Here is a 56,237-nt window from a genome sequence, read left to right on the forward strand (position 1 = left end):
CCGCGACGCCAGGACGATGGCCATCATCGGACTTGGCGCGCAGTCGGAATTCCAGGCGCTGGCATTCAAGGCGCTGCTGGGCATACGCGACTTGCGTGTCTTCGACATCGACCCGGCGGCGACGGAAAAGTTCCGCGCCAACATCGCCGGCCGCGGCTTCGAAATCTTCTGCGCATCCTCCACAGAAGAGGCGGTGCTTGGCGCCGAAATCATCACCACGATCACCGCCGACAAGCTGTACGCGACGATCCTCTCGGACAACATGATCGGCGCCGGTGTTCATATCAACGCCGTCGGCGGCGACTGCCCCGGCAAGACCGAACTGCAGCGCGATATCCTGCTGCGCGCCGACGTCTTTGTCGAATTTCCCGAGCAGACCCGCATCGAGGGCGAAATCCAGCAGATGCCGTCGGACTACCCGGTCAATGAACTGTGGCGGGTCATCGCCGGCCACGCGTCCGGCCGATGGAGCGACCGGCAGGTGACGATCTTCGATTCGGTCGGTTTCGCCATCGAGGATTTTTCCGCGCTCCGCTTCCTCATGGACAGGGTGCAAGGCACGGATTTCTTCGTCGACATCGACCTTCTGGCGCAGCCAGCCGATCCACGCAATCTGTTCGGCCTGCTGTCGGCGCCTGCCGCCGGCGACGGGGTTTCGGCTTGCGCGGCGCAATGACCATGCGTTCCGTTTCCGCACAGGCGCCGCGCGGGGTCGTCATGATCCGCCCGCATCACTTCACCCCCAACGAGGCGACCGCCGCCGACAACGCGTTCCAGAACCGTGACGGAACGCGGACGGACGCCCTGATCAGCGCCGAGGCCTATCAGGAATCGACGCGCATGGCGGCGCGCCTCGAGGCGGCCGGCGTCACCGTCCATCTCTTTGAGGACGAGACCGACGGGCGTCCGGATTCGGTCTTCCCCAACAACTGGTTCTCGACCCATTCCGGCGGCCATATCGCGGTCTATCCGATGTTTTCGCCCAGCCGGCAGGCGGAACGGCGATGGGACATCATCGAGTTCCTCAAGCGGCATTACCGCGTCCAGGACATCATCGACTATTCCGGACTGGAGCAGGATGGTATTTTTCTCGAAGGCACCGGCGCCATGGTCCTCGACCATATCGAGCGTGTCGCTTATGCCGCCCGGTCGAACCGCACCAACGAGGTGGCGCTGGAGCGCTTCTGTACGCATTTCAACTTCGAACCGATGCTGTTCGATGCCTTCGACCGATCCGGGCGGCCGATCTACCACACCAATGTGATGATGTGCCTTGGCACCGAACTCTGCCTCATCGGTCTCGCCAGCATCATGTCGGACCGCCGGCGGGCCGAAGTGCGCGAACGGCTGGAAGCGGGCGGCCGCATAGTCGTCGACCTGACAGAAGAGCAGATCGAGGCGTTCGCGGGCAACGCGCTTGAACTGCAGGGGCGCGACGGTCGCGTGCTGGCGATCTCATCGCGGGCGATGCGGTCGCTTCGTCCCGATCAGGTCGCCGCCATCGAAAACTGCATTGCGCCCATCAGCCTCGACATTCCGACCATAGAACTCGCGGGCGGATCGGTCCGCTGCATGCTGGCGGGAATCCATCTGGCGCAGCGGTAACCCGGGCCTGCAGGAAATCTGAACGCGGCGCTCAGGAACGCAGCGCAGCGGAAATGGCGTCGAGGCCGCCGCGCAATTCGGCTTCCTTCGGCCAGCCGAAGCCGACGCGGAAGAAACTTTTCGGCATGTCGAACCAGTGGCCGGGTCCGACATAGGTGCCCTGGTTCTCCAGCAGGTTCACATAGAAGCGGTCGAGGTCGAAACCGGGATTGACCTTGAGCCTGGGGAAGCCGACGACGCCGCCTTCCGGCCGCACCCAGTCGACCAGCGGTTCGCGGTCGATCCAGGCCTGGACGATGTCGCGTCGCCTGGCCATTTCAGGCAGCAGCGCCGCGAGGAAAATGTCGCGACGTTCAAGCATGCCGCGCGCAATGCCTTCGTCGATGACGCTGCCGCAGATGCCGATCTGCTCCTTGGCGGCGAGGAACTTTTCCTGAAGTGCTACGTCGCGGGTGACCAGCCAGCCGATGCGGATGCCGGGAATGCCAAAAGCTTTCGACAGCGACGAGACGCTGATCGCGCGCGGGCTCAGCGAGGCGGCGGTCGGCAGGCGCGTTCCATAGGAAAGGTCGCGATAGGTTTCGTCGACCAGCAGATGGCAGCCGCTAGCCTCGGCCAGCGCCACCAGCGCGTCGAGATCGGCCTGGCGCATCATCGTGCCGGTCGGGTTGTGCGGACAGGTGACGCTGATCAGCTTTGTATTCGGCCGCATGGCCGCTGTGACGCTGCCGACATCGATGGCAAAACCCTCGTCGAAATTCAGATCGACATAGGAGATGGCGCAGCCGATCGCCTTTGGCGTCTCGATGTTGGTGGCGTAGTTGGGCCTGATGACGACGAGGTGGTCGCGCTCGGACAGAAGCGAGGTCGAGATGATGAACAGCGCGCCCGCCGCACCGGCGGTGACCAGCACATCGTCAGGCGAGATGCCTTCGTCCTGCGCCGCGATCAGGGCGCGCAATTCCTTGTCGCCGCGATGCTCGCCATAGAACAGCGTCAGATCGGGCAGCGACAGGCCGATGTCGGAAAGTTTTTGGTCGCCGATCGAGCTTTCGGAGAGGTTGTAGCGGATACGGTCGTAGCCGTACTCCTCCGGCGCCTCTTTCTCGATCACCATCCTGGCGTAGTTCATGGCGGCACTCCCCCGACATCTGCCGTCGAGGGACCGCCGGCAGAACCACCAGCCTGCTTAGCGAGGATTCTGCTGCCAGCCTAGGCCTTAGCCTTCCTGGCCTGACGCTTGACGGGCGCTGGTTCGGCGGCCTTGCGGCCAAGACCGATCGACTTGGCCAGCGCCGAGCGCGAAGCCGCATAATTGGGGGCGACCATCGGATAGTCGGACGGCAGGCTCCATTTGGTGCGATAGGCCTCCGGCGTCAGTCCGAAATGCACGCCGAGATGACGCTTCAGGGATTTGAACCGTTTGCCGTCTTCGAGGCAGATGATGTAGTCCGGGGTCACCGACTTCTTCGGATTGACCGCGGGGACGAGCGGCGCGGCGACCGGGGTCACCGGTTGTCCGAGCCCGCTGATCGAGGCGCTGACGCTGGCGATAAGGTCGCTCAGGCCGGAAGCTGGCAAGCGGTTCTTCTCGACATAGGCGGACACGATGTGAGCCGTCAGTTCTAGCAGGTCGTCTTTGCTGGTGTTGTTGCTATCGTCGGACAATCTATTTTCTCCATCGGCGGGGGTGGCGGAATTCCTAGTCGGCAAATCTGCACAACGCAATGATTTCGCGCTAAATCACACGTTATTTTGAACGACTATACTAAACTGGACTAATATCAGACGATAAGCGCCTTGTCGCGCCACAGGCGAAAGCCGCCTTCGAAGGCGCGCGTGTTGTCGCCGCGCCTGCTGTCCTCAGGCAATTCGTCGAGTTTGTCGACATTGCCGCCGCCAATGACCACGTAGTCCGGCTGCATGGCGGCGCGAAGCCGATCGACGACGTCGAAGACGTATTTGTGCCACTTCTTCTTGCCGCGCTTTTCAAGGCCGCGTTCGCCGACATAGTCCTCGAAGCTTTTCCCCTTTTTGTAGGGAAGGTGCGCCAGCTCCATCGGCTGGGCGACGTTGTCGACGATCATCGCGGCGCCGAGGCCGGTGCCCAGGCCGAGGAACAGCATGCGTCCGCCTTCATAGCTGCCGATCGCCTGCATCAGCGCGTCATTGACCACTTTTACGGGTTTGCCGAAGGCGGCGGCGAAATCATAGCCGGCCCAGCCCTTGCCGAGATTGGCCGGGTCGATCATCGGCCGGTTGTGGGTCACCGGGCCGGGGTAACCCATCGAGATGACGTCGTAGGGCAGGCCCTCGGCCAATGTCTTCACCGTCGCGATCATCTGCTGCGGCGTCAGTCCCGGTCCGGAATCGGCCCGGCGTTCCTCGCCGCCGGCGCTGGTCAGGATCTTGACGTGCGAGCCGCCAATATCGATCGCCAGCACGACCGGCTCCGTGCCTGCTGCCGGTTGTTTCACCGCTTTGGCCATTGCTTCACCTCCTAGAGCCTGTTCCATCCCGATGGAATCGGAATGGGGCTCTATCTTTTTGTTTAAGCATGATCTTTTCCGAAAACCGGGTCCCACTTTTCGGGATCATGCTCTGGATTACTTTACCGGATCGATCCAACCATTGGGCGGCCCGAACCCGGCCATCACATCGGCCGGTCCCCATGTCCTGGGCTCATAGATATGCGGTGGTGTGGTGTCGCCGAGCACCGGGCCGACGATGCGCCAGGCGAGTTCGCTGGCATCCTGGCGGGTGAACAATTGGCCGTTGCCGTTCATGGCGTCGCCGATCAGCCGCTCATAGGGCGGCATGTCACTCTTCGAGTCGTCGAGCGCCGTCAGTTCCACCTGCTCGCCAACCATGTCGTCGCCGGGCGCCTTGCGCTGGGCGCCGATGGCGATCACCACCTGCGGATCGATGCGGAAGCGGACGTAGTTCTGGTCGGTGGGCTTGATCGGATCGAAGACGTCGAGGGGCGGCCGCTTCAGCCGCACCACCACTTCGGTGACATGCACCGGCATGTTCTTGCCGGCGCGGATGAAGAAGGGCACGTCCTGCCAGCGCCAGGTGTCGACGAAGAAGCGGACAGCCGCAAAAGTCTCGACCGGCGAATTCGGCGCCACGCCGGGCTCGGCCAGATAGCCGTTGAACTGGCCGCGCACGACATCGTCTTTGGTCAGCGTGCGGATGGCCCTGAGCACCTGCACCTTCTCGTCGATCAGGTCGTCGGCGGAGCGGCCGACCGGCGGTTCCATGGCGAGCAACAGCAGGATGTTGAGCAGATGGTTTTCGATGACGTCCCGGATAGCGCCGACATCGTCATAGAAGCGGCCACGACCCTCGACGCCGAAATCCTCGGCCATGGTGATCTGGACGCTTTCGACGAAATTGCGGTTCCAGATCGGCTCGAGGAAGGAATTGGCGAAGCGGAAATAGAGCAGGTTCTGGATCGCTTCCTTGCCGAGATAGTGGTCGATGCGGAAGATCGATTGTTCGTCGAAGACCAGATGCAGCACCCGGTTCAGCCAGCGCGCCGATTGCAGATCGTGGCCGAACGGCTTTTCCACCATCAGCCGCGCGCCATGCGCGGTGCCCGACTGCTCCAGCCCCTGGACGACGGTCTCGAACATGGTCGGCGGCACCGCCATGTAGTGCAGCGGCCGCTGGGCCGCGCCAAGCGCGTTTTTCAGTTTTTCGAACGTGGCGCCGTTGCGGTAATCGCCGCTGACATAGCGCAGCTGCGAGGCCAGCTTGGCGAAGACCGCGTCATCGATGCTGCCAAGTGCTGCGATGATGCCGTCGCGGGCGCGCGCCTGCAGCTGGCCGAGGTCCCAGGGATCGAAGGCAACGCCGATCACCGGCTCGCTCAGCGTCCCCTTGGCGACCATCTGGTAAAGTGCCGGAAAGATCTTCTTGTGGGCGAGATCGCCGGTGGCGCCGAAAAGCACCAGTGTGTCGGAGCGTTCCTGGCTCATGAGCGTGCCTCCCTCGCCACCGTCACGAGCCGGCCTTCGGTTTCTCGACATGGCCGCCGAAGGCGTAGCGCATGGCGGACAGGAGCTTGTCGGAGAATTCGGATTCGCCTTGCGAGGAGAAACGGTCGAACAGCGCCGAGGACAGCACCGGCGCCGGCACCCCGGTGTCGATCGCCGCCTTCAGCGTCCAGCGGCCTTCGCCGGAATCCGAGACCCGGCCACCGAATTGCGCCAGCGCCGGGTCGCTCTTCAGTGCGCCTGCGGTCAGGTCGAGCAACCAGGAACCGATGACGCTGCCATGTCGCCAGACCTCGGCGACCTGGGGAAGGTCGATGTCGAATTGATAGTATTTCGGGTTCTCCAGCGGGCTGGTTTCGGCGTCGGCCGTGCGCTGCCTTTTGCCGGCATTGGCCGACTTCAGGATGTTCATGCCTTCGGCATAGGCGGCCATGACGCCATATTCGATGCCGTTGTGGACCATCTTGACGAAATGGCCGGCGCCGCTCGGTCCGCAATGCAGATAGCCGAACGGCGCGGTTCCGGCGGCCTTGTCGGGAGCCGGCGCACCGGCATCGAGGCCCGGCGCCAGCGTGGCAAAGATCGGATCGAGATGGCGCACCGCCTCGTCGGGACCGCCGATCATCAGGCAGTAGCCGCGCTCTAGCCCCCAGACGCCGCCGCTGGTGCCGACATCGACATAGTTCAGGCCCTTGGCCGCCAGCTCAGCCGCCTGGTCGACGGCGTCGTGGTAGTAGGAATTGCCGCCATCGATGATGATGTCGCCGGGTTCCATCAGCGCTGCCACCTGGTCGGCGATCCTGCCGGTGATCGCCGCCGGCAGCATCAGCCAGGCGCTGCGCGGCTTGGACAGCTTGCCGACGAATTCCTCCATCGAGGCAGCACCGATGGCGCCATCCTTGACCAGTGCGGCGACGCTTGCCGCGTTGATGTCATAGACGACGCATTCATGGCCATCGCGCATCAGGCGGCGCACCATGTTGGCGCCCATCCTGCCCAGTCCCATCATTCCGATCTGCATGGTCTCGTCCTGGTTTCTTGAGGAATCGAAGCTTTACGGGCTGTCCGGCGCGTCTATGCCGACGGAAAAGTCGACACTCTCCCAACGGCCGGTATCGGGCCAGAAAAAAGTGAAGACAATGGTCTCGCGCGGCGGAATACCGCCAACAGGCAGATCCACCAGATGGATGCCAAAGGTATTCTCCGCGGTCTTGCTGTCTTGCACAGTCAGCCATTTGTCGCTTGTCCAGTGGACCACGCCGCGCGCCGGAAGCTCCACGCGCAATAGCTTGCCGGCGGGGATGGTGCGCGGCTTGTTGTTGAAGCGCCATGTCCGCAGCGGCGACACGGTCTTGTCCCTGATGTAGCGCTTGACGCCTTGCGGCGGCATGTCGAAGACCGCGCCGTCGCTGAGCGAGCGCAACAGCTTGATGTGCTCCGAATGCGCCCAGACCAGCGGCATGGCGCTGCCCGATGGCCCGCCGTGGCGGAATTCGCGCTCCGGCATATCGGGACCATCCCAGACCTGCTCCGGCAGCAGGCCGCTGACCCCGGCGGAGGCCTCGAATGTCTCGAGCAGGTCCGCTGCCTGGTCCTTGCGCCCCGCCGCCAGCTCGTAGTGGGCGCGTTCGCCGACCAGCAACGGCCACGGCCGGCCTATGCCGGTTCCGTCGAAAGGCGCGCCGTCGGCATGCTCGCCGTAGCCGTCACCGGTATAGCGATACCAGAGCGGCCCTCGCGGCAGATCGATGCGCAATTGCGCGTCGATGACCCTGAGCGTGTCAACGATGCGGGGGTCGTCGGCTGCCCTGAGACCGAAGCGGACAAGCGCCAGTGCATCCGGGCTGATGATGGCTTCGGCAGGCCGGTCTGTGTCGCCGGGCGGGCGGTTCTTGATGGGCACAAAGCCGTCCTTCGGCGACGCCGCGCCGGCATCGTCGGGCGGTGCGATGCGGACATAGTAGCCGCTGACGCCATGCTCGGCGCACAAATCCGTACCGCTGACATAGGTCCAGCGCTCGATCTGGTCGTTCCAGCTGTCGGCGGTTTCACGCAGATAATTAGCCGGCTCTGCTTTTCCGCAAGCCTCGAACATATCGGCGGCGGCGAGCAATGCGGCGATCTCGACTGCCAGCGTGAACGGGCTATAGCCGGCGTCCTCTTCCCAGCGGTCCTCGCCGGTGACCGGACCGTTGCGGACGACGTAGGAGGCCGCCTTCTCGATCATCGGCATGAAGGAAGTCAGCGCGGCCGGCGGCAAGTGGCCGGCGCGGCGCAGCGCGTCGGCGAGCAGCAGCGGGAAGGCGCATTCGTCCATCTGGATGCCTGGCCAATAGGGTGAGCCGTCGAGCCAGACGTTCTGCGGCCAATGGCCGTCCGGCTGCTGGATGGAGCGGAGATAGGCGAGGGTCTGCAACGCCGCCTCGGCGTCGCCGGCTGCCAGGAAACCGCCCGCGGTTTCCACCAGATCGCGCGGCCAGACCAGATGATAGCCGCCGAGATCGTCGTCACCCTTGCTGAAGCCCCACGGGATGGACAAGCTGGCGACGGCCGCGCCGGGCTTGGCGAGAGACCGGTGCGTTGCCAGAACCGCCGTGCTGACGCGATAGGTGTTGAGGCCGGTTTGGTCATGGCGGTCGAGCGGCAGCAGGCCGGCCTGCCATTTGCGCCACGTCTCGACATAGGCCATGGCGGCAGGCTCAAACCCTTGGCCAAGGCTGGCTGCGGCATGGTCCGCCGCCTCTTGCGGGGTGGCGCCGAAGCCAAGCGCCAGCAAGGCTTTCGGATTTGCGGGGGAAAAGCCGATCTCGCCGGTCAGCGCGACATTGCCGTCCTCGGCTCTTTGCCAAGCCGGATCGAGACGGCCGCTGTGGTTGAGTTGCTGCCAGCCGTCGGAGACACCGACATAGCCGGCCGAGCAGTCTCCCCAGGGCAGCGACGAGGCGAGCGCCAGGCAGACGCCGCGACCCGATGCAAACAGCATCGTTTTTCCATGATGGTCGTCGATCCAGGCAGTGTTGCCCATGCCGGCATTGACGAGATGCGGCGCCAGAAGTGCGTAGACGCGGTGGCCCGCGCCCTTGAGCGGCGTGAAGGTGATCTCCTGCAGCAAAACGGGGCGTTTCGGATCCGTAACGATGCGCTTTTCGATCCGCCAGGCGCCGTCGGCCGCGGTGTTCACCAGCCGGTAGGCCGGCACGCCGTCCTCGAACGGTTCGACCTGGTGTTCGGCGTCGCGCTTTTCCTCGGAGAAATAGCCGCCAGCGCCGGTCACCAGCAGCCCCATGTCGCGCGTGCAGGCGCTGTCGAGGCGCGGATAGTAGACTTCGTTGAGAATGCCGTGGCTGAGTGTGAACCAGACGCGGCTGGCCGGTGAAAGGGCGGCGCCAACGCCGCTCTTGGCGCTCGACGTCCAGCGCGCTGGGATTCCGGGTGCGCCCGGCGCAACTGTCGGCGTCACTGCCATTTTTGCTTTGGTCTCCAGCTTACTCCCTAGACCAGGACGCGAACCCTTTTCAATTGATGCACCGCAAGTTGATCGACCGCCGCGACGGAGGCGTCGTTGACAGCGCCGGTCACAGGTGCCCACTATTCCGGCCGCAGGGGAGGCCTGACGAAATTCGGGGATTGGCGGCGCGAGAAGCGTCGCGGCTCGCATAGCGTAGTTTGTTCAGGTGTCATGGGAGGGTCTCAAAACGATGTCGGATGTATCTCCCATGCTGATCGACCGGCTGCTGGCCATTTCGCAGGCGCTGGCCGGCCATATCGACCCGGGCTCGGCATTTCGCGCAACCGCCATCGAGATCGGCACGCTCATTCCGCACGATCACGTCGATCTGGCGGTGCTGTCGCAGGATGGGCGCAAGCATGCCTGCTACGAGGCCGGCTTCCACACCAGCTGGAGCGAGCTGGCGCAGCATCCGTTGCCGACCGAGGTCAGCCCGATACGCTCGATCCTGTGGGGCGAGGTGCCCTATCTGCTTTCCGACGACGCGCTGTGCGACCAGCGCTTCCATTTCGACAAAGCGATCGACGGGCCGATCTTCGCCGCCAGGCTGCGCAGCCGCATCGTCGTGCCGCTCAAGGCGCGGGGCGGCATCATTGGCGCCCTCAATATCAGCCGGCATGAGGTCGGCTGCTACACGCTTGCCGATGTCGCGGTGGCCCAGCAATGCGCCGATCTGATCGCGCCCTATATCTTTGCGCTGATCCAGACCGAGGAGGCGCGCCGCGCCATGCTCGCCGAAAGCGAAGCGCACAACCGGGTCGAGCTGCTCAGGGTCGGCGCCTCGCAACTGACCGAAGGCATGGAGCGGGAACGTCGCCGCATGGCCATGGACCTGCATGACCAGACGCTTGGCGACCTTGCCCGGATCGCGCGCCAGGTCTCGGCGTTTCGCAGCCAGGGCGTGGCGCGGGCGGCGCAGCTTGCCGATCTCGAACAGGAGGTCGTCGGCTGCCTCACCGAATTGCGCCACATCGTCGACGACATGCGGCCGAGCGTGCTCGAGCTGTTCGGCCTGCGCGATGCCGTCGAAGCGCATCTCAACCGCAGCGTCGCCAGGGCCAAGCCGCCGATTGCCGTGCGCATCGCCGACACCAGCGCCGGCAGCGCCGACAGCCTGTCGGAGCCGATGCGCACGGCGCTATACCGGATCGTCCAGGAAGCCATCAACAATGCGGTTCGTCACGCCGCGCCGCACCGCATCGACGTGCTGCTGGATGCCACCGAGACTGTGCTGCGCGTCGTCGTCACCGATGACGGCCAGGGCTGTGGCACGGTCGATCCGGCCGCGCATGGCGGCATCGGCCATATGCATACAAGGGCAGCGCTTATCGGCGCGCGCCTGCGCATCGGCCGGGCGAACCGGAAGAGCAGCGGGACGCGGGTGGTCATCGAGATCGACCGCCAGCCCTTGCAAGGCAAGGCGGCCATGCCGCCTGCTGTAGCGGCTGAACACCGCGTTGTGTCGGAGGCACTATGATGCTGGTCATGATCGCCGAGAATGACGGGCTGCACCGCACATTCGCGCGGCAAACCGTCGAGCAATTATGGCCCGGCGACGTCGAGGTGATCGAGGCCGGCGACGGCGAGGACGCCATCAATCTGGCGGCCGAGCGCCAGCCGGCGCATGTCGTGCTCGACCTGCAACTGCCCAAGGCGACGGGGATCGAGGTCGCCCGCTCGATCTGGAGCCGCTCTGCCGGCACGCATATCCTGTTCTGGTCGAATTTTGCCGACGAAGCCTATGTCCGAGGGGTGGCGCGCATCGTGCCGCCCGGTTCGGTCTATGGCTATGTGCTGAAATCGGCGACGGAAGAGGGCATGCGCTCGGCCTTGCGCGGCGTTTTCCGCGAAGGCCACTGTATCATTGACCGCGAGATCCGCGGCATCCAGCACCGCGTCCAGGATCGCTTTGAAGGCATCACCGATGGCGAGTATGAAAGCCTGATCGATATCGCGCTCGGCCTCACCGACCGGGCCATTGCGTCGCGTCGGGGGCTGTCGATCCGCGGCGCGCAGAGCCGCATCAAGCATGTCTACGAAAAGCTTGGCATCGTGCCGGTCGAGGACGGTGCCAGCGATGCCTCGGTCTTCAACTCGCGCACGCGGGCGATCTATCTCGCCATGGCGAGGGGGCTGATCAATGTCGATGCGTTGCGCCGCGAACAGGACCGCCTCGACGCCTGGCTGGCCAACGCGGCGCCGCCGCAGGGCCATTGATCCCGTAGAAAATCATCGGATCTGGCTGTGACTGTGCAAACACACAGTCGTTGCCGCGGGTAGGCCGGTATCGCTCCTGCGGAGCGACGACTAACCTCACCCCAACAACAAGAAGATATACGGGAAACGCTTATGCCATTCGCCAGCATATGGATGCTCCTGGGCGAACCGAAGAGCCAATGATGGCTGCGTCGGTGGGTGCCCGCCATTCCGGTTTCGGCGACGTTGTCGGCAACGCGGCCATGGAAAGGCTGGCGAGCGGCTTCGGCTTCATCGAAGGGCCGGTGTGGCACCCCTACGAGAAATGGCTGGTGTTCAGCGACATTCCGGAAAGCCGCATGTATCGGCGAAGCCCCTCGGGTGAGGTCGAACTGTTCCGGGAGCCGAGCCACAAGGCCAATGGCAACACGCTCGATCGCCAGGGCCGGCTGGTCACCTGCGAGCATGCGACAAGCCGCGTCACCCGCGCCGAACCGAACGGCGGCACGACGGTGCTGGCCACGCATCACGGCGACAAGCAACTCAACAGCCCCAACGACATCGTCGTCGCCACCAGCGGGTCGATCTACTTCACCGATCCGGGTTTTGGCCGGATGGAGTTTTACGGCGTGCCAAGACCCCAGGAACTGCCCTTCCAGGGCGTCTACCGGATCGACGGCGACGGCGCCCGGCTGACGCTGGTTGCCGAGGATTTCGCCCAGCCGAACGGGCTGTGCTTCTCGCTCGACGAGTCGCGGCTGTTCATCAACGACACCGAGCGCGGCCATATCAGGGTGTTCGGGGTCGAAGCGAATGGCGGTCTGAACGGCGGCGCCGTATGGGCCGCGACCGAAGGTGCGGAGCCGGGAGCGCCGGACGGCATGAAGATCGACAGCCGCGGCAATCTCTACTGCACCGGTCCCGGCGGTATCCATGTCTTCGATGCCTCAGGCGACATTCTGGGTGTCATCGCGACGCCGGAAGAGTGTGCGAATTTCACCTTCGGCGACGAGGATCTGAAGAGCCTCTACATCGCCGCGTCGACGTCGCTTTACCGGCTAAGGGTTCGTGTGCCGGGGTTGAGACTGTTTTGAGTCCGGGATCATCCGTGCTCAAATCGGAACGGGAGGTCCGCCGGCCTGAAAGCCGGTGGCAAGTGCAGCAGTCAACATCACATAGGAGGACTATGACATGAAGAAACTACTGGTCTTGAGTACCCTGGCGGCCATGCTGGCCTCAGGTACGGCGCTTGCAGACACCAGTGGCAAGAAGATCGCCTTCTCCAACAATTATGCCGGCAATTCGTGGCGGCAGGCGATGCTCGACAGCTATGGCATCGTCACCAAGAAGGCGGTCGCCGACAAGGTGGTCGGCGCGGCCGACATCTTCACCACCGCCGACAAGGAAGTGCCGACCCAGGCGGCCCAGGTGCAGAACCTGATCCTGCAGGGCTATGACGCCATCGTCATCAACGCGGCATCGCCGGATGCGCTCAACGGCGCTATCAAGCAGGCCTGCGATGCCGGCATCACCGTCGTTTCCTTCGACGGCACCGTCACCGAACCTTGCGCCTACCGCGTCGTCGTCGACTTCAAGGACATGGGCAAGCAGGAAGTCGAGCAGATGGCCAAGTTCCAGCCCAAGGGCGGCAATCTCTTGGAAATCCGTGGCCTTGCCGGCACCTCGATCGACGATGCCATCCATGCCGGCATCCTCGAAGGCGTCGCTGCCCATCCCGAGTTCAAGATCGTCGGCTCGGTGACCGGCGATTGGGACCAGACCACGGCGCAGAAGGCGGTCGCGACCATCCTGCCGTCGCTGCCGGATGTCGTCGGCATCGTCGACCAGGGCGGTGACGGCTATGGCGCCGCACAGGCCTTCGCCGCCGCCGGCAAGCCGCGCCCGACCATCATCATGGGCAATCGCCAGGACGAACTGCAGTGGTGGAAAGAGCAGAAGGACAAGGACGGCTACCAGACATGGTCGGCGTCGATCGCGCCCGGCGTATCGTCACTCGCCTTCTGGGTGGCACAGCAGGTGCTCGACGGCCGCACCGACATCCCGCACGATCTCTTGGTGCCGTATCTCGCCTTCACCCAGGACGATTTCGAGGCCGAGCTGCCAAAAATCGTCAAGGGCGGCGTCGCCAGCCACGAATACACGCAGGAAGATGCCATCGCGGCCATCAAAGCCAACATCAAGTGATGGCTGACCTGTTGCCGCTGGCATCGCCGACCGGATATCGTTGAGTATGCCTGAGGTCAACGCAGACATCGTCAGACTGGACGGCGCCGAAAAACATCTCGGCGCCGCCAAATTGGATATAGTCAGACTGAACGGGGCCGAAAAACATTTCGGCGCCGTTCGGGCGCTCAACGGCGTCGACTTCCACGTTGTATCAGGCGAGTGCGTCGGCCTGGTCGGCCACAATGGCGCGGGCAAATCGACGCTGATGCATATGGTGTCGGGCACAATGGTGCCCGACAGCGGCCAGATCGCCGTGCGCGGCGGCATCGAGGACCACTATTCGGTGCCGCGCGCGCAAAAGCTCGGCATACGCTGCGTGTTCCAGGAATTGTCGCTGTGCCCCAACCTCAGCGTCGCCGAGAACACCCGCATCAATCACCCGTCGCTGCGCGGTTTTGGCTGGCGGCGCAAGGCGGCTGATCTCATCGCCGCCAAGCTCGACGAGATCTTTCCGGGCCACAGCATTTCGGCGGCCGACATTGCCGGCGACCTTTCGATCGGCCGGCGCCAGATGGTCGAAGTGGCGCGCGCCTTCACGGTGACGCAGGATCCGCTCGAACTGGTCATCCTCGACGAGCCGACATCCTCGCTCGACGCGCACACGGCCGGCCAGCTGCTGGCCTTCGTGCGCCGCTTCGTCGCAAGTGGCGGCAGCTGCATCCTGATCTCGCATGTGCTGGGCGAGGTGCTGAACAATGCCGACCGCATCGTGGTGATGCGCGACGGCAAGGTCGTCGCCGCCGATGCGGCCAGGGCTTTCGACCGCGAAAAGCTGGTGACGGCGATGGGTGGCGCGGAGGCACGCGAGAAGATCGCGGCCGAAGTGGCGACCAAATCAGCGGCCGGCCCGCTGCGGGTTCGGGCGCGTCCGGCACGGCAGGAGGACGGCAAGGAACTCGTCGCGCGTGCCGGCGAGATCATCGGCCTCGCCGGACTTGCCGGACATGGACAGACGGATCTGCTGCTTGCGATCTTTGCCGCTGCTCAGCGCGCCAGGACGGGCATCGAGGTGACAGCGCCGGTGGCGCTGGTGGCCGGCGACCGCCAGTCGGACGGCATCTTTCCGCAATGGTCGATATCAGAGAACATCGGCATCCGCTCGCTGGCGCGCTTGCGCAACGGCTTGCTGATCTCGCCGCAGCGCGAGGCCGAACTCGCCGCCTTCTGGCAAAAGAAGATCGGCATCCGCACGCCGGATATGAACAACAACATTTTTTCGCTGTCCGGCGGCAACCAGCAGAAAGCCCTGTTCGCGCGGGCGCTCGGCTCCGACGCCAAGATCGTGCTGATGGATGATCCGATGCGCGGCGTCGATATCGGCACCAAGCTCGAAGTCTACGACCTCGTGCGCGAAGAGGCGCGCCTCGGTCGCACCTTCCTCTGGTACACCACCGAAACCGAAGAGCTCGACAATTGCGACCACATCTATGTCTTCAAGAACGGCCGGATCGTCGCCAATCTTCGACGCGACGAACTGACGGAGGAAAAGATCATCCAGTCCTCATTCGGCGACGCGGCCTGAGATGACGACAGCAACCGTCGAGACCGCCCCAAAAGGTTCTGCCGAACGCGGCGCGCTGGCACGGGCGCGGCTGCTGCGCGGCCTGCTGCCGGCTTTGTCGCTCGTGCTGGTGCTGCTGGCCATCGCCTGGCTCAACCCGCGCGCCATCAGCTATTTCGGCTTCAGCCTGATGCTCAATCTGGCGATCCCGATCGCGCTGGCGACGATCGCGCAGATGTTCGTCATCGCTGGCAACGAGCTCGATCTGTCGATCGGCACCTTTGTCGGTTTCGTCGGCTGCGTCACCGCGACATGGCTGAAGGATGCGCCGCTCACCGGTGTCGTCATCCTGCTCGGCTCGATCGGCGTCTATGCGCTGCTCGGGGCGCTGATCCATCTGCGCAATCTGCCGTCGATCGTGGTGACGCTGGGCATGAGCTTCGTCTGGCAGGGCCTTGCCATCCTCATCCTGCCAAAGCCCGGCGGCAAGGCGCCGGACTGGCTGCTGTCGCTGATGGCGTTCAAGCCGCCGTTCATTCCGTTTCCGATCATCGCCGCGCTGCTCATCGCAGCGGTCGTCCATTTCGGCCTGATGCGCACCTCCTATGGCGTCATCCTGCGCGGCTCCGGCGGCAATCCGGCAGCACTTGGGCGCGCCGGCTGGTCGCTGCTCAGAACCAAGATCGTGCTGTTTGCACTGACCGGCCTGTTCGGCGTGTTCTCCGGCATGGCGCTGATCGGCATCACCACGTCGGCCGATGCCAATATCGGCAACGGCTACACGCTGCTGTCGATCGCCGGCGTCATCCTCGGCGGCGGCGAATTCGTCGGCGGCAGGGTGTCGCCGATCGGCGCGGTGCTCGGTGCGCTGACGCTGGCGCTAGCCGCCTCGCCGCTGCTCACCTTCATGCACATTCCGCCCGACTGGCAGGTCGCCGCCAATGGCGCCATCCTGATCATCGTGCTGGCGGCCCGGGTGCTGATCAGCCGCAAGGAGAGGTGAGATGGCCTCGCTGCGGACAATGCTGACCAAACCCTGGATCTGGTCGTTTCTCGGCGCACTGCTGGTGTGGCTGGCAACCATCGCCTTCACCGGCGGTTATGGCGGCGGCGGCATGATCACGGCGGCCCTGTCCCTTGCCGTCTTCACCGTCATCGTCGGCGTCGGCCAGATGTTCGTCATCACGCTCGGACCGGGCAATGTCGACCTGTCGCTGCCGGCCAATATCGGTCTGGCCAGCGCGGTCGCGATGAAAGTGATGGACGGCAATGATTCGATGATCGCGGTCGGGCTGCTGGCGGCGCTCGCCTGCGGCATGGCGATCGGCGCCGCCAATTATCTCTTGATCTGGGCGCTGCGCATTCCGCCGATCATCGCCACTTTGTCGGCGAGCTTCATCATCCAGTCGATCGACATCAGCTACGGGCGCGGGCTGCAGATCAAGCCGCCGCCAGGCTTCGCCGATTTCGCCAACTGGCAGGTCCTTGGCATTCCGGTGCTGGCGATCCTCACGGTTCTGTTCACCATAGGTACTGCCATCGCGCTGCAACGCATGATCTACGGCCGCTCGGTGCTGGCGATCGGCCAGAACATCCGTGCCGCCTGGCTGGCCGGCGTCAATGTCGGCCGCATCCGCTTCCTCACCTACACGCTGTCGGGCGCGCTCGGCGGCATCGACGGGGCGCTGCTGGCCGGCTATTTCCGCGGCGCCAATGTCGATATCGGCAACGAGTATCTCTTGGCCTCGATCGCCGTCGTCGTCATCGGCGGCACCTCGGTGGCGGGCGGCAAGGCCAATGTGCCGGGCGTCTGGGGGGCGGCACTATTCTTGGTGCTGCTTCTCACCATGCTCAACACATTCGGCGTCAGCGCCGGCGTTCGACTGTTGCTGACCGGGCTGATCATCGTCGGCGTCATCACCGTGGCGGGCGGGCAGAAAGCGCTGCGCTAGAGCCTGTTCCATCCCGATGGAATCGGGATGGGGCACTATCTTCTTGTTGGAGCATGATCTTTTCCGAAAACTGGATTCCACTTTTCGGGATCCTGCTCCAGGCCTACGTCAGCTTTCTCATGACTCCAGATGCCTGTTCAGCATCAGCCGCAACTCATCCAGCACCTCGTCGCGCAGGCGCTCCTCGCCGACCAGCGTCAGAGGTATGCGCATAAGCTGGGGTACGATCACCGCCAGGCGCTCCGCCTGCCCTGCCGGCAAGCGCGGATAGGCTTGCGAAAACAAGGCGGCGATCTGCTCCCGGCGGAGGGCTCGCACCGCGCGCCGCCATTGATCGTCGCCCGGCAGATCGAGCAGCGACGAATAGACCGGATGCGTGGCCATGAACGTGCCCAGCAACGCGAACAACTGGTCGGCGATCGTCGCCGCGTGCATCGCCTCGGTTTGCTCGCGCAAGCCATCGAGCTCGGCCGACAGCTCTTCCGCCGTTGCGACAAGGATCGCCTGCGCCATGGCCTGCTTGGTCGGGAAGAACAGGTAGAGCGTGCCGATGGCCGCCCCCGCCCTGGCGGCGATCTCGGTCATCGTCGTGGCCTCGAAACCCTTTTCGACGAACAGTTCCGCGGCTGCTGCCATCAGGGCCGCGACACGGTCGCGGCCTCTTTTTTGCTGCGGCGCGCGCGGCGGCGGCGGTGTTGCGCTTGCTTTTTCAGAGGTCATCCTCATGCTTCCAAAAGTGAGACCATCCTCATATATACGTGAGAGTATCCTCATACATATGTGAGGTCAGCCTCATATGACGGAGGTCACCCTCATAATCTAGCACGGCGGCTATCATGCCAGCGTTGCCGGACATTACCACGATGATCGCCACCATGCAGGATCGTCCGCAACCCACAAATGGATGGTTCTGAGCTACACCACGCTCGGTATGCTGGCCGCCGCCATCAACGGCTCGATCCTTCTGATCAGCCTGCCGGCGGTGTTCCGTGGCATCGGCCTCAAGGCGCTCGACCCCGGGAACATCAACTATCTGCTGTGGACGATCATCGGCTACATGGATCGCCACCGCCGTGCTGGTCGTCGCTTTCGGCCGTCTCGGCGACCAGTTCGGCCGGGCCGAAATGTACAATCTTGGTACTCAATCGAGCAGACGCTGCTCTGGTCGGCGATGCCCGGCTTCTGGCTGTTTCTTGGATCGTTTCGGAGGCGTTTCGTTTGCTGTTAGCGGCATGGTGGCGGGTGCCGCGAGCTTCGTGAGGCTGATGGCCCTGCCAGCCGACTCCTCCTACGCGGCCTTTGCCGGGCTTCTGTTCCTCCGCGGCCTCGGCTGCGGCCTCTTCGTGGCGCGGCGGGCGCAGCGCCGACGCGCAATTGCCTGGCGGCTGACGCCACAAGTCGACGATAGGCTCGCGGACAAGCATTGAGCCAGAGACGGATCGGGTTTCCATTCGCAGCGCGGCCTAGTAAACCCTATCCGCGATCGCAGCCGGTCTCGGGAGGTTCCGCGTGTCCAATTCTGTCAACGTCGCAAACGAGAACGGCGTCGCCGTCGTCACCATCGACAATCCGCCGGTCAATGCGCTGAGCTTCCATGTTCGCCAGCCGTTGATGCAGGCGCTGGTTTCCTTGCGGGACGATCCGTCGGTGGCGGCCATCGTCATTGCCTGCGCCGGGCGGACTTTTGTTGCCGGCGCCGACATCACCGAGTTCGGCAAGCCATTGCAGCAGCCGGAACTGCGCGCCATCGTGGCGACGCTGGAGAGCATCGCCAAGCCGACGGTCGCCGCCATCCACGGCACGGCGCTCGGCGGCGGGCTGGAACTGGCGCTCGGCTGTCATTTCCGCGTCGCCGATGTCCAAGCCAAACTCGGCCTGCCGGAAGTGAAGCTCGGCCTGCTGCCGGGTGGCGGCGGCACGGTGCGGCTGCCGCGCCTTGTCAGTGTGCGGAAGGCGCTCGGCATGATCGTTTCTGGAACGCCGATCGGCGCGGGTGACGCACTCGTCTCCGGCCTGGTCGACGCGCTCTTCGACCGCGACCTTGTCGCGCAGGCAACTCGTTTCGCCGCCGAAATGGTTGCAAAGGATGGCCCGTTCGTAGCGGTGCGCGACCGCAACGAGCGGCTCGCGGAAATTGATCTCCCGGCCTTCGACAAGGAGGCGGCTGAGCTGGCCAAAAAGGCGCGGGGCCTCGACGCGCCGGTCGCCTGTGCGCAAGCGGTTCGTAACGCCATGACGCTGCCATTCGACGAAGCGTTGGCGGCGGAGCGGGCGCTGTTCACCAAACTCGTCGCCGGCGACCAGTCGCGCGCCCAGCGGCACCTGTTCTTCGCCGAACGTGAGGCGGCAAAGGGTCCCGGCAAGGATGTCGCCAGGCGCAAGATAGAACGCGTCGGCGTCATCGGCGCCGGCACGATGGGCGGCGGCATTGCCATGGCGTTTGCCAGTGGCGGCTATCCCGTGACCCTGCTGGAAACCAGCGGCGAGGCGCTGCAGCGTGGGCTGGCGACGATCGAGAAAAACTATGCCGTTTCGGTGACGCGTGGTTCGTTGTCGGAAGATGCCAAGCGAGAGCGGCTCGGCCTGTTCAAGGGGTCCACCGACTATGGCGATCTCGCCGATTGCGACCTGATCGTCGAGGCGGTGTTCGAAGACATGGCGGTCAAGCACGATGTGTTCGCCAAGTTGGACACGGTGGCCAAGTCGGGCGCGATCCTGGCCACCAACACTTCCTATCTCGACGTCAACGCTATCGCCGCGGCGACGTCGCGGCCGCAGGATGTCGTCGGCCTGCATTTCTTTTCGCCTGCCAATGTCATGCGGCTGCTGGAGATCGTGCGGGCCGAGAAGACCGCGCCGGACGCACTGGCAACGGTCGTCGAGCTGGCGCGGCGAATCGGCAAGGTGCCGGTCGTCGTCGGCGTCTGCCACGGTTTCGTCGGCAATCGCATGCTGGCCGCGCGCGGTTCGGAATCCGAGGCTCTGCTGCTGGAAGGCGCAACGCCCAGCCAGATCGACAAGGCGTTCACCGATTTCGGCTGGCCGATGGGGCCGTTCCAGATGGGCGACCTCGCCGGGCTCGACATTGGCTGGCGCAATCGCAAGGCGCGCGGCCTGACGGCAGTGATTGCCGACACGCTGTGCGAACAGGGGCATTTCGGCCAGAAGACCGGCAGCGGCTTTTATCGCTACGAGAACGGTTCGCGCACGCCTGCTCCCAATCCGGAGGTCGAAGCGCTGATCCGCGACAAGGCGACCGAGAAGGGTATCGCGCCGCACACCATCACCACCGACGAAATCATCGAGCGCACGCTCTATCCCTTGGTCAACGAGGGCGCGAAGATCCTCGAGGAGAAGATCGCCGCCCGCGCCTCCGACATCGATATCGTCTGGGTCAATGGCTACGGTTTTCCCGTGGGCAAGGGCGGGCCGATGTTCTGGGCCGGCCTCGAAGGGGCGGGCAAGATCATCGAGCGGTTGGAATATTGGCACGAGCGGACCGGCAAGGATGTTTTCCGGGTGGCGCCGCTGCTGAGGCGGATGGCCGAGACCGCTTCGTGGGAAGACACTGCCGCCGGATAGGCCTTCTCCCGACGCCGCCAAATTTGACCATGTGGACAAAAGTCAAGCGCCGTTCCATAGTTCCCCGTCTACATTCCTGAGAACAGCCGGCTCGACACGGCTGTCAGCCAGAGGGGCACTTCAATGAGAAACGACAACAGCAAAATTCAAGGGCTTTCGCGACGCAACGTGCTGGAACTGGGCGCGCTTGGCCTGGCGGCGGCCATGCTGCCGGGCAGCGCCTTTGCCAAGGACAAGAAGCTCAAGGTGGCGGCGATCTTCGCCACGCCGATCGAGGAGCCATGGGACAACCAGATCCATGTCGCCTTGCAGAAGGCCGAGAAGGAACTCGGCATCGAGTACAAATGGTCGGAAAAGGTGCAGACCGCCGATTTCAGCCGCGTCATGCGCGAATATGCGCAGGGCGGCTGTCAGCTGGTGCTGGGCGATGCCTTCGCAGCCGAACGCGAATCGCGCAAGACGGCCAAGCAGTTTCCGAAGACCGCCTTCCTGTTCGGCTCGGGCGCCGGGCCGGCCGAACCGAATTTCGGCGTCTTCGACAACTGGATCCATGAGCCGGCCTATCTCTCCGGCCTGATCGCCGGCAAGATGTCGAAGTCGGGCACGGTCGGCGCCGTCGCGGCGATGGGCATTCCGGAAGTGAACCGGCTGGTCAACGCCTTCTTTGCCGGCGCCAAGGAGGTCAATCCCAACATCAAGAAGAAGGTCGCCTTCATCGGTTCGTTCTTCGACCCGCCGAAGGCAAAGGAAGCGGCGATCGCCCAGATCGATGCCGGCGCCGACGTCATCTATGCCGAGCGCTTCGGCGTCATCGAAGCGGCGGCGGAGAAGAAGATCCTCGCCATTTCCAACATGTCCGACCAGGCGAGCCTCGGCCCCGACACGGTCATCACCGGGCCGGTCTGGGACATGTACCCGACGGTCGAACAGGCGATCAAGCTGGTCAAGGCCGGCGTCTTCACGGCGCAGGACTATGGCGATTTCTCGCGCATGGCCAAGGGCGGTTCGTTCCTGGCGCCGTACCACAAGTTCGACAAGACGCTGCCCGCCGAGGTCAAGGATCTGGTCGAGAAGAAGAAGGCCGAGATTCTGGAAGGTAATTTCCGGGTGGATGTGGACGAGAACACGCCGGTTTCGGATTAGGTTTACCCTCCCCCTCGTGGGGAGGGTCGATCCGCGAAGCGGAGCGGGGTGGGGGTCTTCGGCGCCGCACCCCCACCCCGTCTCACGATCTTCGCTTCGCTGCGATCGTAAGCCGACCCTCCCCACAGGGGGGAGGGTGAAGACCCGCAGGAGCACCATTGCCCGCCCCACTCATCGAAATGCGCGGCATCACCAAGGTCTTCGGCGCCGTCAAGGCGAACGAGGCCGTTGATCTGAGCGTCGCACCGGGCGAAATCCTCGGGCTGCTGGGCGAGAACGGCGCCGGCAAGACGACGCTGATGAATGTGCTGTTCGGCGCCTATGCGCCGGATGCCGGTGAGATCCTCATCCAGGGCAGCCCGGTGAAGATCAACAGCTCGGCCGATGCGCTGGCCGCCGGCATCGGCATGGTGCACCAGCATTTTCACCTGGCGCCGCGGCTGTCGGTGCTGGAAAACCTGCTCATCGGTATATCAGGCAAATCAGGCCGGATCGACCGCGCTGGCGGGCTGGCGCGGCTGGCCGAAATCGGCCGCCAGCATGGGCTGACGCTCGGCCCCGACCTCCCGGTGTCGGCATTGTCGGTCGGCGAGCAGCAGCGGCTCGAAATCGTCAAGGCGCTGTTTCGCGGCGCGCGACTCTTGATCCTCGACGAGCCGACGGCGGTGCTGGCGCCGACAGAGGTCGACGGGCTGTTTTCGGCGTTGCGCTCGATGGCGGCGCAAGGGCTCGGCATCATCTTCATTTCGCACAAGCTCAATGAAGTCAGGGCGGTGACTCATCGCTGCGTGGTGTTGCGGCTTGGCCGCGTCGCCGGCCGCGTCGATGACCCGGCCAACACGACCTCCTCCGAGATGGCAACGCTGATGTGCGGCCATGAGATCGTGCCGCCGGCCAGAGGGCCATCGACGCCAGGTGCTGCGGTACTCACCCTCGATGGTATTTCCACGTCGCATCATTCCGGCATGGCGCTGCTCGATGTGTCGCTCTCGGTCCGCGCCGGTGAAATCCTCGGCATTGCGGGCGTTTCCGGCAATGGCCAGCGCGCGTTGGCCGAGGTGATTTCCGGCGTGCGTGCGCCCGATGCCGGCAAGATGACGATAGCCGGCAAACAAGTCTCGCGGTTTTCACCGCGCGAGGTGCAGGGGCTCGGTCTCGGGCGCATTCCGGAAGACCGCATGACGACCGGGCTGGTCACCAATCTGCCGCTTGCCGATTCGATGGTGCTGCCGCGCATCGATACGGCGGCTTTCAGCAGCAGAGGCCTGCTCAAGCCGGATGCGATCCGCGCCTTTGCCGAGGAGCAGATCAAGGCCTATGACATTCGCTGCCCCGGGCCGATGACGCGCGCCGGGGCGCTGTCAGGCGGCAATTTGCAAAAGGCGCTTTTGGCGCGCGAACTCGCTTTCGATCCAAAGGTGCTGATCGTTTCGCAGCCGACGCGCGGCCTCGACATTGGCGCTGCCCGCTTCATCCACGAAAAATTCCTCGACATGCGGGCCAAGGGCTGCGGCCTCATCGTCATCGGTGAGGATCTCGAAGAATTGCTGGTGCTCTGCGACCGCATCGCGGTGATGTATGAGGGCCGCATCGCCGGCACGCTCGACAGCGCCGATGCCACGATCGCACGGCTAGGCCTGCTGATGACCGGGGCCGGACAGGCGGAGGCGGCGGCCTGATGTTTCGCCTCGAAGCCCGTACCTCGACGCCTGCCTGGTTCAACCTGGCGCTGCCTTTGCTGGCCATCGGGGCAACGCTCATCCTGTGTAGCGGCCTGATCGCGCTGGCCGGCGCCGGCATTCTCGAAGCCTATGGCGTGATGTTCACGGCTTCGTTCGGCGACAGCTACGCCATCACCGAAACGCTGGTGCGCGCGGCACCGATGATCTTCACCGGGCTGGCCGTCGCCGTCGCCTTCCGGGCAAAGTTCTGGAACATCGGCGCCGAAGGCCAGTTGCTCGCCGGCGCGGTCGCCAGCTGCTTTGTCGGCGCCATCCCGATGCCGGGGCCGCTCGCCATGCTTTTGATGGCGCTGGCGGGTGCGGCCGCCGGGGCTGCGGTGGCGCTGGTGCCGGCGACGCTGCGGGTGAAATTCAAAGTCGACGATGTCGTCTCCTCGCTGCTGCTCAATTCGGTCATCTATTACGCCCTGATGGCGCTGATCGAAGGGCCGTGGAAGGACACCTTCAGCGGCTATCCGATCTCGCCGCCGATCGAGGATTCGGCCAATTTCCCGGTGCTCATCGAAGGCACAAGGCTGCATCTCGGCGTCGTCGTTGCGCTGCTCGCTGCACCGCTGATCTGGTTCCTGATCGTGCGCACGACGCTCGGCTTCAAGATCAGGGTCACCGGCGAAAACCCGGAAGCGGCGCGCTATGGCGGCATCCATGTCGAACGGGTGCTGCTCTCGACGGCGCTGCTCTCCGGCGCGCTGGCGGGGCTCGCCGGGGTCGGTGAGGTCGGCGGCGTGCATTTCCAGGTGATGAGCGACATCTCGCCGGGTTACGGCTATTCCGGAATCGTCGTTGCCATGCTGGCGCGGCTCAATCCGCTCGGCGTGGTACCGGCGGCGATCTTTCTTGCCGCCGTGATGACCGGGGCTGAAGCGATGTCGCGGGCGACCGGCGTGCCGGCCTTCCTCAGCGATGTCATCCAGGGCACCGCATTGCTTGCCATGCTGGTGGCGCTGCTGTTCACCGCCTATCGCATCCGCCGCGTCGGAACCGCCAAATGAGCGCAGTGTTCGAACAGATCTTTCAGGTCGGTTTTTTGGCCGCGATCATCCGCATCGCCACGCCGCTGGCGTTTGCGACGCTGGGCGAAATGTTCTCCGAGCGCGCCGGTGTGCTCAATCTCGGCATCGAGGGCATCATGCTGCTCTCGGCGATGACCGGTTTCACCGCCACCAGCCTCAGCGGCAGCCTGTGGCTCGGCGTGCTGGTGGCGGTGCTGACCGGCATGCTGATGGGCGCGCTGCATGCGCTGTTCACGGTGGCGCTCGGCCTCAGCCAGCATGTCTGCGGCATCGGCGTCACGCTGTTCTCGTCGGGCCTTGCCTACTTCCTCTACCGGCTGATCTTTGGCCAGCAATCGGTGCCGCCCAACATCAAGGGCTTCGCGACGCTGCCGATTCCGTTCCTCTCCGATATCCCGATGCTCGGGCCAGCAATATTCAACCAGTTTTCGCTGGTCTACATGGCGATACTCGCCATCCCGCTCGCCGCCCTTGTGCTCTACCGCACGCCATGGGGGCTGTCGGTGCGCATGGTCGGCGAAAATCCGCGCGCCGCCGATTCGGCCGGCGTCAGCGTCATTGTCACGCGCTTCCAGGCGGTGATCCTCGGCGGCGCCTTGATGGGGTTGGCCGGCGCGTTTCTGACCATGGCGCAGTTCAACGCCTTCACGTTCGGCGTCGTATCGGGCCGCGGTTGGGTGGCGATCGCTCTGGTCGTCTTCGGACGCTGGGATCCCTGGCGCTCGGCAGGTGCGGCGCTGCTGTTCGCTTTCGTCGATGCCTTGCAATTGCGCATGCAGGCCAGCGGCCTTGGGCATATCCCCTATGAAGCATTCCTGATGCTGCCCTTCATTTTTACCATCGTCGCCATGGCAGTGATGTCGCGCAACGCGGTGGCGCCATCGGCGCTGCTCAAGCCGTTTCGACGGGAAGAGCGGTAGACGCTCGCTCCTCACATCGGCGGCCAATCGACCGCGACGCGCCTCGCTCAGCAAACCACAACCAATTTCTCGTCCAGTTGGAGAAAATCGTTCCAACAATTGCCAAAAAATAGCAATCGACAAAGTCTACTGATTTTATAGATTAACCGCCGAGACGGAGGTCGGTATGTCCTATATCCAGAACGCCCAGACTGATCGCAGCGGCCAGAGACTGGCCAATGCCCAGACCTTCCGCCCGGCCTATGCCGGCGCCTTCGCCTATCTCGTCTTTGCCCTCGCGTTTGTGTTCACCGGGGCAGTGGTGCTGGGTCTTATTCCCTGAGTCGCTGGGGGTAGCGACCTACCGCTTTCAGGCAACCGGAGTTGAATGAACCCTAATCGCGGTGCGCGCTTTCGCGCGCCTGCTGATGCCAACGTGATGGAGGAGATGGCGATGCCGATCGAGTTCACGCATGTTCCCGGTAAAACGCACCCCGCCGGTTCGGCCGTGCCCTTTTTCTACGATTTTCTGGAGACCGCGACAAAACTGTCGCTGATCGAGGATGCCGGTTTCCAGAAGATCGTCGTCGACGACCAGGCCGGACTGCTCACCAATATGGACATTGCCGCCCAGGCACTGGACCGTACCTCTTCGCTGGAAGTGGTGCTCACGCACTGGGCCGGCGTGGTCGAGCCGACGGTGGCGGCGCGGCAGTTGGCGGCGCTGGACGCCAAAAGCGGCGGGCGGCTGTCGCTGCGGATGCTGAGCGAGCCATTGAGCGATGACGATGCCGAGACACGTCCAGCCGGCCATACGGTAGTCTGGCAGCGCATCGACGAGTATCTGGTGCTGCTGAAGCGGCTGTGGTCAAACGACCGGCCGTTCGACCATGAAGGCGCCTTCTACAGCGTCAAGGGCGGCTACGTGCCGCGCAAGGGGCCGCATGGCGCCGACGTCACCATCCGCATGGGCGGCCAGTCCGGAACGGCGCTCAAGGTCGCCGGCCGGCATGCCGATGTCTTCGAACTGACGCCAGGCTCGCTCGACGAGATCCGCCAGCTGATGGAGCGCGTGCGCAGTGCTGCAGCCGAACACGGCCGCGCTGGCAAGGTGCGGTTTGCGCTCCCCGTGCGAATTCGTTCGGAAGGCAATGCCACCGGCCACAAGGCGGTCGACGTCTTCGGGCCACCGGCACAGATCGCGCTGTCGCTGCTGCCCTACGCGGCCCTCGGCATCCACGAGTTCATGATCGTCGGCGTCGACAGGCCGCGCGAGATCGCGGCGGCGGGGCGCGAAACGATCGCGCTGTTGCGCAATTCGCTGGCGCGTCGCGAGGCGGAAGTTGGCCAGCCCGGGGCGTTCGCACATCGTGCAACGCCGGATGTGCATACGGCAGGCTGAGGCGACCGTCCTCAGTCCTTCCGGCCCGCCTTGCCGCTTAGTTGCGACAAGGCGGCGATCACGGTGCTTGAATCGGTCAGCGCACCGAAGACACCGTCTTCCACCGTAACCATGTGCAGCGCCGCCTCGTGCGCCTTGCGGTCGCCGCTGGCGCAGGCGTCCGCGATGGTCAGGCACTGGAAATTGCGGTCGCAGGCCTCGCGCAACGTCGTGTGGACGCAGACATCGGTCGTGCATCCCGAGAACAGCAGATGGGTGATGCCTTGCGCGCGCAGGACCAGCTCCAGGTCGGTGTAGGTGAAGGCGCCGTTGCAGGTCTTGTCGACGATGATGTCTTCCGCCGCGACCTCGATCTCTGCGACAATCTGGAAGCCGGGGCCTGAGCGCAGCAGGATTTCGGTACCTTCGAGGCCAGCCCGCTTGCGGCGCCATTTTTCGTAGGGCGTCATGTCTGCCATATCGCCCCGATAGCCTTGCCTGGTGTGGATGATCCGCAGACCCGCCGCACGGGCCGCCGCGATCAGCCGGCTCACCACAGGCAAGATCGCCCGCAACGGTGTCGGGTCATATCCTTGCTTGGCGAAATAGCCCGTCGTCGACAGGAAATCCTCCTGCAGGTCGATGACGATGAGCGCGGTGTTTTCGGGCACCAGCTTGCCGTCATAGGGAAAATCGAAAGGGGTCGCCTTGATCATCTGCCGCTTACCTCGTTCCGGATAGGGCCATCGTGGCGAGCGATGTCGCCGCCGTCCATCCCCTTGGCGAGACCGACCAACTCTTGCCATTCCGGGGGTTTACCGCGCCTTAGGTGGATGCCGTCATCATGCGCGTTCGGTCCACGGGGATGATACATCTTGCTGGGTGCGGTTCTGCAGATGCTGCCGGGTAGGTTCATGGATGTGCGCATGCGCGCGTCCGACGACTACGACACGCGTGTCGTCGAGCGGCCCGGACGCTGGATGAAACCGGCAGATCTGGAGCAACTGACGCAGGATTTGCGGCTGGTCGCCGCGAAAACGCTGAAGGACGGCAGCCTGACCTACGGTGTTTTTTCCGGCGACCGCAGCCGGTTGGAACACGCCATCATCACCATCGTCTATCGGAGCGGCGACGGCCGGCCGATCGCCTTCAATGCCCTGGCGCCGATGGACATCTCGCTGGCCGGCAAGCTCTATGAGGTCTTGCATCTGGGACTGGTGATGGTCGATCCGGAGGAGCGCAGTCGCGGCCTGAGCTGGATCCTCTACGGCCTGACCTGCTTCCTGATGTTCCTGCGTAACCAGTTCAGGCCGGTCTGGATCTCCAACGTGACACAGGTGCCTGCCGTGGTCGGCATGGTGGCGGAGGCCTTTGCCAATGTGTTTCCCGATCCCCATTCCGGCGCGCGGCGCTCGCTGACCCATGTCCTTTTGGCGCGGCAGATCATGGCCCGCCACCGTCATGTCTTCGGTGTCGGTGCCGACGCCGGTTTCGATGAAGAGCGCTTTGTCATCACCAATGCCTATACCGGTGGATCGGACGAGCTGAAAAAGTCGTTCGAGGACACGGCCAAGCACCGGGTCGAGATCTACAACGACTTCTGCCGGAACCAGCTCGACTATCAGCGCGGCGACGATGTGCTGCAGATCGGCCAGATGAATTTTCAGGCCGCGCGAATTTATCTCGCCGATGCCGTTCCGCGCGGCTCGCTCGCAGCCCTGGCGGTTGCGGGTACAGCCGCCACGCTGCAGCGGCTCATCCTGCCCGTGGTCCACTGGGCCGACTCTGGCCGGCAATGGGACGTGTTGCGGCCATGGACACGCTAGCGGCTTCATCCGTGGTACGCCGGTTCATCCGTACGCTGACGGAAAACGACGCATGACTTTTGACAACACATTTGTCGCCGACACCATTACCTCGCTGGCTGCCCTGGCCGGACTGCTGATCGTCATCGCGGTCGTCGGCGGGCGGGACACCGGCGATCCGCTGTCGCGGCGTTTTCTGTTCGGCCTACGGGTGCTGGCCGTGCTGCTGGCCTGCCGGATCCTCGACTGGATCACCGGCTTTGGCATCTTCCGGCTCGTCACCATCGTGGCCGCAGGCCTGTTGCCGCTGGCAGCCCTGCTGTTGACCGAGGGCCTGCTGCGCCGGCACGCTCCCTTCTTCCTCAAGTTCCTCGCCGCCGGCGGCGCCGCAGCCTTCCTGCTGCTGGCGATGATCCCGGAACGCTTCGCCGAGCCGTGGCGGATGGCGGCACTGCTGCTTTTCCAGTTCGGCGGCTTTTTGGCGATTGGTTGGCTGGTGGTGATGCGCGACCGCGACAGCCTGTCGGCTGCCGAAAACCGCACGGTCGAGCGCATGGCGCTTTCGCTTCTGCTGATCATTCCGTTCATGATCACCGACTATCGGCCCGGCTTGTTCGAAGTGCCGGTGCGGCTTGGCGGCATCGCCATCCTGTTCCTGTGCTGGCTGACGATTGGCCTCGGCCGGCCGAGCCCCAGCCATCGCGACACGATCGGCGCTTTCGCCGTCATCGCGCTGAGTTCTATCTTTGCCGGTCTGGCGTTGGGCGGCATCGATCACATCGGCTGGCGGGGAAGTGTGCAGGGCGTGGTGATCGTGCTGTCCGCCACGCTGCTCGCCGTCATCTACAATGACAGCGTCAGCCTGGCTGCCGAAAAACGCCGCGACTCGCTGCTGCGGCACATGGCCGAGGGTGACCTGACGGATTCGGCACGCTTCCTGCGCGGCCTGCAGAACCACAGCCTTGTCGACGGCGCCCTGATCCTGCCGGCCGCCGAGCTTGGCGATTTCGATCTGAACGTTTTGGCGCGGGCGCTGGAACAGGTCCCGGTCCGCTCGCTGGCCGATGTGCAGCCGCAATCGCTTGTCGATCAGGATATCCGCGAGCAGCTGGCGTGGCTGTTCGAGAAATACGAGGCGACCCATGTGCTGCTGGCGACGCTCAATCCGTTGACCGTGGTTGCGCTCAACATGCCGGCACTGGCGTCATCGCCGGGCGTGGAAATGGAACTGCGCGCCGTCCAGCGCATGGCGATGCTGATCGCGCAGCGCGAAGCGATGACGTGACGACAGGCCGGCGTCTTGCGCCGGCCGGTTCGTCATTTCCGGATCAAGCCGCCTTGATCTTCATGTCTTCTTCTGCGCGCACCATCTTGGTCACGCCGGCGAAGTCGAGCTTGCCTGAGCCGAGCACCGGCACTTTCGCGACGACGCGCACTTCGGCCGGCACCATCAGGTCCATGGCGCCGTTGGCCTTGGCGAAGGCGAGGAATTGCGCGCGTGTGGCCTCAGTGGCTTCGGTGATGAGGATCAGCTTTTCGCCCTTGCGCGCATCCGGCACAGTGGCGACGGCCGACAGCAAGCCCTTCCACAATTCGCCTGCGAGGGCCTCCACCGCAGCCAGCGAGATCATCTCGCCGCCGATCTTGGCAAAACGCTTGGCGCGGCCGCGAATGGTGATGAAGCCGCCTTCGTCGATGGACACGACGTCGCCGGTATCATGCCAGCCGTCTTCCAGCGCCTCGATCACGCCCGGCTTCTCGGCCCTGAGATAGCCGGCCATGACGTTGGGGCCGCGCACGAACAGCCGGCCGCCTTCGTCGACACCGGGAACCGGGTCGAGGCGATATTCCATGCCGGGCATGATTTTGCCGACGGTTCCGGAGCGATTGTACATCGGCGTGTTGATCGAGATCACCGGCGCCGTCTCGGTGACGCCGTAGCCCTCGAGGATGCGCACGCCGAACTTCTCCATATAGGTCATGCGCGTCGCTGCCTTGACCGGTTCTGCGCCGGCAAAGCAATAGCGTATCGAGCGGAAGTCGTAGGGGTGCGCGGTGCGCGCATAGCCCGAGAGGAACGTGTCGGTGCCGAAGATGATCGTCGCGTTCGAGCCGTAGATCAGTTCCGGCACGAGGCGGTAGTGCAGCGGCGAGGGGTAGAAATAGACCGGCACGCCCGAGATCAGCGGCAGCACGGTGCCCGCCGTCATGCCGAAGGAGTGGAAGATCGGCAGCACGTTGAACACCTTGTCGCCCGAATGGAAGTCGATGCGCGACGCCGCCTGGGCAGCGTTGGCCAGGATGTTGCGATGGGTCAGCACCACACCCTTCGGCGTGCCTTCCGAACCCGAGGTGAACAGGATCACCGCCGCATCGTCGGGCTTGCGGGCAACGCGCGGCGTGCTCTTGCGCAGCAGGCCGAGCAGCTTGTCCTTGAGCCCGATGGTGGCGCGCAAATCATCGAGCCAGACGATGTTCACCGAGCGGCCGAGCTCCTCGACCACCGCACCCAGTTTTGCCTGTTCGATGAACGCGCGGGACGTAAGCACAGTCCGGACTTCGGCGGCTTTGCAGGCGGAGAGGATGTTGGCGGCGCCGGCGGTGAAGTTGATCATCGCCGGGACCTTGCCGGAAGACATGACGCCGAGCAGCGTCGCGCAAGAGCCGTTGGCGTTGGGCAGCATGATGCCGAGCGTCTGTTGGCCGGCATAGAGGTGCTCGAATTTCTCGCCAAGCACGGCGGCAGCCGTCAGCAGCTTGCCGTAGCTCAGCGAACCGGTGACCGGATCCTGCACGGCGAGCTCTCTCATGCCGCGTTCGGTGGCGGTCTGGATGATCTTTTCCAGCACGGTCTTGTCAATGTCCTGGGTGCGGAAGACGAGGTCCGACATCACCTGATAGAGGGCAGACCCGGCCGCGGCGCGGCGCTTGCGGCCCTTCAGCTCCGGCGCAACCTCGAGCTTTACCGGTTCCAGAATGGTCACCTTGACCTTCGGGAACAGGCGGTGGCGCACATGCTGCGCCGACAGCCGCGAAAAATAGCTCTTCTCCAGCCCGTCGATGCGCACCGGCACGACCATCGAGCCGGTCTTGTCGGCGACCATGGCGGCGCCGTCATAGACCTTCATCAGGCCGCCGGTGACGGTGATGCGTCCCTCCGGGAAGATGACCAGCGGATCGCCGCCCTGCACGATCTTGATCAGCGTGCGGGTCGACATCGGCTTGGCCGGGTTGAGCGGCAAAGCGCGGGCAAGTTTCATGAACGGCTTCATCCACCAGGCCTGGGCGATGGTGTAGTCGATGGCGAAGACCGGCTCCTCGTCGGTCAGTGTCAGGGCCAGCGGGCCATCGAGGAAGCTGACATGGTTGAGCGCCAGGATCGGCGCCTTGCCGGCTGCCTTGAGGTTGTCCATGCCCTCGACCTCCAGGCGCAGGAAGGCGCGGAACAGGATGGAGACGAAGTCGCGGAAGGGGTTGGTCGGCAGGAATTTCAGCATCAGCCAGGCGGCAATCGCGTTGGCCGCGGCGAGGCCGAACAGGATGCCGCCGGTGGAGACTTTCGTCTGGATCACGGCAACAATAATGCCGCCTACGGTCATGAAACCGGCATTGACGATGCTGACCGCGGCAACGACGCGAGCGCGGCGCGCTTCAGGTGACCAGGCCTGCACGGCGGCGAAGGTCGGCACCACCAGGAAGGCGGCTGCAATGGCCATGCCGGCGAGGTCGATTGCGACCCGGATCGTGTTCGGGCCGGCGAAGAATGCGCTGAGGGTTTCTGCCTGGGGCGAAGGCGGCATGCTCCAGATGGTCCAGGCCAGATGCAGGCCAAACAGCGCCAGCAGCGCCGTGCCAACCGGTGCCGGCAAGAGCACGATGCGGCCCTGAGACATCCAGGCGGCAATGGCCGAGCCAATGGCGATCGAGACGGCGAACACGGCGAGATAGACGGTGACCGCCATCTCGTTGCCGCCGAGCGAATCCTTGATCAATGTCGGCAGGATCGACAGCACAATGGCGCCGATCAGCCAGAACCATGAGGTCATCAGGCCGGCGCGCCAGATCCGCATGTCGGTGCGCAATTCTGAGACCTGACGCCAGGTCGAGCGGAAGATGTTCTTGTCGATGACGAGGTCGGGCGCCGCCGAGCCGGTGGACGGAATGTAGCGGCTGACGAGCCAGCAGCCGACGGCGAGCGCCATCATGATCGGTCCGAATACTGTGACGCCGATGCCATCGGCGGAAACGACGCCACCGGCAATGGTGCCGCCGAGGATCGCGGCAAAGGTGGCCGACTCGATCCAGGCGTTGGCCTTGGGCAGTTCCTTGCGCTCGAGGTGATCGGGCAGTATGCCGTATTTGATCGGCCCGAACAGGGCCGAGATGATGCCGAACATCAGCAGCGCCACCATCAGCACGGGAATAGACGACAGCGCGATGCCGACGACGGAGACTCCCGCGGCGGCGATCTCGGCGAATTTCAGACGCTTGGCTATGAGGGCTTTGTCGAAGCGATCGGCGATCTCGCCGCCGAGCGCCGACAGCAGCAGGAAGGGGGCCATAAAGACGGCCCCCGCCAGGGTGACCAGAGACGCCGCCTGGTCCGCCGCCAGCGTGAACAGAATAAGGAACACCAGTGTGTTCTTGAGGAAATTATCGTTGAAGGCGGACAGGAACTGCGTCCAGAAGAGCGGCGCAAAGCGCCTAGATGTCATCAGGTGAGCTGTCGGACGATTGATCGGGGCGATTTCCATAGCGGCGACTTCCATTGGGCAAGACCGGTGCAACCCTTAGGGATCGATCAGCGGTCTTGCGTGGTTTGGGTCTTGTTCTAGCGGGAACCCGGTTACACTTCGTTACTGCGGCTGACATCCATCAGCAGCTTCTCGGTCTTGGCGTCTTCCAGCCGGTTGATGAAGCGGTTTGATTCTTCCGCGTCACGCAGCGTCTTGGTGATGGTGATGGAGGTATGCACGAGCATGATGGCGGCCATTGCGTAAAATCCCTTGGCGGCAAAGCTTGCCTCCATGAAGTAGATGCCGCCCGCCATCATCGAGGCGGCGACGACGAAGCTGGCCATGGTGAAGGTTTTCCAGGCGCTTGAATCCTTTGACAGGTAGGTGTTGGGGGTCATCAGTATGATCCTTTCGTTTCAGGGTTAGGTTGGGTCGGCGTCGGTCTGTTTCAGGCCGGATACAATCAAGCCGGCTTGGCAATCCTGCTGGCCAGGCGTTCGAGCACGGCGTCGGCGCTGCTTCTCAGCGGCGCGCCGCAGCCTGCGGCGGCCAGTTTTTCGCTCACCGCGGCCGGATCGCCCGACTGCTCCATCTCGGCCATGGCGGCAGCCGTGGCATCGATCTGCTTTTGCCGCGTGCGCAGGCGCAGAAGCGTCTCTTCGGCATCCTTCAGCGCCGACAGACTGGAGCCGGGCGCGGTTTCACGCAGGCGCTGGGTGGTGTCGACCGCGGCGACGATGCGCTGGCCGCGCTGCAATTCGCGCAGCCGCATTTCGGAGGCGCGCACGATCCGCTTCAGGCGCTCGATCTCGGTGCCGAAGCTTTTCTGCGCCTCGCTGGAGGCATCGCGTTCGGCCTCCAGCAAGGCGATCGTTTCGGCCGCCTCGCGGGCCAGTTCGTTCTGTTCCTGCTCGATGGCGGCGATCGTGCGCTTCTCCAGGTCCTCGATGCGGGCTACCAGCTTCTTGAATTGCACGATCTCCTGCTCGTTCTGGGCGATGGCAATGGCGACTGCCCGGCGGGCGGCGGCGATGGCGTCGGCGCAATCGCGGATCTGCTGGCGCAGGATCACCAGCGCGTTGCGATCGACCATCGCTTCTGCGGCTTCGTGGCTGTGGCCGCGCATCAGCGCAAAAAACTGTTTCAGCATTCCGGTTTCTCCTCTATGAACAATGTTCACAAATGCAACGTAACACATCGTGAACGGCGTTCAAGCGAAAAATGAACACTGTTCAAAAGTTTCAGATAGAGAAGGTTAATGACGGCAAAACGGGACGCCAGGCGCGAGGATCTCAAGGGCAGGCTGATCACGGCCGCTGAGGCGCATATTCAATCCTCGGGCCTCGGCGGGCTGCGGGCGCGCGACATCACGGCCGATGCCGGCTGCGCGCTCGGCGCGCTATACACCGCCTTTGCCGACCTCGACGAGCTCGTCCTGCACGTCAATTCCATAACCCTGGCGCGACTGGGCGCGGCCTTGCGTGAGGAAACGACCAGCGCGGTCGAGCCAAGGGCAAAGCTGAGGGCGCTGGCCAGGGCCTACCTAACTTTTGCGCGCGACAACCGCATGCTGTGGGCGGCCCTGTTCGAGCATCGAATGGCGCCCGGCGTGGCGGTGCCCGAATGGCATCTGGCGGAACATGCGGTGCTTATCCAGCATCTGGTCGAGCCGCTGGCTGCGCTACGTCCAGCGGCGGAAACGCCGGATCTTTTGGCCCGTGCGCGCACGCTGTTCTCGGCGGTGCACGGCATCGTCGCCATTTCGCTGGAAGACCGCTTCATCGGCCTGGCGCCGACCGATCTGGAAGCCGAGTTGCTGAATTTTGTCGATGTGCTGGTGACCGGGCTCGAGACAGAAAGAAAGTGAGCGCTGTCCGCTCTTGTGCTCGCCGCCCGCCCGGGCCAAGACGCGGCGTTGAGTTTCTGGGCATCACGAAGAGCTGACGGCTTCCTCGCCCATGATTTAAGCCATGACGGTCCCTCTCAGGGCAGTCGTCTTTCCGGTTGGAGTGCAGCATGACGGTGTTCACACGTCGCAAACTTCTAAAGACCGCCGCAATTGCCGGCGTCAGTGGGGTCGGGCTTTCCGCCATGGGCAAATTCGGCAGCTGGGCAGCGCCGGAGCCGGTGGTGCTGAAGACAGCGAGGACCCAGGCGATGCTGATGGATATCGGCCCAACCAGGGATGTGCTGACCTATGGTGTATCAGGCATGCCGCCGGTGCTCCGGATGAAAAAGGGCGAGCCCTTCGCGGCACGGCTGGTCAACGGTATCGACGATCCGACGACGATCCACTGGCACGGCATTCGCGTTCCCAACAAGATGGATGGCGTTCCCTTTCTGGTACAGCCCTATGTCTACACCGGCGACCATTTCGACTACGCCTTCACGCCGCCCGACGCCGGCACCTTCTGGTATCACCCGCATTGCAACACGTTGATCCAGATGGGCCAAGGCCTGACCGGCGTCATCGTGGTGGAGAACCCCGGCGATCCGAAATTCGATGCCGATGAGGTGATCAATCTGCGCGACTGGCGCCTTGGCGACGACGGCCAGTTCATCGATCCGTTCCGGCCGCGCGACGCGGCGAGAGCCGGCACCTATGGCACGGTGCGCACCGCCAACTGGCTCGACCAGCCGTCCTATGACGCGCCGGCGGGAGGGCTGGTGCGGCTGAGGGTCGCCATCACCGACGTGACGCGCATCTATGCCTTTATCGTCGAAGGCGCCGAGGCGACGGTGATTGCGCTCGACGGCAATCCGGTGCCGCAGCGCTTTGCGCCCGATGCCTTGCTGCTGGGACCCGGCCAGCGCATGGAACTGGCCATCCGCATGCCCGACGACGAGGGGGCAATCGTCAGCTTGCGGGACGTCAGGGGCACCAAGCCCAAGGTGCTGGCGACCTTGCGCGCGGTCGGAGCATCGCTCAAACGGGACCTTCGCGATCTCGCGCCGCTGGAGGCCAATCCGGTGGAGGAGGTCGATCTCGGCAGCGCAGAGTATATTTCGCTGGCGCTCAGCGCCACGGCTGAAAACGTCCCGAGCGACGGCATTTGCGGTTCACTTGGCTACAGTTTCTGGGCCATCAACAAAGTGCCGTGGCCGGGCGACACGCCGGACCCGACCGCGCCGTTGGCTGAACTGAAGCTCGGCAAAAGCTATGTCATCGACATGGAAAACCTGACGCCGCAATCGCACCCGATGCATCTGCACGGCATGAGCTTCAAGGTGCTGTCGTCCTCGACGCGTCCGGTTCAGCCGGTCATTTCCGACACCTATCTCATCCAGCCCAATGAGAAGGTTCAGCTCGGCTTCGTCGCCGACAATCAAGGCGACTGGCTGCTGCACTGCCACATCATCGAGCACCAGAAATCGGGGATGACGAGTTATGTAAGGGTGGTGTGAGGGGGGCGGAAACGGGTGGCCGTGAGGGAGGAAGCAAACGACCATTCCCGCGTGGTCCTGAGGTGGGACTTCAGCGAGGCCAAGGCGACCCGGATCATCGAGTGTCGCAACCAAATCCAATGGATCATTCAGTACAAGTCAGGGATGCGCGGCGGGCAGCCCTCGTGGCGACCTCGGTCCTATTGTCGGACCCGTCAGGCTCTCGAAAGGCTCTTGCCGGGGATGGCTGAGGAGATCGCCGCAGCGTTGCCCGTCAGGTTCGTTGAGCCCACCCCGTAGAGGCCGCGCTGGGCGGCGCTGAGGTTTCCTCGCGACCGTCTGGGGGTAAAAACGCAATTAGCTGGTTGCCGCAAACGGCCGACATGGGTGGAAAGCGGTCAAAGGCGAAGAAACCCTGCGATCAAAAGCAATGATAGAAGCAGCGCTTGCAGGCCGAAACCGCCCACATATCCCCAGAAGGTTCTTGGATATTCTGAGCGAGTAATTGGCGACGAAGATTTGAGATGCGTCGACCAAACTCTGCCACGTAAACAGGCACTCGCTACATACGCAATGCAAAAAACATCCCAAATTATTAGGAAGACCGATGCACCGATCGTCATGCGTCAGGTAGCCCGTTTGGTGGTGATAGGAACGAACATAAGCTATTTCCCGAATGTCCACAAATGGGTGGTGCTCGGTCGTTCGGATTGATTGGAACAAAGGCGAAGGGCATAAACCGGCGACGATGGTAAAGGAGATGTCGCGAAACGTGGGCCAAACGCGTGGGCCAAACAAAAGAGGCCGCTTCGGCTATCCTATTGATTTCACTGGGAGATATGCCTTCTAAATTCCGCTGGTGGAGCTGAGGAGGATCGAACTCCTGACCTCGTCATTGCGAACGACGCGCTCTCCCAGCTGAGCTACAGCCCCGTCCAGCGGATGGCGCATTTATCGGGCGCGGCGGTTTTCTGTCAAGGCGGCGTTTTGCCGAAATGACCGGGGGCAAGCCCAGCCCCTCTGGCACGCGGCGCAAGCCCGCTCTTGCCGGTTTGGCATGCAATGGCTACATGTCGCGCAATCAATGGAGCTTTGAATGGACGCGCTTATCGATACGCTGATCTACGCGCTCGAACTTTACTGGTGGGTGATCATCGCCGCGGCGATCTTCTCCTGGCTGTACGCCTTCAACGTCGTCAATTCGCGCAACCAGGTCGTCAACAACATAGGCGGCGTGCTCTATCGGCTGACCGAGCCGGCGTTCCGTCCCATCCGACGCTTGCTGCCGGATCTCGGGGGCGTCGACATCTCGCCGATCATCGTGCTCTTGATTATTTTCTTCCTGGAGCGGTTCCTGAATAGCACGGTAAGGTCGCTGTTCTACTGATCCGTGGAACCGACCGGATTTTTCAGAACCAGCCGGAATGGCATCGACCTGTATGTCCGGCTGACACCGAAGGCGGCGATGGACCGGCTGGAAGGCGTCGAGACTGCTTCTGACGGGCGAAGCCATCTGAAAGCCCGCGTCCGCGCCGTACCGGAAAACGGCGCCGCCAATCATGCACTCGAGAAGCTGATCGCCAAGGCGCTGGGCGTGCCGGCATCGGCGGTCTCGATCGTCGCCGGCGGCACTTCCCGGCTGAAGACATTGCGTGTGCTTGGCGAGCCAGTGGCGTTGGCGAAGAGTGTCGAGGCACTCGGCGGCCAGTCCTGACGCCTCGGCGGGAGGCTCAATCGCCCAGCGGCAAACGCGGATCGTCGACCTTCAGCGTGTTCACGCTCTGCTTAATGCGGCGCAGGCTCTCCAGGACTTTTGGCCCGCGCGTTTCCGCGACCGAGGTGGCGATCATGTCGACGATCGCCAGAAGTGCATAGCGCGAAGAGGTCGGCTTGTAGATGTTGCCGTCCTCGAGCGACTGCAGATGGATCACCGTTTCGGCGGCCTTGGCGAGTGCGGAGTCGGGGGCTGTGATGGCGACGGTGGTGGCGCCATATTGCTGGGCGACCTGCACGGCCTCGATGACCGAACGGGCATAGCCGGAGACCGAGAAGGCGACGAGCGTGGTCTCGGGCGTCGCCACCGCGGCATACATGCGCTGCAATTGCCCATCGACCTGCGCCAGCGCAGACAGGCCGAGCCGGAACAGCCGGTTCTGCATCTCCGTCGCCATCATCGACGAAATGCCGCCCGAGCCGATGCACAGGATGTTGCCCGAGGTGGCGATGCGCGCGGCGACACCGACCAGCACCTTCATGTCGAGGTTTTCGCTGGCGCGCTGGATGGCTGCTATCGCCGCTTCGGTGATGGCCGAAGCGATCCGCTGTTCGCGGACATCGCGGTTCAGCGGTTCCGGCGACAGATATTGGCCGCCAATGGCGATGGCTTGCGCCAGGTAGAATTTGAAATCACGCAAGCCTTCGCAGCCGAGATTGCGGCAAAAGCGGGTCACCGTCGGCTCGCTGACGCCGACGCGCGCGGCAATTTCCGAGATCGCCGCCTTGGAGGCAAAATCGAGATCGGAGAGCACCAGGCTGGCCAGCCGGCGGTCCGACTTGGTGCCGTCCTGCGACATCAATTGAAGGCGCGTGATGATGTCGGCCGGTGTTTTCATGCGCGTGGTTTCATAGCGGCAGGCCCGTCGCTGTGTCGAACAGGTGGATGTTGCCGGGATCGACAGAGACCGGCAATCTGTCGCCCGGCCTGATCTGCAGCCGGTCGCGGAACACGGCCCGCACGGTGTCGCTGCCGATCGAGCCGTAGACATGGGTTTCGGCGCCGGTCGGCTCAACGACGTCGACATTGATGGCCATCGCGTCGCTTTCGCCGCCGATGACGAAATGTTCGGGCCGGATGCCGGCCTCGACCGTAGCGCCGTCCGACACGGTCTTGCCGGCAAGAGCCAGGCGGCCGCCGCCGGATGTCTCGAACCAGGCCTTGCTGGCCGTCGCCTTGAGCGCTCCGGACACAAAGCTCATCGAGGGCGAACCGATGAAGCTGGCGACGAATTTGTTGGCCGGCTTGTCGTAAAGCTCCAGCGGCGCGCCGACCTGCTGGATGCGACCGCGGTCCATCACCACGATGCGGTCGGCCATGGTCATGGCTTCGATCTGGTCATGGGTGACATAGACGATGGTCGATTTCAGCCGCTGGTGCAGCGCCTTGATCTCGGTGCGCATCTGCACGCGCAATTGTGCGTCGAGGTTGGATAAGGGCTCGTCAAACAGGAAGACCAAGGGTTCACGCACAATGGCGCGGCCCATGGCGACGCGCTGGCGCTGGCCGCCGGACAGCTCCCTGGGGTAGCGGTCGAGATAGGAAAACAGGTTGAGGACGCCGGACGCCTTCTTGACCTTTTCGTCGATCACTGTCCGGGTCTCGCCGCGGATTTTTGGGCCGAAGCCGATATTGTCCGCCGCCTTCAGATGCGGAAACAGCGCATAGGACTGGAACACCATGGCTATGTTGCGCTGCTGCGGCGGCAGCTCGTTGGCGCGCACGCCGCCGATCAGCAGATCGCCGGAGGTGATCGTCTCCAGCCCGGCCAGCATGCGCAGCAAGGTTGACTTGCCGCAGCCCGAGGGGCCGACCAGCACGACGAACTCGCCGCTGTTGATGTCGAGGTTGATGTCTTCGAGAATCTTGTGCTGCCCGAAGGATTTCGACAGGCCGCGAAACTGGACATCGGTCATGCTCAGGCCCCCAATATGTCGTCGATGAATGGCAGGCAGCCGGCGGTCAGTCCGGCATCAACCGGCATCGCCACGCCTGTTATGCCCGATGCGCGGTCGGATGCAAGGAAGGCCACCGCTTCGGCGACCTCGGAAGCGTTGACGATGCGCCCGAGTGGATAGAGCCGTTGCAGCTTGCCGAGGATTTCGGGGTCCTTGGCCAGGCGGTGGTCCCAGGCTGCGGTGCGGATCGAACCGGGGCAGACGACATTGGCGCGCAGGCCGCTGCGGCCAAGTTCCACCGCGATCGATTTTGCATAGGCGTTGATGCCGGCCTTGGCTGCGGCATAGGCGGGGTTGCCGAAATGGGCGATGGCATTGACCGAGGAGATGAAGACGATGCTGCCCGAGCCGTTTTTGGCCATCGACTTGACCAGCGGATCGGCGAAAGTCATCACCCCGGTCAGGTTCAGGTCCAGCTCATGCTCAATCTTGGCTGCGGTCAACGCCGGCAGCGTCTCGGCGCGCGTCCAACCGGCATTGTTGATCAGGATGTCGGGGACGCCATCCTTGTCCAGGATCGCTGCTATCGCCGCCGCTATCGAAGCCTGGTCGAGAAGGTTGAAGACATGGCGCGAGGCAATGTGCGGGCTCGCCAACGCCTCGCTCGACTGGTCGCAGCCGACGACGCGCGCGCCGCGCTCGGCCATCAGCGTCACGATCGCCGAGCCGAGGCCACCGCCCGCACCGGTCACCACGACCGTCCTGCCTTCGAATTCGGCTCTCGAAACCACCGCGCGCGCTCCTCCAAGTCTTTGCACGTATACATCCTGTTGCCCCAAACCGCTGCGCATTCGGGCGACATGCAGGGGAAAATTCGCAAAACGCTATTTTATGAAATGTAATTAAGCAACAGAATAATCTGCTTGCGAACCGCAAAACGATGGATAATGTAGGAAAGTAACATAAAGCTTTTGCCGCCGAATGGCGCGGGAGCCGTTATGCGCAGTCAAATGGGAGAGATCGAATGAAGCTTGCAAACTGGACTGCCGGCCTGCTGGCCGGAATGAGCATGCTGGCGCTGGCGGCGCAGGCAGATGCCGGCGAAGTGCGCGTCACCGTCGCCGAATATAGCGCCAAAACGGGCCCCTATTTCGAAAGCGTCAAGAAGGAATTCGAGGCGGCCAACCCGGGCATCACGGTCAAGTTCGAAGTGGTGCCGTGGGATGTGCTGCTGCAGAAGCTGACCACCGACATCACCGCCGGCACCAATGCGGATCTGTCGATCATCGGCACGCGCTGGCTGATCGATTTCGTCCAGCAGGATGTTGCCGAGCCGCTCGACGGCTACATCAAGCCGGACTTCAAGGACCGCTTCATCGACACCTTTCTGTCGCCCTCGATCATGCAGGGCAAGACCTATGGCTTGCCGATCGCGGCGTCGGCGCGGGCCATGTACTACAACAAGGAACTGTTCGAGAAAGCCGGCATCGCCAACCCGCCGGCAACCTGGACCGAGCTGCAGGAAGATGCGCGCAAGATCAAGGCGCTCGGCTCCGGCACCTTCGGTTTCGGCCTGCAGGGCAAGGAGATCGAGACCGACGTCTATTACTACTATGCGATGTGGTCGCAGGGCACCGAGATCCTCAACAAGGACGGCACGTCGGGCCTGAGCACGCCCGGCGCGCTCGAAGCCGCCAAGCTCTACAAGTCGATGATCGATGAAGGCCTGACCGAGCCGGGCGTCACCTCCAACAACCGCGAGGACGTGCAGAACCTGTTCAAGCAAGGCAAGGTCGGCATGATGATCACCGCGCCGTTCCTGTCCAACCAGATCAAGGACGAGGCGCCGAACCTGAAATACGGCGTGGCCGCCATTCCCGCCGGGCCGAGCGGCGCGCGCGGCACCTATGGCGTCACCGATTCCATCATCATGTTCAAGAATTCGAAGAACAAGGACGAGGCCTGGAAACTGCTCGACTTCCTGTTCACCAGCGAACAGCGCGCCAAGTTCACGCAAGGCGAAGGCTTCCTGCCGGTGAACAAGGAAGAGGCCAAGATGGACTACTACGTCAACAATGCCGATCTGGCGGCGTTCACCGCGCTGCTGCCCGATGCCCGCTTCGCACCGGTCATCCCGGGTTGGGAAGAGATCGCGCAGATCACGTCGGATGCCATGCAAAAGATCTATCTCGGCGACGTTGAGCCCGAAGCGGCGTTGAAGGATGCGGCGGCCAAGGCCGACGCCGTGCTCAAGAAATAGGGCGTTTTCTCCCGACGCCCGGCGCGCCCTGTCTCAATCGGGGCGCGCCCCTTTCCATCATCCCGCCTGGCATGTGACTCTTAATCGCCACACCAGGGCGCAGGTCAGCCGATGCAAAATCGTTTCTTGCCCTATCTCCTGACCTTGCCCAGCCTGTTCCTGGCGGCGGTCGTCATCTTCTGGCCGGTCTGGGACCTGATCCAGATCTCGACCCATGATGTCAGCCGTTTCGGCCAGCTGCGCGACTTCAACAATCTTGCCAACTACCACGCCTTCCTCGCCGATCCCGATTTCCTGGCAGCACTCTGGCGCACCGGCGTGTGGACCGTGCTGGTCGTCGGTGGCGCGCAGCTGGTGTCCATTCCGGTGGCGATGATCCTCAACACCGATTTCTACGGCCGAGGCCTCGCCCGCGTCATCATCATGCTGCCCTGGGCGGTGTCGCTGACCATGACGGCGGTGGTCTGGCGCTGGGCGCTGAACGGTGAAAGCGGCATGCTGAACTCGGCGCTGATCGGGCTCGGCCTGATCCATGAGAACATCCAGTGGCTGGCGCGCGCCGAGACGGCCTTTCCGATGCAGGTGCTGATCGGCATCCTGGTGACGGTGCCGTTCACGACGACGATCTTCCTTGGCGGCCTGTCCTCGATATCAGACGATCTCTACGAGGCGGCGGCCCTCGAAGGGGCGACGCCGCTGCAGCAGTTTCGCGAGATCACCTTCCCGCTGCTGAAACCGTTCATCAACATCGCGATCGTGCTCAACACCATCTACGTCTTCAATTCCTTCCCGATCATCTGGGTGATGACGCAAGGCGGGCCGGCCAACTCCACCGACATATTGGTCACCCACCTCTACAAACTGGCGTTCCGCATCGGCAAGCTCGGTGAAGCATCGGCGGTGTCGCTGGTGATGTTCGCCATATTGCTGGTCTTCACCATGATCTATGTCAGGCTGGCGATGCGGGAGCAGCGCACATGAAGAACGGCAAGCTGAAGCGTTCTATCATCGCCTGGCTGCTGCTGGCGCCGCTGATCGTGGTGACGATCTTTCCCTTCGCCGTGATGTTCTTGACCGCGGTCAAGCCACGGCAAGAGGTGCTGTCGCCGACCTGGTGGCCGAGCGAATTCCACTGGTCGAACTTTTCCGACATGTGGGTGGCGACAGGTTTCGGCCAGGCGCTTGCCAACTCGCTCTATGTCTCGGTGATCGCCACCGTCGGCGCCATCCTGATCTCGGTTCCCGCCGCCTATGCCATGTCGCGCTTTCGCTTTGCCGGCTATGGAGCCTTGCGCCAGTTTCTGCTGGTTTCGCAGATGATCTCACCGATCGTGCTGGTGCTCGGGCTGTTCCGGCTGATGGCCGCCTGGGGCCTGATCGAATCGACGACGGCGCTCGGCTTCATCTACATGGCCTTCAACGTCGCCTTCACGGTGTGGATGCTGCAAAGTTATTTCGACACCATTCCGCGCGATCTCGAGGAAGCCGCCTGGATGGAGGGCGCCGGCCGCTGGCTGACCTTGCGCAAGGTGTTTTTGCCCTTGTGCCTGCCGGCGATCGCGGTGACCGCCATCTTCACCTTCATCAACGCCTGGAACGAATTCGTCGTCGCTCTGACCATGCTGCGCAGCCAGGAAAGCTACACGCTGCCGATCCAGGTGTTTTCGCTGGTCGCCGGCCGCTACACGATCGAGTGGCACCATGTGATGGCCGCCACGCTGCTGGCGACCTTACCGGTGGCGATCCTGTTCATCTGGCTGCAGCGCTACCTCGTCCGGGGGCTGGCGCTCGGGGCCGTCAAATAGCCGATCTATATCGCGGAGATTTCATGCGCATCTTCACCGCCTCGCTGGCGACGGAAACCAACACATTTTCGCCGGTGCCGACCGACCGGGCCTCGTTCGACATGGCCTTCCACGCCGGGCCCGGCAAGCATCCGGAAACGCCGACCTTGTGTTCCTCGCCGATCGTCGCCTTGCGCAAGCGCGCCGCGAAGGAAGGCCTCACCGTCATCGAGGGCACCGCCACCTGGGCCGAGCCGGGCGGCCTGGTGCAGCGGCAGACTTTTGAGGCGCTGCGCGATGAGATTCTCGGCCAGCTCCAGGCGGCGCTGCCGGTCGATGCCGTCATTCTCGGCCTGCACGGCGCCATGGTGGCGCAAGGCTATGACGATTGCGAAGGCGACCTGCTCGAACGGGTTCGCGCCATGGTCGGCCCGGATGTGGTGATCGCGGTGGAGCTCGACCCGCACAGCCATCTGACGCCGAAGCGCGTGGCGGCCTCCAACGTCATGGCCTACTTCCTCGAATTCCCGCACACCGATTTCTACGAGCGCGGCGAGCATGTCGTAGAGCTCGGGTTGGCTGCCGCACGTGGCGAAACCAGGCCCGTGATCTCTACCTTCGACTGCCGCATGATCCAGGTGCTGCCAACCAGCCGCGAGCCGATGCGCTCCTTCGTTGACAAGATCAAGGCACTGCATGGCAAGGACGGCGTGCTGTCGGTCTCGGTCATCCACGGCTTCATGGCGGCCGATGTGCCCGAAATGGGCACGCGCATCCTGGTCGTCACCGACAATGACAAGGCCAAGGGCGATGCGCTGGCGGAGAAGCTGGGCCGCGAGCTCTATGCCATGCGCGAGAAGACCGCGATGACGATGCTGAACACCGAGGACGGCATTGCGCGGGCGCTGGCCGTTCGCAAGGAAAACCCGGATAAACCGGTGGTCATCGCCGACATCTGGGACAACCCCGGCGGCGGCGTCGCCGGCGACGGCACCGTCGTGCTGCGCGCCTTGCTGGAACGAGGGATCGACAAGGTCGGCGTGGCGACGATTTGGGACCCGATCGCCGTGACCTTCTGTCAGGCCGCCGGCGAGGGCGCCGTCATCGATTTGCGCTTTGGCGGCAAGGCCGGACCGCTGGCGGGCGAACCGATCGACGCCCGCGTGCGGGTGGTGATGACCGTTGCAGAGGGCTGGCAGAGCTTTGGGCCGAGCCGCGTGACGCTCGGGCCGACGGCGCTGGTGCGCATCGAAGGCACCGAGGTCGACATCATCCTCAACACCAACCGCACGCAGACCTTCGAGCCGGACATTTTTTCCAACATCGGCGTCGATCCGCTGGCCAAGGACATCCTGCTGGTGAAGTCGACCAATCACTTCTACGCCGGCTTCGCGCCGATCGCTTCCGAGATCATCTATGTCTCGGCGCCGAGTTCGTATCCGAGCGATCCTGCGGTGACCAATTATACGAAGCTGACGCGGCCGATCTGGCCGCGGGTAGCGGATCCTTGGAAGGTGTGACGCAGCAAATCTCCCCCCTCGAGGGGGAGATGTCGCCGAAGGCGACAGAGGGGGTCGCCTCGCGTGGAGTGCCAACCCTTCTTCTGCCGCGGCAGGTCGCGCCCGGTCGGACCGACGCCCTCTGGCCGCTTCGCGGCCATCTCCCCCTCGAGGGGGGAGATTACGCGGCGCTACACCAGCCCGCGCTTCACCATCATCGCTTCCGGCGACGGCATCTTGCCACGAAACGCCGTGTAGAGCTCCTCCGGATCCTTCGAACCACCGGCGGCGTAGATGTTCTTGCGCAGCCGCTCGGCCAGCGCCGGGTTGAAGGGGTCCCCGGTCTCCTCGAACGCGGCGAAGGCGTCGGCATCGAGCACTTCCGACCACATGTAGGAATAGTAGCCGGCCGAATAGCCGTCACCGGAAAAGACGTGGCCGAAATGCGGGGTTCGATGGCGCATGGCGATGGTGTCGGGCATATCGAGCTTGTCGAGCGTTTCGGCTTCGAAACGAAGCGGCTCTTCCGGGCCGTTAGGCCGCGCGTGATAGGCCATGTCGATCAGCGCCGAGGCGGTGAATTCGACGGTGGCGAAGCCGGCGCCGAAAGTGCGCGCGGCCAGCATCTTGTCGAGCAGCGCTTTTGGCATCGGCTTGCCGGTGTTGACGTGCAGCGCGTGCTTTTCCAGCACCGCCGGCACGGTCAGCCAATGCTCGTAGAGCTGCGAGGGCAGTTCGACGAAGTCGCGGCTGACCGAGGTGCCGGCGACCGACGGCCAGGTGACGTCGGTCAGCATGCCGTGCAGCGCGTGGCCGAATTCATGGAACAGGGTCTTGGCTTCGTCGACCGACAACAGCGCCGGCTCGCCCAGCGGCGGCTTGGCGAAATTCATGATGTTGTAGATCACCGGCTTCGAACCGTGGCCGAGATGATAGCCGGATTGCAGCGCGCTCATCCAGGCGCCCGAGCGTTTTGAGGGTCGGGCGAAATAGTCGGCGAGGAACAGGCCGCGCTCGCTGCCATCGGCATTTTTCACCACGAACACGCGCGCGTCTGGATGCCAGGCGGCAATGCCTTTCTTCTCCTCAAAGGTGATGCCGAACAATTTGGTCGCCACATCGAAGCAGGCGTCGATGATGCGCTCGAGCTGCAAATAGGGTTTCAGCTCCGCCTCGTCGAAGGCGAATTTCTCGGCGCGCAGTTTCTCCTGATAGAAGCGCCAGTCCCAGGCGGCGAATTGTTCGTTGCTGCCGGCAGCAAGCGCCAGCCTCTGCAGTTCGGTCTGGTCGGCGGCAGCCTTTTCCAACGCCTTTTCCCAGACCGGATCGAGCAGCGCGTGTACCGCCTTAGGCGTCTTGGCCATCGTGTCGTCGAGCTTCAGGGCAGCGAAGGACGCGTAACCGAGCAGCTTTGCCTTCTCGGCGCGCAGTCTCAGCATGTCGCGCACCACAGCGGTGTTGTCGGTGGCGCCGCCATTTTGGCCGCGCATGGTGAAAGCGCGGAAGGCGATCTCGCGCAGGTCGCGGCGTTCGGAGAAGGTCGAGAACGGCTCATAGATCGAGCGCGACAAAGTGACGGCGTAACGGCCCTTCTGGCCGCGCATCTCGGCAGCCTCGGCCATCGAGCTCTTCACAAAATCCGGCAGGCCGGCAAGATCGGCCTCGTCTAGGAAAAGCGCCCAGTCGCGCTCGTCGGCGAGCACGTTCTGGCCGAAGGTCGTGCCGAGCGACGACAGCTCTTCGCTGATAGTCGCCAGCCGCTTCTTGCCGTCGGCGTCGAGCTTGGCGCCGGAACGGACAAAGCCTTTCCAGGTCTTTTCCAGCACCCGCAGCGTTTCGGCATCGAGCTTCAGGGAATCGCGCCGCTGGTAGAGATCGTCGATGCGTGCAAACAGTCTCTCGTTCATCGAGATCGCCGAGAAATGCCTGGACATCTTTGGCGAGATGTCGCGCTCCAGCGCCTGGATCGCTTCATTGGTGTGGACGCCGGCCCGGCACCAGAAGATCGACGAGACACGGTCGAGCGCCTCGCCGCCGAGCTCCAGCGCGGCCAGCGTGTTGTCGATGGTCGGCGTCTCGGCGTTGGCCGATATCGCTTCGATCTCGGCCTCATGCGCCTTCAGCGCGGCGTCGAAGACGGGCGCAAAATCATCGTCGCCGATGCGGGAGAAATCGGGCAGGCCGAGCGGCTCTTGCCATGCGGTCAGCGGATGAGCGGCGAGGTCGACGGCTTTTGTGGACGGCATGGGGATCTTTCGCTGATTGGCAGTAAGGGGGCGAGGCGGGATATCACCGATGTAGGGCGCTGGTTCGCTTCGCGCAACACCGCAACCAGTCAGGTTTTCGTCAGTAGCCTTCGCAGCTTTCGGCGAGCGCGGCTTGCGAGCTGGCGGTGATGCGGTTGCCTGATATAGCGAAGGTTTCCTGCATCAGCATGTCATTGCTGGGGAAATCATAGCAGGCGATCACCGAGGTGACGCCGGCCTCGGTTTTCTCGATCCGGTGCCGGATCGCCGCTCCGGTGACGGCGGTTTGCCAGTCGTCGATGGAGGCGATGAATTCCTGTTTGTTCTGGACGACACCGAGGTCGTCGAGCTTGATCTGGACGTCATCGGCAAGCAGGTCCGACAATTCGGTGCGGTCGGCGCCCAGCAGCGCCGAATACCAGCGGTCGATGATCGCGCCTTCATCGGCGCGGGCGGAGACGATCGAAAACAGCAGCGCGGCAAATGCGAAAGCGATCGACCGGCAATTCCGCGTCATGGGCCGCCTCCTATCAGAGTTCCGGCCGCTCGAAGTCACCGGTCTCCTTGTTCATCACCCAAAGCTCGCCGGTCGAGATGTCGAACCAGGCGCCGTGCAGGGACAGACGCCCCTTACCCTCGAGGATGGAGACGCAAGGAAAGGTCCGGAGATTGGCGATCGAATAGCGGATCGAAATGCGCTCCAGCGCGGTCTGGCGCTCGGTCGCGGTCATGAAGGTGCTGGAGGACACGGTTTCGGCCGCCGGCGCGATCAGGCTCATCCATTTGCCGATGAAGTCGCCTGGCGACAAGGGTGCGGCGGTGGTGTCGAGCGCGGCACGGATACCGCCGCAGCGGCCATGGCCCATGACGACGATGTTCTTGACCTTGAGGCTCTGCACGGCGAATTCGAGTGCGGCCGAGGTCGAGTGGAACTGGCCGTCGGGCGCATAGGGCGGCACCAGATTGCCGACATTGCGCAGCACGAACAGTTCACCCGGCCCGGCGTCGAAGATCGCTTCGGGCGCCGCGCGGGAGTCGCAGCAGGCAACGATCATGGTTTCCGGGGCCTGGCCTTCGCGGGCCAGCGCGCGGTAGCGTCCGCTCTCGGTGAGATAGCGGCCGCTCATGAAATTGCGATAGCCGGCGAGAAGGTGATCGGGAAGATGGGGCATGGGCGGGGCGGGAGCCTTTCCGGGTTGGAGGCGGCAGCTCGTTTTCAGTTTAGAATGGCTCTAACGGCAAAACGGTGCCGCGAGCAATGCCGAATTGCGAAGGGCCGGGTCGCAAGTGCCATGCAGGACGCAAGGCTCGGCTCGCATTGGACGCATGCTGCTCATGCCCAGATGGCGACCGGAATGCCGAAACGGTCGGCGAGCGGTGGGTCCGGGAACGGCTTTGCTTCGCCCTTGGCGATGCGCCCGGCGATCAGCATCATCACGGCCGCGTCGAGAAAATCGTCGGCGGCGGCACCGCGCAGCGGCGCCTGGTCAAGAAAGGCTTTTTCATAGCCATGCCGGCAGAGCAACGCCTTGCGCTCTTCCATACCGGCCGGATTGACGGCGCCTTTGATCTTCTTCGGCAAGAACATTGCCTGTTCGCCGTTCAGCCGGCAGAAGGCGACTTCCGGATGCGATTCGAAGACACGGCGGCGCAATTCGGGGCGCGCGATCAGCAGCGAGTCGATTTCGCGGATCTTGGCAAAGATGCCAAAAGCCTGGATCGAAACGCCGCGCGGCGGGTCGGACGTTGCCTTGGCCACCTCGCTCGCCCGGCGGTGCGCGGCATACCAGGCCTCTATGGTGGTGAAGTCACTCGAGTCGGCATAGAGCGCGGCGCGGGATGGAATGGAAAAGACGCTGGATTGCCTGTTGCCAAGCAAGGGCCGCACCAGCGCCTCCGGCCCGCGCCCTCCTTTTTGCGAAAAATCAGGAAGGCCGATCGGCATGTCGACAGCCACCGTCGCATCCGCGGGCAGTCTGTTGAGCAGGGCAACGAAGCTTGGATAAACGGCAACCGACGGCGCAGAACCGGCATCGCGGCGGACGGCGATCCAGCCGGCCTTGCAGCCGTCGACGCCGATAAAAGTCACGCCCTCTTGTCTCGCCCCGGATGCAGGAGGTGGCGAAGCTGTACCATCGCCATCGGGTGCGAAAGGCTCTGGGCATCGGTTTCGAGCTGCAGTTCGTCGCCACCGCGTTTGGCCGTGCGCGCCAGAATCTCGTAGACCGCCGCCGTGGTCGATTGCAGCGCCTTGACCGCCGGTTGCCCGGACAGGATGCGGGCGAGATAGACGGCCGCCGTCAGGTCGCCAAGCCCGTTCGGCGGCTTGTCGATGAGGCGATGTTCGGCCAGCAGCGCGTGGCTGCCGTTGATCAGCAGATTGCCGGTGCCGCCGGCCATCATCGCCGGCGCCGAAGTGACGAGCATGGTCGACGGCCCGGCATGCAGGGCGGCCGCCATCGCCGATTTCAGGTCAGGCAGCGGCGCGCCGGCCATCCATTCCAGCTCGTAGCGGTTGGGCGTGGCGATGTCGGCGATCGGCATCAGCCGGTCGCGCAAGGCCGCGGCCGTCGGTTCAGGCACGTACAGCCCGCCCGAATCGCCCATCACCGGATCGCAGATGTAGATGGCGTCCGGCGTCCTGGCCTTGACCGCTGACACCAGCGAGGCGACGGCGTCGGCCTGGCCGGCCTCGCCGAGATAGCCCGAAAGCACGGCGCCGACCTCGTCCAGCCACGGCGCGCGCTCGAGGTCGGCCATCAGCGCCTTGAATTGGTCCAGCGGCGGCACGATGCGCGTCGCCCTGCCATGGCCGGGATGCCAGGGCAGGATGACGGTCGGCACCGCCCATACCGGAAAGCCGAGCGTCTCCAGCGCAAAGACGGCGGCGCGGTTGCCGACCGAACCGCGAGCGACATGGCTGGAAATGACGATGACCGCGCGCGGCGCGTCGGGTTTTTCGGTGTTCATGGAATTCCTAGCTGCCCTGGGTGATGTAGAACACGAGCCAGATCAACAGGCCGATGGCGATGAGGAGCCCGAGCACCCTGCCAATGCGGGTGCCCCAGACCTCGATCGGGTCCGACCGATCGGCGTCCGCCGCGGTGACGTGATCGCGTGCGTCCTTCGCGGTCCGTGCGATGAACGAGGTGCCGCCCGGGTCGGTCTCGCGCGCCACGCGCTCGATAATGCGGCGCGATTCGCTGTCATTGTCGTGGCGCTCCGCCATGATGCTGTCCTGTTTGACCACGAGCTTAGCGTGTTCGCGCGGTCAATCACAGGGGCTCGCGAGCGGATGAGACGAGCCAGGGACAGCCCGCTTGGGGGTCATTTTCTTGGCGGCAGATTGTGCTAATGCTTCGCATGCAACTTCTACCGAGGGACCACACCATGCTTGCCCAACGCCTTTCCTTCCGGACCTTGCCCGCTTTCCTGATGATGGCCGTCGTGCTGCCGCTGCTTGCCGGCTGCGGCTACAACACCATCCCGACGGCGGAGGAGAACGCCAAGGCAGCGTGGAGCGAGGTGCTGAACCAGTACCAGCGCCGCTCCGACCTGATCCCCAACCTGGTCGAGACGGTCAAGGGCTATGCCGCGCATGAGAAGGACACGCTCGACGCGGTGGTCGAAGCGCGCGCCAAGGCGACGCAGATAACGGTGACGCCGGAAACACTGAAGGATCCCGAAGCCCTCAAGAAGTTCCAGGATGCCCAGGCGGGGTTGACGAGCGCGCTGTCGCGGCTGATCGCGGTGTCCGAGGCCTATCCCGACCTGAAGGCCAACCAGAATTTCCTGGCGCTGCAGGCGCAACTCGAAGGCACCGAGAATCGCATCGCGGTGGCAAGGCGCGACTACATCCTGGCGGTCAAGGATTACAATCTGACGCTGAAGACCTTCCCCTCGGTGCTGTGGGCAACCTTCTGGTTCCGCAGCAACGAGCCGTTCGCCAACTTCACCGTCGATGAAGACAAGATGCAGCCGCCGAAGGTCGATTTCGGGACGAAGCAGGGCGGGTGACAGCCAGGGGCCATCTGTGGTGATTTTGCAGGCCGATGAGGGGCGGCACCGCATTCGCGTTATCGCGTTTGCACTTCTTATCCTTTTCCTTCCCCTCACCGCCTTCGCCGCCGATCTCCCCGCCCTCACCGGGCGCGTCGTCGACAATGCCGGCATCATCGATGCCGTGACCGAGGCGGCACTCACCCGCAAGCTCGCCGACTTCGAGACAAAGAGCTCCGACCAGATCGTCGTCGCCACGATCCCCAGCCTCGACGCCGAGGAGATCGAACCCTATGCCACCCGGCTGTTCCGTTTGTGGAAACTCGGCACGGCGAAGGAGAACAACGGCGTGCTGTTGCTGGTGGCGCTGAACGATCGCAAGATGCGCATCGAGGTCGGCTATGGGCTGGAAGGCACGCTTACTGATCCGCACTGCAAACGGATCATCGAACACGACATGGTGCCGGCCTTCCGCGCCGGCGATTTCTCCGGCGGCATTTCCAAAGCCGTTGACGACATGGTCATGGTGCTGGAAGGCAGCAGGTGACGACATGACCGCATACATCATCAGCCCCTCGCGGCACCGCCATTTCGTCACCCTGACAGGCGCCGCCTTGTTGGCCATGGCGGTCTTGCTCATTGGCTTCGCGGCTTTCGCCGCGGATCTGCCCGCCCTAACCGGCCGCGTCGTCGACAATGCCGGCATCATCGATGCCGGCACCAAGGCGGCGCTGACCCAGAAGCTTGCCGACTTCGAGACCAAAGGCTCCGACCAAATCGTCGTGGCGACCATCCCCAGTCTCGACGGCGAGGAGATCGAACCCTACGCCAACCGGCTGTTTCGCTTCTGGAAACTCGGCCAGGCAAAGGAAAACAACGGTGTCCTGCTGCTGGTCGCGCCGAACGACCGCAAGATGCGCATCGAGGTCGGTTATGGCCTGGAAGGCACGCTGACCGATCTGCACACCAAGCTGATCATCGAGAACGACATGGTGCCGGCCTTCCGCGCCGGCGATTTCTCGGGCGGTATCAGCAAAGCCGTCGACGACATGGTGATGGTGCTGGAAGGCAATCCGGAGGAGCTGGAGGCACGCGGCGAGCGCAACCAGCCGCCGCCCATCAACACCGACGATCTGTTCTTCGCCGTCTTCATCAGCATCTGGGCGATCATTTTCTTCGGCAGCATGGCGGCCTCCATTCTGCCGCCGATTTTTGGCCAGAAGCTGGGGCCTGGCCGCTATCGCTGGCTGGGCATGACTTTCGAGCCACACAAGCGATCGTCCAGCGGCGGCTGGTCTTCGGGCGGCGGCGGATGGTCGTCGGGCTCAAGCGGTGGTGGTTTTTCGGGGGGTGGGGGTTCGTCCGGCGGCGGCGGCTCCTCGGGGAGCTGGTAGGGCATGACAGCTGGACCCTTCAATCGGCCAGTATCCGACCGCTTCGCAGCGATCATCGGCATCGCCTTGTTGGCGATGGTCGCAATGCTGTTTTCGGCCTTTGCCGCCGACCTGCCGGCGTTGACCGGTCGTGTCGTCGACAATGCCAACATCATCGATGCCGCGACCGAGGCGGCGCTGACGCAGAAGCTCGCCGATTTCGAGAAAAAGGGTTCCGACCAGATCGTCGTGGCGACGATATCCAGCCTCGATGGCGAAGAGATCGAACCCTACGCCAACCGGCTGTTCCGTTTCTGGAAGCTCGGCCAGGGCGGCGAAAACAATGGCGTGCTTCTGCTGGTGGCCAAGAACGACCGCAAGATGCGCATCGAGGTCGGCTATGGCCTGGAAGGCACGCTGACCGACCTGCACACCAAGCTGATCATCGAAAACGACATGGTGCCGGCCTTCCGCGCCGGCAACTTTTCCGGCGGCATCAGCAAGGCCGTCGACGACATGGTCATGGTGCTGGAAGGCAATCCGGAGGAGCTGGAGGCGCGCGGCAAGCGCAACCCGGCCGACGACAGCACGCCGCTCGATCCCATCGTCACGGTGTTCCTGATCCTGTGGGCGACAATGTTCTTCGGCGGCCTGGCGATGGCGTTCCTGCCGCCGATGTTCGGCACCAAGCTGTCGCCGGGCGTGTACAAATGGCTGGGCATGACGTTTCGTTACGGCCAGGGGAGGAGCGGGTCGTCCTCGGGCAGCAGCTGGACATCGGGTTCGTCGTCAGGCAGCGGCTGGTCGTCGGGCAGTGGATGGTCATCAGGAAGTTCGGGCAGCAGCTGGTCGTCGGGCTCGAGCAGCGGCGGCGGGTTTTCAGGCGGCGGCGGCTCGTCAGGCGGCGGTGGTTCTTCAGGGAGTTGGTGAGACAGATCATGGCAACACGACCGATCAGCCCGCAAGATCATGAGCGCATTGCCACCGCGATCCGCGTCGCCGAATCAAAAACCGACGGCGAGATCTACTGCGTCGTGGCGCATGCCAGCGACGGCTATTTCTTTCCTGCCGCCTTCATGGCGACGCTTGGCATGCTCATCGTCAGCCTTGCAGTCGGCTACGGGCTGGAAGCCTGGTGGCTGTCGATCCGTGTGCCGCATTTCGTCATTGCCCAGCTTCTTGCATTGGCCTCGGTGCTTGCGTTGCTGTGGGCGCTGCCCGGCTTGCGCATTCATCTGGTGCCGAGGCGGCTGCGATACCAGGCGGCGCATACCAATGCGATCAAGCAGTTCCTGGCGCGCAATGTCCACCGTACCACGGCGCGCACCGGCGTGCTGGTGTTCGTCTCGATCGCCGAGCGCTATGCTGAAGTGGTTGCCGACAGCGGCATCAATGCCATGGTTGGCCAGGATGTCTGGGACGGTGTCATCCGTGACCTGACCGCGCATGCCGGTGATGACCGCCTCGCCGACGGTTTCGTCAAGGCGATCGAATCTGTCGGTATCGTGTTGGCCGAGCATTTTCCGGTTTCGGCTGCCGATGCCAACGAGCTGGACGATCACCTGGTCGAAATCTGAGTCGTTTTCAAGCGTGGCCTAATAGGGTCGATCGCCTGTGCGAAAGCGCGCGAGCCGGCTTAGCAGACTCTTGCAAATGGCCGATGCGGGTTTATGGTTAACAAATCATGAATACGCTGAGCATCGATATCAGGAAAGCCGAGCCGCGCGACGCTGGCGCCATCGCCGACGTACACCAGCAGGCCTGGAACGGCGCTTATTCCGGCATCATTCCGCACCATACGCTGACGTCGATGATCAACCGCCGTGGCGCCGATTGGTGGGCGAACGCCATTCGCCGCGCCGCCACCGTGCTGGTCGTCGAAATCGGCGGCAAGATTGCCGGCTACGCCACGATCGGCAAGAACCGCGCCCGCGAACTCAGGCAGCAGGGCGAGATTTACGAGCTTTATATGCGCCCTGAGTATCAGGGCATCGGGCTCGGCAGCCGGCTTTTCAAGGCGGCCCGCGCGCGGCTCGCCGACCACGGGCTGAAAGGCATGGTGGTGTGGGCGCTGGAAGACAACCAGAACGCGCTCGACTTCTATGCCGGCGCCGGCGGCCGTGATGTCGCCGAAGGGGTCGAGATCTTCGAGCAGAAGGCGCTTAAGAAGGTCGCCTTCGTCTGGGAATAATCCCCGGCTTTCCTGCCACTTCCGACTTGCGATCGTGCCCAGCACCATTCGCCGCATTGCGCCGCGCGGCAGCGCCCGCTATCGATCTCCCATCAAAAGAGGGACAAAGCCATGCGCATTGAAGCCATCGCCATCGGAAAGAATCCGCCGGAAGACATCAACGTCATTATCGAAGTGCCGATCGGCGGCGAGCCGATCAAGTACGAGATGGACAAGGAAGCCGGCACGCTGTTCGTCGACCGCTTCCTGCACACCTCGATGCGCTATCCCGGTAATTACGGCTTCGTGCCGCACACGCTGTCGGGCGACGGCGACCCGATCGACGTTCTGGTCTGCAACACGCGCGCGCTGGTGCCGGGCTGCGTCATCAATGTGCGGCCGATCGGCGTGCTGGTGATGGAAGACAATGCCGGCCAGGACGAGAAGGTCATCGCGGTGCCTTCGCCCAAGCTGACGCTGCGCTACGAAAACGTCACCGAATACACGCAGCTGCCCGACATCACCCGCCAGCAGGTGCA

General features: G+C 63.8%; 53 protein-coding genes, 1 tRNA gene and 1 pseudogene (2 of these 55 only partly in view). 34 read left to right on the forward strand and 21 right to left on the reverse strand.

The window, feature by feature from the left end; genetic code table 11:
* Both AC1D0N_RS25690 and ctlX read left to right on the forward strand, forming a co-directional pair.
* Positions 1–676 carry the 3' portion of an ornithine cyclodeaminase gene (locus AC1D0N_RS25690; RefSeq protein WP_477248776.1) on the forward strand. It extends 377 nt beyond the left edge of the window, so the window shows 676 of its 1,053 coding nt (coding positions 378–1,053); the start codon falls outside the window, past its left edge; it ends in the stop codon at positions 674–676.
* A 2-nt stretch (positions 677–678) separates the two neighbouring features.
* Positions 679–1,605 carry a citrulline utilization hydrolase CtlX gene (gene ctlX, locus AC1D0N_RS25695; RefSeq protein ID WP_477248777.1) on the forward strand — a complete coding sequence of 309 codons (927 nt, stop codon included), beginning with the start codon at positions 679–681 and terminating at the stop codon, positions 1,603–1,605.
* Positions 1,606–1,636: 31 nt separating this feature from the next.
* Here ctlX and AC1D0N_RS25700 read toward each other — a convergent pair whose 3' ends face one another.
* From AC1D0N_RS25700 to AC1D0N_RS25725, 6 genes are all read right to left on the reverse strand, one after another.
* The gene (locus AC1D0N_RS25700) at positions 1,637–2,737 is read right to left on the reverse strand and encodes an aminotransferase class I/II-fold pyridoxal phosphate-dependent enzyme (protein WP_477248778.1); all 1,101 of its coding nucleotides are present in this window, start codon (positions 2,735–2,737) and stop codon (positions 1,637–1,639) included.
* Positions 2,738–2,817: 80 nt separating this feature from the next.
* Positions 2,818–3,273, reverse strand: a complete 456-nt coding sequence (locus tag AC1D0N_RS25705) for a Ros/MucR family transcriptional regulator (RefSeq protein ID WP_477248779.1) — start codon at positions 3,271–3,273, stop codon at positions 2,818–2,820.
* Positions 3,274–3,389: 116 nt separating this feature from the next.
* Entirely contained in the window at positions 3,390–4,094 is a 705-nt protein-coding gene (locus AC1D0N_RS25710; RefSeq protein ID WP_477248780.1) for an ROK family protein, read from the reverse strand.
* 117 nt (positions 4,095–4,211) lie between these two features.
* Positions 4,212–5,588: a glucose-6-phosphate dehydrogenase gene (gene zwf, locus AC1D0N_RS25715; protein ID WP_477248781.1), complete on the reverse strand. Its 1,377-nt coding sequence runs from the start codon at positions 5,586–5,588 to the stop codon at positions 4,212–4,214.
* A 22-nt stretch (positions 5,589–5,610) separates the two neighbouring features.
* Positions 5,611–6,627 (reverse strand): phosphogluconate dehydrogenase (NAD(+)-dependent, decarboxylating), encoded by a 1,017-nt coding sequence (gene gnd / locus AC1D0N_RS25720; RefSeq protein ID WP_477248782.1) that lies wholly within the window; start codon positions 6,625–6,627, stop codon positions 5,611–5,613.
* Between the two features lie 33 nt (positions 6,628–6,660).
* A complete protein-coding gene (locus AC1D0N_RS25725; protein ID WP_477248783.1) occupies positions 6,661–9,072 on the reverse strand; it encodes a glucan 1,4-alpha-glucosidase in 2,412 nt (803 codons plus the stop codon).
* 232 nt (positions 9,073–9,304) lie between these two features.
* Here AC1D0N_RS25725 and AC1D0N_RS25730 point away from each other — a divergent pair, with 232 nt between their 5' ends.
* From AC1D0N_RS25730 to AC1D0N_RS25760, 7 genes are all read left to right on the forward strand, one after another.
* Entirely contained in the window at positions 9,305–10,591 is a 1,287-nt protein-coding gene (locus AC1D0N_RS25730) for a sensor histidine kinase (protein ID WP_477248784.1), read from the forward strand.
* Positions 10,591–11,331 carry a response regulator transcription factor gene (locus tag AC1D0N_RS25735; RefSeq protein WP_477248785.1) on the forward strand — a complete coding sequence of 247 codons (741 nt, stop codon included), beginning with the start codon at positions 10,591–10,593 and terminating at the stop codon, positions 11,329–11,331. The genes AC1D0N_RS25730 and AC1D0N_RS25735 overlap by 1 nt, the downstream gene beginning before the upstream one ends.
* A 182-nt stretch (positions 11,332–11,513) precedes the next feature.
* Positions 11,514–12,404, forward strand: a complete 891-nt coding sequence (locus AC1D0N_RS25740; RefSeq protein ID WP_477248786.1) for an SMP-30/gluconolactonase/LRE family protein — start codon at positions 11,514–11,516, stop codon at positions 12,402–12,404.
* Between the two features lie 97 nt (positions 12,405–12,501).
* Positions 12,502–13,515 (forward strand): substrate-binding domain-containing protein, encoded by a 1,014-nt coding sequence (locus AC1D0N_RS25745; RefSeq protein ID WP_477248787.1) that lies wholly within the window; start codon positions 12,502–12,504, stop codon positions 13,513–13,515.
* 46 nt (positions 13,516–13,561) lie between these two features.
* Positions 13,562–15,079, forward strand: a complete 1,518-nt coding sequence (locus AC1D0N_RS25750; RefSeq protein ID WP_477248788.1) for a sugar ABC transporter ATP-binding protein — start codon at positions 13,562–13,564, stop codon at positions 15,077–15,079.
* Between the two features lies 1 nt (position 15,080).
* Positions 15,081–16,061, forward strand: coding sequence for an ABC transporter permease (locus tag AC1D0N_RS25755; RefSeq protein ID WP_477248789.1), 981 nt, complete (start codon positions 15,081–15,083; stop codon positions 16,059–16,061).
* Between the two features lies 1 nt (position 16,062).
* Positions 16,063–17,010, forward strand: a complete 948-nt coding sequence (locus AC1D0N_RS25760) for an ABC transporter permease (protein ID WP_477248790.1) — start codon at positions 16,063–16,065, stop codon at positions 17,008–17,010.
* Between the two features lie 117 nt (positions 17,011–17,127).
* Here the strand turns inward: AC1D0N_RS25760 and AC1D0N_RS25765 are convergent, their stop codons facing one another.
* A complete protein-coding gene (locus tag AC1D0N_RS25765; protein WP_477248791.1) occupies positions 17,128–17,784 on the reverse strand; it encodes a TetR/AcrR family transcriptional regulator in 657 nt (218 codons plus the stop codon).
* Between the two features lie 130 nt (positions 17,785–17,914).
* On the opposite strand from AC1D0N_RS25765, the gene AC1D0N_RS25770 reads away from it, so the two are divergent.
* From AC1D0N_RS25770 to AC1D0N_RS25805, 8 genes are all read left to right on the forward strand, one after another.
* The gene (locus AC1D0N_RS25770; RefSeq protein WP_477248792.1) at positions 17,915–18,238 is read left to right on the forward strand and encodes a hypothetical protein; all 324 of its coding nucleotides are present in this window, start codon (positions 17,915–17,917) and stop codon (positions 18,236–18,238) included.
* Between the two features lie 281 nt (positions 18,239–18,519).
* Positions 18,520–20,592, forward strand: a complete 2,073-nt coding sequence (locus AC1D0N_RS25775) for a 3-hydroxyacyl-CoA dehydrogenase NAD-binding domain-containing protein (RefSeq protein WP_477248793.1) — start codon at positions 18,520–18,522, stop codon at positions 20,590–20,592.
* 123 nt (positions 20,593–20,715) lie between these two features.
* Positions 20,716–21,735 carry a BMP family protein gene (locus AC1D0N_RS25780; protein ID WP_477248794.1) on the forward strand — a complete coding sequence of 340 codons (1,020 nt, stop codon included), beginning with the start codon at positions 20,716–20,718 and terminating at the stop codon, positions 21,733–21,735.
* A gap of 158 nt (positions 21,736–21,893) precedes the next feature.
* On the forward strand, positions 21,894–23,414 hold the full coding sequence (locus AC1D0N_RS25785) for an ABC transporter ATP-binding protein (protein WP_477248795.1): 1,521 nt from the start codon (positions 21,894–21,896) through the stop codon (positions 23,412–23,414).
* A complete protein-coding gene (locus AC1D0N_RS25790; RefSeq protein WP_477248796.1) occupies positions 23,414–24,469 on the forward strand; it encodes an ABC transporter permease in 1,056 nt (351 codons plus the stop codon). Before AC1D0N_RS25785 ends, AC1D0N_RS25790 begins: the two co-directional genes overlap by 1 nt.
* Positions 24,466–25,410, forward strand: a complete 945-nt coding sequence (locus tag AC1D0N_RS25795) for an ABC transporter permease (protein ID WP_477248797.1) — start codon at positions 24,466–24,468, stop codon at positions 25,408–25,410. The genes AC1D0N_RS25790 and AC1D0N_RS25795 overlap by 4 nt, the downstream gene beginning before the upstream one ends.
* A 166-nt stretch (positions 25,411–25,576) precedes the next feature.
* Positions 25,577–25,732 (forward strand): hypothetical protein, encoded by a 156-nt coding sequence (locus AC1D0N_RS25800; RefSeq protein WP_477248798.1) that lies wholly within the window; start codon positions 25,577–25,579, stop codon positions 25,730–25,732.
* A gap of 111 nt (positions 25,733–25,843) precedes the next feature.
* Positions 25,844–26,791 carry an LLM class flavin-dependent oxidoreductase gene (locus AC1D0N_RS25805; protein WP_477248835.1) on the forward strand — a complete coding sequence of 316 codons (948 nt, stop codon included), beginning with the start codon at positions 25,844–25,846 and terminating at the stop codon, positions 26,789–26,791.
* Between the two features lie 11 nt (positions 26,792–26,802).
* Here the strand turns inward: AC1D0N_RS25805 and AC1D0N_RS25810 are convergent, their stop codons facing one another.
* Complete coding sequence (locus AC1D0N_RS25810; RefSeq protein WP_477248799.1) at positions 26,803–27,486, reverse strand: cysteine hydrolase family protein; 684 nt, start codon at positions 27,484–27,486, stop codon at positions 26,803–26,805.
* A gap of 159 nt (positions 27,487–27,645) precedes the next feature.
* Here AC1D0N_RS25810 and AC1D0N_RS25815 point away from each other — a divergent pair, with 159 nt between their 5' ends.
* Together AC1D0N_RS25815 and AC1D0N_RS25820 are read left to right on the forward strand one after the other, a co-directional pair.
* A complete protein-coding gene (locus tag AC1D0N_RS25815) occupies positions 27,646–28,596 on the forward strand; it encodes a GNAT family protein (protein ID WP_477248800.1) in 951 nt (316 codons plus the stop codon).
* A 52-nt stretch (positions 28,597–28,648) separates the two neighbouring features.
* Complete coding sequence (locus AC1D0N_RS25820; protein ID WP_477248801.1) at positions 28,649–29,860, forward strand: hypothetical protein; 1,212 nt, start codon at positions 28,649–28,651, stop codon at positions 29,858–29,860.
* Positions 29,861–29,903: 43 nt separating this feature from the next.
* Here AC1D0N_RS25820 and AC1D0N_RS25825 read toward each other — a convergent pair whose 3' ends face one another.
* The 3 genes from AC1D0N_RS25825 to AC1D0N_RS25835 all read right to left on the reverse strand — a co-directional run bounded on the left by AC1D0N_RS25825 (position 29,904) and on the right by AC1D0N_RS25835 (position 34,461).
* Positions 29,904–33,329: an acyl-[ACP]--phospholipid O-acyltransferase gene (locus AC1D0N_RS25825; RefSeq protein WP_477248802.1), complete on the reverse strand. Its 3,426-nt coding sequence runs from the start codon at positions 33,327–33,329 to the stop codon at positions 29,904–29,906.
* A 92-nt stretch (positions 33,330–33,421) separates the two neighbouring features.
* A complete protein-coding gene (locus AC1D0N_RS25830) occupies positions 33,422–33,709 on the reverse strand; it encodes a YiaA/YiaB family inner membrane protein (protein WP_477248803.1) in 288 nt (95 codons plus the stop codon).
* 65 nt (positions 33,710–33,774) lie between these two features.
* Positions 33,775–34,461 carry a PspA/IM30 family protein gene (locus tag AC1D0N_RS25835; RefSeq protein WP_477248804.1) on the reverse strand — a complete coding sequence of 229 codons (687 nt, stop codon included), beginning with the start codon at positions 34,459–34,461 and terminating at the stop codon, positions 33,775–33,777.
* A gap of 108 nt (positions 34,462–34,569) precedes the next feature.
* Here AC1D0N_RS25835 and AC1D0N_RS25840 point away from each other — a divergent pair, with 108 nt between their 5' ends.
* Together AC1D0N_RS25840 and AC1D0N_RS25845 are read left to right on the forward strand one after the other, a co-directional pair.
* The gene (locus tag AC1D0N_RS25840; RefSeq protein WP_477248805.1) at positions 34,570–35,178 is read left to right on the forward strand and encodes a TetR/AcrR family transcriptional regulator; all 609 of its coding nucleotides are present in this window, start codon (positions 34,570–34,572) and stop codon (positions 35,176–35,178) included.
* Positions 35,179–35,327: 149 nt separating this feature from the next.
* The gene (locus tag AC1D0N_RS25845) at positions 35,328–36,716 is read left to right on the forward strand and encodes a multicopper oxidase family protein (RefSeq protein WP_477248806.1); all 1,389 of its coding nucleotides are present in this window, start codon (positions 35,328–35,330) and stop codon (positions 36,714–36,716) included.
* A gap of 836 nt (positions 36,717–37,552) precedes the next feature.
* On the opposite strand, the gene AC1D0N_RS25850 is transcribed toward AC1D0N_RS25845, so the two are convergent.
* Positions 37,553–37,628, reverse strand: a tRNA-Ala gene (locus tag AC1D0N_RS25850).
* A 163-nt stretch (positions 37,629–37,791) separates the two neighbouring features.
* Here AC1D0N_RS25850 and AC1D0N_RS25855 point away from each other — a divergent pair.
* Positions 37,792–38,082 carry a YggT family protein gene (locus AC1D0N_RS25855; RefSeq protein WP_477248807.1) on the forward strand — a complete coding sequence of 97 codons (291 nt, stop codon included), beginning with the start codon at positions 37,792–37,794 and terminating at the stop codon, positions 38,080–38,082.
* Between the two features lie 3 nt (positions 38,083–38,085).
* On the forward strand, positions 38,086–38,409 hold the full coding sequence (locus AC1D0N_RS25860) for a DUF167 family protein (protein ID WP_477248808.1): 324 nt from the start codon (positions 38,086–38,088) through the stop codon (positions 38,407–38,409).
* Positions 38,410–38,425: 16 nt separating this feature from the next.
* Here AC1D0N_RS25860 and AC1D0N_RS25865 read toward each other — a convergent pair whose 3' ends face one another.
* Genes AC1D0N_RS25865 through AC1D0N_RS25875 form a run of 3 tightly spaced genes read right to left on the reverse strand, consistent with a single transcriptional unit; the run spans position 38,426 to position 41,158 of the window.
* Positions 38,426–39,307, reverse strand: coding sequence for a MurR/RpiR family transcriptional regulator (locus tag AC1D0N_RS25865; RefSeq protein ID WP_477248809.1), 882 nt, complete (start codon positions 39,305–39,307; stop codon positions 38,426–38,428).
* A gap of 10 nt (positions 39,308–39,317) precedes the next feature.
* The gene (locus tag AC1D0N_RS25870; RefSeq protein ID WP_477248810.1) at positions 39,318–40,385 is read right to left on the reverse strand and encodes an ABC transporter ATP-binding protein; all 1,068 of its coding nucleotides are present in this window, start codon (positions 40,383–40,385) and stop codon (positions 39,318–39,320) included.
* Positions 40,386–40,387: 2 nt separating this feature from the next.
* Positions 40,388–41,158 carry an SDR family oxidoreductase gene (locus tag AC1D0N_RS25875; RefSeq protein ID WP_477248811.1) on the reverse strand — a complete coding sequence of 257 codons (771 nt, stop codon included), beginning with the start codon at positions 41,156–41,158 and terminating at the stop codon, positions 40,388–40,390.
* Positions 41,159–41,391: 233 nt separating this feature from the next.
* On the opposite strand from AC1D0N_RS25875, the gene AC1D0N_RS25880 reads away from it, so the two are divergent.
* The 4 genes from AC1D0N_RS25880 to AC1D0N_RS25895 all read left to right on the forward strand — a co-directional run bounded on the left by AC1D0N_RS25880 (position 41,392) and on the right by AC1D0N_RS25895 (position 45,931).
* Positions 41,392–42,627, forward strand: coding sequence for an ABC transporter substrate-binding protein (locus tag AC1D0N_RS25880; protein WP_477248812.1), 1,236 nt, complete (start codon positions 41,392–41,394; stop codon positions 42,625–42,627).
* A gap of 111 nt (positions 42,628–42,738) precedes the next feature.
* Complete coding sequence (locus AC1D0N_RS25885) at positions 42,739–43,608, forward strand: carbohydrate ABC transporter permease (RefSeq protein ID WP_477248813.1); 870 nt, start codon at positions 42,739–42,741, stop codon at positions 43,606–43,608.
* A complete protein-coding gene (locus AC1D0N_RS25890; RefSeq protein ID WP_477248814.1) occupies positions 43,605–44,432 on the forward strand; it encodes a carbohydrate ABC transporter permease in 828 nt (275 codons plus the stop codon). Before AC1D0N_RS25885 ends, AC1D0N_RS25890 begins: the two co-directional genes overlap by 4 nt.
* Positions 44,433–44,455: 23 nt before the next feature.
* Positions 44,456–45,931, forward strand: a complete 1,476-nt coding sequence (locus AC1D0N_RS25895; protein WP_477248815.1) for a M81 family metallopeptidase — start codon at positions 44,456–44,458, stop codon at positions 45,929–45,931.
* Between the two features lie 170 nt (positions 45,932–46,101).
* On the opposite strand, the gene AC1D0N_RS25900 is transcribed toward AC1D0N_RS25895, so the two are convergent.
* The 6 genes from AC1D0N_RS25900 to AC1D0N_RS25925 all read right to left on the reverse strand — a co-directional run bounded on the left by AC1D0N_RS25900 (position 46,102) and on the right by AC1D0N_RS25925 (position 51,385).
* Positions 46,102–48,156 (reverse strand): M3 family metallopeptidase, encoded by a 2,055-nt coding sequence (locus AC1D0N_RS25900; RefSeq protein WP_477248816.1) that lies wholly within the window; start codon positions 48,154–48,156, stop codon positions 46,102–46,104.
* 100 nt (positions 48,157–48,256) lie between these two features.
* Positions 48,257–48,673, reverse strand: a complete 417-nt coding sequence (locus tag AC1D0N_RS25905) for a nuclear transport factor 2 family protein (RefSeq protein WP_477248817.1) — start codon at positions 48,671–48,673, stop codon at positions 48,257–48,259.
* A gap of 13 nt (positions 48,674–48,686) precedes the next feature.
* Positions 48,687–49,328 carry a carbonic anhydrase gene (locus tag AC1D0N_RS25910; protein ID WP_477248818.1) on the reverse strand — a complete coding sequence of 214 codons (642 nt, stop codon included), beginning with the start codon at positions 49,326–49,328 and terminating at the stop codon, positions 48,687–48,689.
* A 161-nt stretch (positions 49,329–49,489) separates the two neighbouring features.
* Positions 49,490–50,245 carry a DUF429 domain-containing protein gene (locus tag AC1D0N_RS25915; protein ID WP_477248819.1) on the reverse strand — a complete coding sequence of 252 codons (756 nt, stop codon included), beginning with the start codon at positions 50,243–50,245 and terminating at the stop codon, positions 49,490–49,492.
* Positions 50,242–51,126 carry a pyridoxal kinase PdxY gene (gene pdxY, locus AC1D0N_RS25920; RefSeq protein WP_477248820.1) on the reverse strand — a complete coding sequence of 295 codons (885 nt, stop codon included), beginning with the start codon at positions 51,124–51,126 and terminating at the stop codon, positions 50,242–50,244. The genes AC1D0N_RS25915 and pdxY overlap by 4 nt, the downstream gene beginning before the upstream one ends.
* 7 nt (positions 51,127–51,133) lie before the next feature.
* Positions 51,134–51,385 (reverse strand): hypothetical protein, encoded by a 252-nt coding sequence (locus AC1D0N_RS25925; protein ID WP_477248821.1) that lies wholly within the window; start codon positions 51,383–51,385, stop codon positions 51,134–51,136.
* A 161-nt stretch (positions 51,386–51,546) separates the two neighbouring features.
* Between AC1D0N_RS25925 and AC1D0N_RS25930 the strand changes: the two genes are divergently transcribed.
* The 7 genes and pseudogenes from AC1D0N_RS25930 to ppa form a co-directional block, all read left to right on the forward strand.
* Entirely contained in the window at positions 51,547–52,173 is a 627-nt protein-coding gene (locus tag AC1D0N_RS25930) for a LemA family protein (RefSeq protein WP_477248822.1), read from the forward strand.
* A pseudogene (locus AC1D0N_RS25935) lies at positions 52,118–52,696 on the forward strand (TPM domain-containing protein); the annotation flags it as partial. The gene AC1D0N_RS25930 and the pseudogene AC1D0N_RS25935, both read left to right, overlap by 56 nt.
* An 82-nt stretch (positions 52,697–52,778) precedes the next feature.
* Entirely contained in the window at positions 52,779–53,549 is a 771-nt protein-coding gene (locus tag AC1D0N_RS25940; protein ID WP_477248836.1) for a TPM domain-containing protein, read from the forward strand.
* Positions 53,550–53,552: 3 nt separating this feature from the next.
* Complete coding sequence (locus tag AC1D0N_RS25945; protein WP_477248823.1) at positions 53,553–54,458, forward strand: TPM domain-containing protein; 906 nt, start codon at positions 53,553–53,555, stop codon at positions 54,456–54,458.
* Positions 54,459–54,466: 8 nt separating this feature from the next.
* Positions 54,467–55,105, forward strand: coding sequence for a TPM domain-containing protein (locus AC1D0N_RS25950; RefSeq protein WP_477248824.1), 639 nt, complete (start codon positions 54,467–54,469; stop codon positions 55,103–55,105).
* Positions 55,106–55,212: 107 nt separating this feature from the next.
* The gene (locus tag AC1D0N_RS25955; RefSeq protein WP_477248825.1) at positions 55,213–55,719 is read left to right on the forward strand and encodes an N-acetyltransferase family protein; all 507 of its coding nucleotides are present in this window, start codon (positions 55,213–55,215) and stop codon (positions 55,717–55,719) included.
* Positions 55,720–55,830: 111 nt separating this feature from the next.
* On the forward strand, positions 55,831–56,237 hold the 5' portion of the coding sequence (gene ppa / locus AC1D0N_RS25960; RefSeq protein ID WP_027031765.1) for an inorganic diphosphatase. It continues 127 nt past the right edge of the window; 407 of the gene's 534 nt are visible here — the first part of the coding sequence; its start codon is at positions 55,831–55,833; its stop codon lies off the right edge, out of view.

Source organism: Mesorhizobium sp. P2_E10 (assembly GCF_056404235.1).

Excerpts from the sequence above, each read along its gene's own strand:
- AC1D0N_RS25740 (WP_477248786.1), top strand. The coding sequence starts at position 11,514 with ATGGCTGCGTCGGTGGGTGCCCGCCATTCCGGTTTCGGCGACGTTGTC.
- zwf (WP_477248781.1), bottom strand. The coding sequence starts at position 5,588 with ATGAGCCAGGAACGCTCCGACACACTGGTGCTTTTCGGCGCCACCGGC.
- AC1D0N_RS25930 (WP_477248822.1), top strand. The coding sequence starts at position 51,547 with ATGCTTGCCCAACGCCTTTCCTTCCGGACCTTGCCCGCTTTCCTGATG.
- AC1D0N_RS25810 (WP_477248799.1), bottom strand. The coding sequence starts at position 27,486 with ATGATCAAGGCGACCCCTTTCGATTTTCCCTATGACGGCAAGCTGGTG.
- AC1D0N_RS25925 (WP_477248821.1), bottom strand. The coding sequence starts at position 51,385 with ATGGCGGAGCGCCACGACAATGACAGCGAATCGCGCCGCATTATCGAG.
- AC1D0N_RS25795 (WP_477248797.1), top strand. The coding sequence starts at position 24,466 with ATGAGCGCAGTGTTCGAACAGATCTTTCAGGTCGGTTTTTTGGCCGCG.
- AC1D0N_RS25835 (WP_477248804.1), bottom strand. The coding sequence starts at position 34,461 with ATGCTGAAACAGTTTTTTGCGCTGATGCGCGGCCACAGCCACGAAGCC.
- ctlX (WP_477248777.1), top strand. The coding sequence starts at position 679 with ATGCGTTCCGTTTCCGCACAGGCGCCGCGCGGGGTCGTCATGATCCGC.
- AC1D0N_RS25945 (WP_477248823.1), top strand. The coding sequence starts at position 53,553 with ATGACAGCTGGACCCTTCAATCGGCCAGTATCCGACCGCTTCGCAGCG.
- AC1D0N_RS25730 (WP_477248784.1), top strand. The coding sequence starts at position 9,305 with ATGTCGGATGTATCTCCCATGCTGATCGACCGGCTGCTGGCCATTTCG.
- AC1D0N_RS25955 (WP_477248825.1), top strand. The coding sequence starts at position 55,213 with ATGAATACGCTGAGCATCGATATCAGGAAAGCCGAGCCGCGCGACGCT.
- AC1D0N_RS25830 (WP_477248803.1), bottom strand. The coding sequence starts at position 33,709 with ATGACCCCCAACACCTACCTGTCAAAGGATTCAAGCGCCTGGAAAACC.
- AC1D0N_RS25745 (WP_477248787.1), top strand. The coding sequence starts at position 12,502 with ATGAAGAAACTACTGGTCTTGAGTACCCTGGCGGCCATGCTGGCCTCA.
- AC1D0N_RS25950 (WP_477248824.1), top strand. The coding sequence starts at position 54,467 with ATGGCAACACGACCGATCAGCCCGCAAGATCATGAGCGCATTGCCACC.
- AC1D0N_RS25750 (WP_477248788.1), top strand. The coding sequence starts at position 13,562 with ATGCCTGAGGTCAACGCAGACATCGTCAGACTGGACGGCGCCGAAAAA.
- AC1D0N_RS25805 (WP_477248835.1), top strand. The coding sequence starts at position 25,844 with ATGCCGATCGAGTTCACGCATGTTCCCGGTAAAACGCACCCCGCCGGT.
- AC1D0N_RS25855 (WP_477248807.1), top strand. The coding sequence starts at position 37,792 with ATGGACGCGCTTATCGATACGCTGATCTACGCGCTCGAACTTTACTGG.
- AC1D0N_RS25890 (WP_477248814.1), top strand. The coding sequence starts at position 43,605 with ATGAAGAACGGCAAGCTGAAGCGTTCTATCATCGCCTGGCTGCTGCTG.
- AC1D0N_RS25765 (WP_477248791.1), bottom strand. The coding sequence starts at position 17,784 with ATGAGGATACTCTCACGTATATATGAGGATGGTCTCACTTTTGGAAGC.
- AC1D0N_RS25710 (WP_477248780.1), bottom strand. The coding sequence starts at position 4,094 with ATGGCCAAAGCGGTGAAACAACCGGCAGCAGGCACGGAGCCGGTCGTG.
- AC1D0N_RS25900 (WP_477248816.1), bottom strand. The coding sequence starts at position 48,156 with ATGCCGTCCACAAAAGCCGTCGACCTCGCCGCTCATCCGCTGACCGCA.
- AC1D0N_RS25700 (WP_477248778.1), bottom strand. The coding sequence starts at position 2,737 with ATGAACTACGCCAGGATGGTGATCGAGAAAGAGGCGCCGGAGGAGTAC.
- AC1D0N_RS25825 (WP_477248802.1), bottom strand. The coding sequence starts at position 33,329 with ATGGAAATCGCCCCGATCAATCGTCCGACAGCTCACCTGATGACATCT.
- AC1D0N_RS25870 (WP_477248810.1), bottom strand. The coding sequence starts at position 40,385 with ATGACCGATGTCCAGTTTCGCGGCCTGTCGAAATCCTTCGGGCAGCAC.
- AC1D0N_RS25725 (WP_477248783.1), bottom strand. The coding sequence starts at position 9,072 with ATGGCAGTGACGCCGACAGTTGCGCCGGGCGCACCCGGAATCCCAGCG.
- AC1D0N_RS25755 (WP_477248789.1), top strand. The coding sequence starts at position 15,081 with ATGACGACAGCAACCGTCGAGACCGCCCCAAAAGGTTCTGCCGAACGC.
- gnd (WP_477248782.1), bottom strand. The coding sequence starts at position 6,627 with ATGCAGATCGGAATGATGGGACTGGGCAGGATGGGCGCCAACATGGTG.
- AC1D0N_RS25790 (WP_477248796.1), top strand. The coding sequence starts at position 23,414 with ATGTTTCGCCTCGAAGCCCGTACCTCGACGCCTGCCTGGTTCAACCTG.
- AC1D0N_RS25760 (WP_477248790.1), top strand. The coding sequence starts at position 16,063 with ATGGCCTCGCTGCGGACAATGCTGACCAAACCCTGGATCTGGTCGTTT.
- AC1D0N_RS25840 (WP_477248805.1), top strand. The coding sequence starts at position 34,570 with ATGACGGCAAAACGGGACGCCAGGCGCGAGGATCTCAAGGGCAGGCTG.
- AC1D0N_RS25895 (WP_477248815.1), top strand. The coding sequence starts at position 44,456 with ATGCGCATCTTCACCGCCTCGCTGGCGACGGAAACCAACACATTTTCG.
- AC1D0N_RS25910 (WP_477248818.1), bottom strand. The coding sequence starts at position 49,328 with ATGCCCCATCTTCCCGATCACCTTCTCGCCGGCTATCGCAATTTCATG.
- AC1D0N_RS25880 (WP_477248812.1), top strand. The coding sequence starts at position 41,392 with ATGAAGCTTGCAAACTGGACTGCCGGCCTGCTGGCCGGAATGAGCATG.
- AC1D0N_RS25940 (WP_477248836.1), top strand. The coding sequence starts at position 52,779 with ATGGCGGTCTTGCTCATTGGCTTCGCGGCTTTCGCCGCGGATCTGCCC.
- AC1D0N_RS25780 (WP_477248794.1), top strand. The coding sequence starts at position 20,716 with ATGAGAAACGACAACAGCAAAATTCAAGGGCTTTCGCGACGCAACGTG.
- AC1D0N_RS25865 (WP_477248809.1), bottom strand. The coding sequence starts at position 39,307 with ATGAAAACACCGGCCGACATCATCACGCGCCTTCAATTGATGTCGCAG.
- AC1D0N_RS25885 (WP_477248813.1), top strand. The coding sequence starts at position 42,739 with ATGCAAAATCGTTTCTTGCCCTATCTCCTGACCTTGCCCAGCCTGTTC.
- pdxY (WP_477248820.1), bottom strand. The coding sequence starts at position 51,126 with ATGAACACCGAAAAACCCGACGCGCCGCGCGCGGTCATCGTCATTTCC.
- AC1D0N_RS25820 (WP_477248801.1), top strand. The coding sequence starts at position 28,649 with ATGACTTTTGACAACACATTTGTCGCCGACACCATTACCTCGCTGGCT.
- AC1D0N_RS25770 (WP_477248792.1), top strand. The coding sequence starts at position 17,915 with ATGGTTCTGAGCTACACCACGCTCGGTATGCTGGCCGCCGCCATCAAC.
- AC1D0N_RS25800 (WP_477248798.1), top strand. The coding sequence starts at position 25,577 with ATGTCCTATATCCAGAACGCCCAGACTGATCGCAGCGGCCAGAGACTG.
- AC1D0N_RS25735 (WP_477248785.1), top strand. The coding sequence starts at position 10,591 with ATGCTGGTCATGATCGCCGAGAATGACGGGCTGCACCGCACATTCGCG.
- AC1D0N_RS25905 (WP_477248817.1), bottom strand. The coding sequence starts at position 48,673 with ATGACGCGGAATTGCCGGTCGATCGCTTTCGCATTTGCCGCGCTGCTG.
- AC1D0N_RS25845 (WP_477248806.1), top strand. The coding sequence starts at position 35,328 with ATGACGGTGTTCACACGTCGCAAACTTCTAAAGACCGCCGCAATTGCC.